We start from the raw sequence: 56,823 nt of genomic DNA, 5'->3' as shown, positions 1-56,823 counted from the left end.
ATTCAGCCTTCTGATCGCCCACGTGGCCTTCCAGCACCACGAGGCGCCGGACGGCTCCGGCATTCCGAGAGGGATGACGGACGAGCAACTGCACCTCTACGGCAAGATCGTAGCCGTGGCCAATACGTACGATAATCTGCTCTACGATCCGGTCACCGGCAAGAGGACGCTTCCCCACGAGGCCTGCGAGACCATCATGGCACTGGCGGGCAGCAAGCTGGACCGGGATGCGGTCATTCAGTTCATGCGTACGGTGTCCATCTACCCGACCGGCAGCAGCGTCAGACTCTCCAACAAGGAGGTTGGCGTGGTGGTGGGACAGCACCGTGGACTTCCGGGACGTCCGGTGGTCCGCGTCGTGAAGAAGGACGATGAGGAGATCACGGTCAAGGAGATCGACCTGGCCAATGCCAAGCATACGACCGTGTTCATCGAGGCGGTTCTCACATAAGGAATTACGAAGGATACGTGGCGGGTTCGGCTTTCGGATAAACGCACGGCGTCTTGAAGACGCTTAAGAGGCGTTTATCCTCGACGCCTCTTATTAAAACGTTTAAATCTACCTTCCATCCACAAGGAGGACTTTCATATGCAGTATACTTTCCGCGAGATCTTAGAAGCCGTCACTGCCGCAGATGCGGGCCGCAGCTCTCCGGCGTTTCCCTACGGAACCGATTGGAGGGCCGCCTTGGAATCGGCTAAGCGTGTGCCGGAGCTCCAGCCGCTCTTGGGCGAGATCCGCGAGGAGGCGGAGCGCGCCGTACGGGAGCCCGTGCAGCCGCTGCCCTTCTCCTTGTTCCATCTCTTCGAGAAGGAGGGGACGCGCCTGGAATTCGAGCGGCCGTATTTTGACCGCCGCAGACGGCTGCTGGGCCTGACCTTCGCCACGCTGCTGGACGGGACCGACCGGTACATCGGAGCGCTGGAGGATCTGATCTGGGAGATCTGCGGGGAGTATACCTGGTCGCTGCCCGCCCACATCCCCGTCGGGCTGGATGCGGCGAAGCAGTCACGGCGCACGCCGCCTCATACGGTGGATCTGTTCGCGGCCGAGACGGCCCACAGCTTGGCGGAGGTCCTCTATCTGCTGGAGGACCGGCTGAATCCTTGGATCGCCCACCGCATCCGCAGCGAGCTGGAGGATCGGACCTTCCGCCCCCTGTTCGACGATCCGGCTCCGTTCTCCTGGGAATCCGCCACCCATAACTGGGCTTCCGTCTGTGCGGGAGCGGTGGGGATGGCGGCCCTTCTGGCCGTGGACGATCCGCAGCGCCTTGCGGGCATGACGGATAGAGTCCTGCGGGCCATGGATTGCTTCCTGGAGGGCTACGGGGCGGACGGGGGCTGTGCGGAAGGCATCGGCTATTGGGTCTATGGCTTCGGCTATTACACCTATTACGCCGACATGCTGGAGCACTTCACGGCCGGCCGCCTGCGGCTGCTGGACGGTGAGAAGATCCGCCGCATGGCGTCCTTCCCGCTGTCCATCACCCTGTCGCCGAACCGCTTCGTCAACTTCTCCGACGCCTCGGAGAAGGGTACGCTTCACACGGGCATGGTATCCCGTCTGGTTCACCGCTGCGGGACCGGTGCGCCCTATATGGACGAGGTTCCCTCCCTGCACCACGACCACTGCTACCGGTTCCCGCATACCTCCCGGAATCTGTTCTGGACGGACCCCGGTCTTCTGCGGCAGGCGGTGCCGGAAGAAACGGCGGAGCTCGAGGACCTGGTCTGGGTGGTCGGCCGGCTGAGGGACGGGGAGGAGCTGCTCTCCTTCTCCGCCAAGGGCGGGCACAACAACGAGCCCCACAACCACAACGACCTGGGCCACTTTATCCTCCATACGGGGGGAGAGAGCCTGCTGATGGACCTGGGAGCGGGGGTCTACACCCGCGAGTATTTCGGACCACAACGGTATGCCATTCTCCACAATGCGTCCCGGGGACACTCGGTGCCGGTAATCGAGGGAGCGGAGCAGCTGCCCGGAGCAGAGGCCAAGGCCGTGGTGACCGACAAGCGGGTGGAGAAGGACCGGATCCGGCTTGCCCTGGATCTGACCCGCGCCTACGGCGTGCCCAATCTGGAGCGCTTCGACCGCACCTTCGACTGGGGCAGAGATCCGGAGTCCGGCGTAGCGCGGCTGGAGCTGACGGACCGATTCCGGTTCCGCTTTTCTACCCAATCGCTGGAGGAGGTCTTCATGAGCCCGGTGGCTCCGGAGATGGCCGATGGCACCGTACGCCTTGCCGGAAGCCGGGGCGAGGTGCTGCTACGGTACGACCAGGACGCGCTGTCGGTCTCCTTCGAGAGAATCGACACCCAAGCGCACCAAGGCGCCCCTCTGACGGTGTACCGAATCTCTCTGAAGCCAACCCGTTCTTCCGGGGAGCATCTCTTCCGCTTCGCCCTGGAGCTTCCCCCGCTGGGAGAAGAGTAGAGCGTTTATATGACTTTCTGTTGAGTTCGACATTCCTATCCGATATAGTAGACTACATGAGAGATTTGTCACTATTTGCGAGAAACGGGAGTGTTCGACTTGGCTGACTTTATCCTCTATATGCTCTTTTCGATTTTGGAAACCGGGGCCATGTTCATCTTGATGTTCAGAATCTTCAAAATCGATCTGCTGCGAAGAGAGATGCTGTTCTCCGCTGTCGTCATGTCCTTCGTTTCACATACGCTTCGGGTCGTTTACGGCTTCAGCACCGTGGATGTGATCGCACAGTTCCTGCTGATGTTCCTGTTCGTCTGGATGCTCTTCCGGATCCATGTCTTCTATGCGGTGATCATGACCGGGATGACCTACCAGGCCTACTTTGTGCTTCAGACCGTCTATTATTTCGTCTTCTCCGAGGCCGGTCTCTTCGAGTCCAAGATTCCGGCGGTCACCCAGAGCGCGACCTACATCCTGCAGTTCGTTTCTGCGGCGTCGGCCGTCTTCATCGGCTGGCTGCTGGCCAGAAGGCGCAAGGGCTTCGACTTCGTCCCGGATCAACCCCGCGGCAGACTGCGCTTCGTCCGGCACGATTGGATACTGCTGGGCCTGAATGTGCCGTCCTCGGCCGTCATCATCCTGACTCTCTTCCTGACCGGGTACTTCGGGCAGGAGGGGTACATGGTCATTCCGGTGCTGTATGCGCTGCTTCTATTCGGCTATCTGTACATCTCCCATCAGAAGGATTGGAACCAGGATGAATCATTTGGCCTTTAAAATCGCGTCGGCCCTGAAGCGCGCTGATCCGGACGGGCCGGTCTCCGTAGGGGTCATGCATTATGCCCTCCGGATTCTGCTTAATACGGCCTTCATCGTGGCGGCTTCCCTGCTCTTGGGAAGCTTGGCGGGGAGGACGGAGGCCGTCCTCTTGACCTTGGTCAGCCTGATGCTGCTGCGCATGTCGTCGGGAGGGGCCCATATCCGCTCCGAATGGGGCTGCAATCTGTTCTCCACCGCGGTGTGTGCGGGCATCCCGATGGTGCCCGCTCTGCCGTCCAGCCTGCTCTTGGTCTTGAACGCGGCAACCCTCCTGATCATGCTGCTCCTCGCTCCGCGTCCCGACTCCAATACGCGAATGCCCGTCTCATGGCATCCGCGGCTGAAGCTTCTGTCAGCCGGCATGGCCGCCGCCAACCTGCTGATCGGATCCCAGGTTATGGGACTGGCCTTCCTGGTACAGTCTGTAACAATAATCCCATGGAAGAAGGAGGAGCCTGCATGAAGCGTATTCAACGTTATGCCGCGCGCCACGCATCTGCAATGCTGGCGGTCTGTGCCGGAGTGTTCGCCGTTATCCTGAAGCCCTTGTATAACAGCCCCGAATTGCCGGAAGAATTGAAGTAATTGCCGAGAGTTTGGAGATGGGAGAATGCGGGTTCTGAAGCCGGATGGAACGCCTCACGAGATTCGTGAGGAGGAGATTCTTTACTTTTCCAGCTATCAAAATACCTTATACGTCCATACGGAGGAAGGCGAGTTCATTTATCCCATCTCCCTCTCGGAACTGTACGCCGCATACCGGCCCGTCGGTTACGAAAGACTGGACCGGTCCAATGTGGTGAACACCCGGCAGGTCTCCGAATATGACCCGGAACGGAAGGCCGTGATGTTCCGCGGAAGCCCGGGCAGCTATGCCCCGGTGTCCGAGCCCAATGAACGCAAGATCAAGAAGCTCCTGAATGACCGGGAGCGGGAGGAGACCTGACAAGGTCTCTTTTTAAGTCTCGACTTCTGGGAAAACTTATCAATTTATCATAGGTGGCCGGGAGTTGTAAATACCCATTTACCCCGCGAAAAGGGAAGGACTGGAAGTTAAACCCGTGTTATCATGTGGGTATAAGGTCCCGAACGGACAAGGGGGAAGCGGCTTGGAAGGACAACAGGATGGGTTGGAGCAGACGAGGGGCTCCACAGATAGCGGCGGCGATCTCCTTCATTCAGAGAAGCTCGGATACGGTCATCTTGACACACTGCGGGATACCATAGCGGAGAGGCTCCAGTGTCTCAGCCTAAAGGAGCAGGCGGCATGGTCTCATCATCGGCCGACGGCGCTGGACGAGCTGGAAGAGGATGACTTATTGGAACTGTACGTGGATGCGATCCTGTTGGAGACCGAGGAGGAATTCGTCGCGTTGATCGAGGAGATCTTCCAGATCAGGGGCTGTGCGGATCGGTTCCCGATGGACAAGATCGAAGCCCGGCTGGATGTCAGGCTCCGCAGAGGATATCGGGCTTGAAGAACAGAAACCTCATCTTGACCCGTTGGAGGGGCAGTCTCTCCAAGGGTACGGGATGAGGTTTCTTGTCGGCGAGAAGCGTTTCCAAAAGACTCGTGGAAGGGAACCCCGAGCCTGCCGGCTTCTGCGCGTCAGCATATGGCGGGAGCCTCCTAATGGACGGTATTTGGTAGGAACGGACCATCATAGCATAGCGCTTTCCATGGAAAAATAACAGATATTGCGGCATTTGTATGCGATCTTGCAACATGCTATGATAGAGAACGACGGCCTGGGAAACAGGCGATGGAAGCCGAGGTGACGGACGGATGTGGAATGTGATCCTGCCCATAATCACGCTGATTGTTGGAGCAGCGGGCGGTTTTGCCGGCGGCGTGTTCTACCTGCGGAAGCAGATCGAGAAGATGCAGTCGAACCCGGAGATGCTGCAGAAGATGGCGAAGCAGATGGGGTATAATCTGAACAACCAGCAGATGCGGAAGGCCCAAAGCATGATGAAGAACCAGAAGCTCAGATAACGGCAATCTTCCGGCTCGGTACCGGCGGATGGGCGTGCCCTTGGGGCGCGGGCATCGGGCCGGCAGAGTCCGGCTTCCAATAGAACCTACCGGTACTATCTAGAGTTTGGAGGGAAGGGCTTGGCGGGCGGCAGCAAAGCGAAGGTGGTCCTTGCGGCGATGGAGCTATTCCACCGGAAGGGGTTCCAGTCCACGGGGCTGGAGGAGATTCTTAGCGCCAGCGGAGTCTGCAAGAGCAATTTTTATTATCATTTCAAAAGCAAGGACGAGCTGGGTCTCTCCGTCCTGGAAGAGAAGATGCGGGAGATGCAGCGGGACTATATCGAGCCGGCGCTGGGAGATTACAGCGTTCCGCCGAGAGAGCGCCTCATTCGGTTCTTCGAGGGTATGATCCGCTTCTGCGACGAGAACGGCTGCAGCCGGGGCTGCATCTTCGGGAACATGACTCTGGAGCTGGCGGACCATCATGAGGGCATCAGGAGCCGTCTGGTGGTGTTCTTCCGGGAGCTGGAGACCCGGGTTCGGGATACCCTTCAGGAGGGCGCCCGTACGGGCGGTATCGCGCTTCAGGGAATGCCGGCGGACGAGCTGGCTACGGCCGTCGTCTCGCTGCTGCAGGGCGGCATTCTGCTGACGAGAGGGTACAAGGATACCTCGCCGCTTGCAAGCGGCCTGCATTTATTGATCCGGTTCATCGGAGGCGTCACCCATAACGAGCATACGGGAAGCAATCCCGGCACACAGGAGGATGTACTTCATGGCTAAGGAATACAAGAACGCACAGGTTCAAGCGAACCGGGAGCAGATTGAGCACCATGTCCGCGAGATTCTTCGGCTGATCGGAGAGGATGTGGACCGGGAAGGACTGCTGGACACGCCGGCCCGGGTTACCCGGATGTATGAGGAGATCTTCGCCGGCTACAGTGCCGACCCCCGCGAGGTCTTGGGCGTCACCTTCGACGAGCAGCACGAGGAGCTGGTCATCGTGAAGGATATCGTCTATTACAGCCAGTGCGAGCACCATATGGCGCCGTTCTTCGGCAAGATCCACATCGGCTACATTCCGAGCGGCAAGATCGCGGGCCTGAGCAAGTTCGCCCGCCTGGTGGAGGCGGTCACCCGCAAGCTGCAGGTGCAGGAGCGGATCACCTCGGAGATCGCCGACATCCTGGATCAGGAGCTGAAGCCGCACGGCGTTATGGTCGTGGTGGAAGGCGAGCATCTGTGCATGTGCGCCCGCGGCGTCAAGAAGCCGGGCAGCAAGACCATCACCTCGGCGGTCCGCGGCTACTTCCGCAACGATGCTCCCCTGCGCGCCGAGTTCATGTCGCTGATCAAGGAATAAGCTCATATCGGTCCTCCGCCCATGGTTCATCCGGGGCGGGGGATTTTTCTTGTTTCGCCCGGCCGGCGCTGGCCGCGGAACTTTTTTCGCTCAGGTCCGTCTAAGGGGTGGAAACATTTGGGCGAACGGAGGTCCGGGATGATATACTTCACGGCGGAATGGTATGAACGGATGCAGACGTGGGGGCTGTTGCTGCTCCATGACGATGAAGCGTCGCTGCAGGAGATCAAGGAGGGCTGGCGGCGGGACGGGCGCGACTATGACGAGGAAATGACCGCCGGCTTCCGGATGGCGCTGCCCCAGCTGCGCAAGTATGTGCCGGAGCACCTGCTGGAGCTGATGGACGGGGGAAGGCTGCGCTGCATCGTCCCGCCCGAAGAGAAGGCGGCGCCCATCCGGGAGTGGCTCGAGGAGGAGAACCTGCGCTCGGAGGAGCTATACCACACCTACGAAGAGCATTTCCGCCGGATCGAGCCTCGCCTGCCGCCCGGGCTGCGAGAGGTGCTGGATCATTATTCGTTCCACGATGCGCTGATCGTGGCGGCCCTGCAGCTGCAGGGCACGGATACGCTGCATCTGCTCCTGGACTGCAGGGGAGCTATGAACTTTACCGGCTGGTGCACGATCGTATTCACCGGCGTTCGGGAGGTGGAGCTGCCGGAGGATCCGGCAGGCTTCAGCTGGCTGTACGGGGAGGTGGACGTGCCGGAAGAGGGTGGCTTCGAGCTCCGGGTCCTCCTGTACCCCCGGTTCGGTCCGGACGTCTGCCACATGCGGGTGGTGGCCGAGGACATCCGATTGGAGGATATCCGGCCGCTGAGGGAGTACTGGCGGGTGGAAGAAGGCATAGAGGAGCCGGGCATGGAGCACCTCTGGATCGAGCTGGCGGAGGAGCTGGAGCGGGACCGGGAAGCGGGCCTGCTCCAGGCTCCGCCTCCGTCGGGAGAGGAGGGGGAGCTATGACCGTCCTGCTGCTGGCCGCCGCAAGCTTCGTCCTTCCGCTGGCTCTGGGCTCTCGCCAAGCGATCCAAGGCGGATGCCGAGGAGGAGGTCCGGAGCCACGCCAGTGAATACCACGGATTGAAGGGATAGAGAGGCCATTCCGCATCAATACGGCATCCACTTCAGCTGGCGGGCCGCCTCCAGGCGGTCGTTGACATGCTTCCAATGGATCACGTTCCACCAGGCGTCGATGTAAGTAGAGCGCTCATTCCGGTACTTCAAGTAATAGGCGTGCTCCCAGACGTCCAGCGCCAGCAGGGGGATCACGTCCCACTGGGACAGGTTCTGATGCTTCTCCGCCTGGAGAATCTCGGTACGGTGGCTTCTCGGGCTCCAGACGAGCAGGGCCCAGCCCCCGCCCTCCACCTTGTCCGCAGCCTCGGAGAAGTGGCTGCGGAAGGCATCGAAGCTCCCGTAATCCTTCTGGATCTGGGAGGCGATGGCGCCTGAGGGGCGGCCTCCGGCCCTTGGAGACATCGAGAGCCAGAACAGGGTGTGCAGATAATGGCCGGCTCCATGGAAGGCCGCTTCCCGCTCCCAATGCTTCACCAGCGCATAATCGCCGGTCTTGCGGGCTTCGGCCAGCATTCTTTCGGCCTTGTTCAAACCATCGACATAAGCCTGGTGATGCTTGTCGTGGTGCAGCCGCATCGTCTCTCCGTCGATATGGGGCTCCAGGGCATCATAAGCATAGGGGAGCGGGGGCAGGGTGTGGCCGCCGACGGGAACGGGGAACAGCTCATGAGCCATTGCGGCAGACCAGGTTCCCTCGCCGGTGGCGGTATGCTCCTCTGGCTGGGTAACGGAAGCATCCGCCGGTTCCCGGGGCGTCTCGCTGCGGGTAAGGGGCTCCCTGCCGACGCCGGTCTGACTGCGGAGCGATTGCTTCAACGGAAAGAACGTGGCGGAGGCGAACGACTGCCCCAGACGCGACAGGGGCTGCCCCTGCTGCTCGGACGGCTTCGTTTCCTCCAGGGCGGGGGGCTGACGGTAAGGAGCGGCTCCAGACGTGAAGGACTGCAGGACGCCGAGGAAATATTCCGATTCCCTGATAATATGGCGAATCACGGTCTGGGCGGTGGGATTGGCTCCGACCGCCGCACTGTGGGACAAGAGATAGAGCAGCTGGCTGATGAACGCCTGGGACTGCTCGACCGATGCGTGCAGCAAGCCTTCGATTTGCATTTGCATGTAAGGGGTGACCCCGGCAGGGGAGCGCAGCACGGCTTCGATCCAGGTTCCCGCATCGCTCTCGGAACGGGCGAACACCGGCTCCCATTCCTTCAGCAGCCGGACATATTCCGGCTCCAGATGCCGGGTGAGCTCCCGGATGACGACCGTATGCTCCTTCTCCTGCATTTTCCAGAACCGGATTTCCTCCAAGAGACGCAGCGGCATCAAGGCGCCGTATACCGTTAACATGGCATAACCTCCCGCATACTCAGGAATGCAGCTATTATTCCCACTATATTCTTCAAGTAGGTTGGACTATGACGAGGGAGTCTTTACGACCGGAGCCGGATGGCATATACTAGTAGTAGAAACTTTGTTTCGCAGGATGAAACATCGATCGTGAGGAGATCCGGATGGACGACGGGAAAATGACGGTGCGCGCCGTGGAACGGGCGCTTGATATTTTGTTATGCTTCACGGAGGAGGGAGAGCTCAGCCTGACGGAGATATCCGCCAAGGTCGGGCTGCACAAGAGCACGGTGCACCGGCTGCTGGCGTCGCTGGAAGGGAAGGGCTTCATTCTCCGGAGCCCGTCCACGGAGAAGTACCGGCTGGGGTTCCGGCTGTGGGAGCTGGCCGCGAATCTGTCCCAGAGCGATGATCCGGAGGTAGTGCTGCTGCCGGAGATGGAGCATCTGCGGGATGAGCTGGGGGAGACGGTCAGCCTGTATGTGCGGGATGGGCTGGAGCGGGTGCGGATTCAGGCCGTGCAGAGCAGCCAGGCCATCCGCCGGGTGGCGCCGGTCGGAGCGAGGCTGCCCCTCTATGTGGGAGCCTCCAGCAAGGTGCTGGTGGCCTTCGCCGACGCATCGGTGCTCCAGCAGGTGCTGGACTCCGCCGATTGGCCGGCGGCCATGGACCGGGCCCTCTTCGTCCAGCAGCTGGAGGAGGTGCGAGCCAGCGGCTTCGCCATCAGCATTGAGGAGCGGGAGGTCGGAGCGGCCGCCGTGGCGGTGCCCGTCTTCAACCGCTCCCAGAAGCTGGCGGCGGCTCTGGCCGTGTCAGGCCCCTCCAACCGCCTGACGGCAGAGAAGATGCGGGAGCAGGCGCCGGTGCTGATGGCCTTCGCCGCACGCATGGGCAAGATGCTCCATTAGACGTAAGAAAACTCCGGACCGCCCGACGGCGGCTCCGGAGTTTTTCTTTTTTGGGACGAACTATTCCAATGTGACCGTGACCATCTTCTTCTGCTCGTTCCAGGTAATCTGGGCGCCGAGCGCATCGGCTGTGGCCCGAAGCGGGACGTAGGCCGCATTGCCCTTCAACATGGCAGAAGCGGGAGCTTCTACGGCTGCGCCGTTGGCCTGGGCGGTGGACGATCCCATGGTCCAGGTAATCTTTTTGCCCGTGGCAGGGGCCAGCAGGGTCAAGCTCTCATCCTGGGCGTTCCATTCGGTCTTGAGCCCCAGCATGGGAGCCAGCATATTAGCCCTTACCATGGCGGTTCCGTTCTCGGAATAGGCAGGGAAATATTCCAGATAACGCTCGGATACGGGGAACTGGGCCGTCTTGCGGGTGACGTGAAAGTCCTGCTTCAGGACCTTGTACAGGGTGGACTGCGGATCCACGATCCGGAGCAGATCTTCGGCACGGGTCATGTCGTTAGCCGGAATGCCATCCTGGGTGGAAAGAATATCGGCCTTCACCGCTTTGCCCTGGTTCCAATTGCTGAAGCTGGAGACGACCTTCAGGCCGGACAAGCCTTCTTCTGCGCTTCCTTGCGGCAGTTGGAAGTTAAGCTCCATGTCGGTGCGACGGACTTGCAGGCTGCTGTCCACGTAGATGGCGCCCTTGAACCGGTTCTGATCGTTCAAGAAGGTGCCGGCTCCGTTCTGCGGCGCTTCCAGCTGTCCCAGCATGGCCAGGAGCACGACCATGACCTGCTTCGATTCGGTATGGAGCACTTCGATGGCCGTATCCCGGTCGGAGAGAAGGCCTGTGACGATGGACGAGAACGATTGCTGCAGTCCCAAGCCAGCCGCACCGGACATCCCGGACATCGGCATCGGTACCGAGCCGTCCGCGCCGGGCAGAGCCGGCTGCGGCTTCGGTTGCTCGCCGGCTGCTGCAGCCTTTTTCGCGGCCTCGTCGAGGACAGGCTTCAGCGCATCATACAGCTGGGCGACCACGGCCTTCAGCCCTTGGTCATCCTGCATCAGCTTCACCAGATAGCCCTTGATCCACGGGATCAGCTCCTTGCCGTCCAACTCGGTTCCAACCTTGACCAGGTTCAGGTCTTCGCCGTGGATCTTCTCCTTCACGGAGGTGAAGGAGGTGTTCTTCGGGTTCGGCATGTTCTTGAACAGATAGCCGTAGACCGGCTTCAGAAGCGCCGGATCCCGCAGCTTCTTCTGCAGCTCAGTCATGAGCTGCTGATCCTGACCAGGCAGGCCGGGTGCCGCTCCCAGGGCCATGCTTCCCGCCCCGGTTTCCTGCAGATCGAATACGATGGGCTTGGCGGCTCCGTCCACTTGGAGAACCATTACTTCGGGGGTAACGGACATCTTGAAAGGAACGGAACCGCGGGGAAGCACCAGGGCTCCGCTCAGGGAGGCGCGCTCCGGGCTTTCATTGATCACCTGGTCCATACGGATCGTCAGGGGATTAATGGCTTTCAGCAGGTCCGCTTCGGGGCCGGAAGCTCCGTCTGACTTGAATTCTATGGTGATGGCGCCGCTGCCCTCCGAGGATTGCACCTCCATCATACGCTGGAAGGCGCCGTTCAGGTCCACGCCTCCGACGGCTTGGCATCCGGCCGTTACGACGACGGCGAAGATTAAGGCGAGCATGGCACAAGCTTTCATGAATCTGACTTTCATGGTTCTCATCCGCTCCTGTTCTGTTGTTCTGTAGTCTACTCTCTAGTGGGATCCAAAAAATGTATGAGTTTCCACCTATACTCATTCGTGAAAAACAAAGAAACTCCTGCGAGTTCGCAGGAGTTTCACATTTGACCGGCTCGTGTTACGCCATGAGCTGGCGCAGAACGGTCTGCAGAATTCCGCTGTTGCGGTAGTAGTCTACGTCCACCATGCTGTCCAGACGGACGGCCGCCGGGAATTCGAAGCTGGTGCCGTCGGTGCGGGTAGCCTTCACGGTGACCTTCTGGCCCGGCTGGACCTGATCGGATAGACCGGAGATGTCGAAGGTCTCGGTGCCGGTGATGCCGAGGCTCTTCCAGCTGGCGCCGTCTACGAATTGAAGCGGAAGCACGCCCATGCCTACCAGGTTGGAGCGGTGGATCCGCTCGAAGGACTCGGCGATGACGGCCTTCACGCCCAGCAGGAAGGTGCCCTTGGCCGCCCAGTCACGGGAGGAGCCGGTGCCGTATTCCTTGCCGGCGATGACGACCAGATTCGTGCCGTTGTCCTGGTACTTCATGGAAGCGTCATAGATGGACTCCACCTCGCCGGTCGGCAGATAGGTGGTGACGCCGCCCTCGGTGCCCGGAGCGACGGCGTTGCGGATCCGGATGTTGGCGAAGGTGCCTCGCATCATGACCTCGTGGTTGCCGCGGCGGGAGCCGTAGGAGTTGAAGTCCTCCTTCTTCACGCCGTTGTCGATCAGGTACTTGCCTGCCGGGCTGTCAACCTTGATGTTGCCCGCCGGAGAAATGTGGTCGGTGGTGACGGAGTCGCTCAGAAGCGCGAGAGCCTTGGCGCCGCCGATGTCGGTGATGTGCCCCGGCTCCGGAGCCAGGTCGATGAAGAACGGCGGCTCTTGGATGTATGTGGAGGAAGCATCCCACTCGTACAGCTCGCCTTCCGGCACCTCAATGGCGTTCCAGCGCTCGTTGGCACGGAACACGTTGCTGTATTTGTCCCGGAACATGGCCGGGTTCAGGGCGCTGTTCACGGCAGCTTGGATCTCGGCATTGGTCGGCCAGATATCCTTCAGGTACACCGGCTGGTTGTTCTGGTCGTAGCCGATGGGCTCCGTGGTCAGGTCGATGTCCACGGTACCGGCCAGCGCATAAGCGACGACAAGCGGCGGGGAGGCCAGATAATTGGCCTTCACCTGGGCGTGGACGCGTCCTTCGAAGTTCCGGTTGCCGGAGAGGACGGCGGCGACAGTCAGGTCGTTGTCGGCGATAGCCTTGCTCACTTCATCCGGCAGCGGGCCGCTGTTGCCGATACAGGTGCCGCAGCCGTAGCCGGTGATGTGGAATCCCAAGGACTCCAGGGAATCCAGCAGGTTGGCGTTCTTCAGATACTCGGTCACCACCAGGGAGCCCGGAGTCAAGCTGCTCTTGACGTAGGCCGGCTTGGTCAGGCCGCGCTCGACGGCTTTCTTCGCCACCAGGCCTGCGCCCAGCATAACGCTTGGGTTGGAGGTGTTGGTGCAGCTGGTGATGGCGGCGATGACGACGGCGCCGTTCTTCATGACGGACTTCTGCCCGTTGGCGAAGGCCACCTCCACCTCTTCACCCAGCTTATCCTCGGACAGGCCATAGCCGCCCTTGTCGATGGGGTTGCGGACGATGGTGTTGTACGTTTCCTTCATGGCGGTCAGCTCGACGCGGTCCTGAGGACGCTTCGGTCCGGCCAGGGACGGCACTACGGTGGACAGGTCCAGCTCGATGACGTCGGTGAATACCGGATCCGGTGTGGCGTCGGTGCGGAACATGCCCTGGGCCTTGTAGTAGGCCTCGACCAGAGCAATCTGGTCCTCGTCGCGGCCGGTCAGGCGCAGGTAGTTCAGCGTCTCGTTGTCCACCGGGAAGAAGCCGACGGTAGCGCCGTATTCCGGAGCCATGTTGGCGACGGTCGCGCGGTCAGCCAAGCTCATGCCGGAGAGGCCCGGTCCGAAGTACTCGACGAACTTGCCGACGACACCCTTCTTGCGGAGGATCTGGGTGACGGTCAGAGCCAGGTCGGTGGCGGTTGCGCCTTCAGCCAGCGTACCGGTCAGCTTGAAGCCAATAACCTCCGGCGTGACAAAATACAGCGGCTGCCCCAGCATACAAGCCTCCGCTTCAATACCGCCCACGCCCCAGCCGACGACACCCAGGCCGTTGATCATGGTGGTGTGGGAGTCGGTGCCGACGAGGGAGTCCGGATAAGCGACGGTTTCGCCGTCTACGGTCTTCGTAGCGGTGACGGAAGCCAGATACTCCAGGTTGACCTGGTGCACGATGCCCGTACCCGGAGGCACGGCGCGGAAGTTATCGAAGGCGGTCTGCGCCCAGCGCAGGAACCGGTAACGCTCGTTGTTGCGCTCGAACTCGACCTTGGTGTTGTATTCTTCGGCTTCCTTGCTGCCGAAGGCGTCGACCATGATGGAGTGGTCGATGACCAGATCCACGGGGACGAGAGGGTTGATCCGCTTCGGATCCCCGCCGGAGGCCTTCATGGCGGCGCGCATGGCGGCCAGGTCGACGACGACCGGTACGCCGGTGAAGTCCTGCAGCACGATGCGTGCGGGAATGAACGGAATTTCCTTATTGGCGTCGCGGCTCTCCGCCCAGCCTGCAATCTGCTTCACATGCTCTTCGGTAATGGCGCGGCCGTCGAATTGGCGTACGGCGGCTTCCAGCAGCACCTTAATGGAGAACGGAAGACGGTCGATGGAACCGAATTGCTTGGATAAGGCCTTCAGGTCGTAGTACGCATACGATTTGCCGCCAACGTCAAGGCTGGCGCGCACCCCATACTGGTCTTTGTTGGACACGTTGTTACCCTCCTGTACCCCGTTAAGGGTTCTTTTTGTCGTTTCACAGAGTGAAACGCGATTTCAAAATATCGCTTACCTTCAGTATAACGTCTGACCCCTTATTCGTAAATAGCTATGTATACATGAGCGAACCATTTTTTTCATATATTGTACCGGAGTTTCTTCCGTTTTAACCGCATGCGGACGGTCCGATCCGGCCTGCTGCCGCCTGCCATCATATGAAAGGGGAGGGGAACGGCATGTCCTGGAGGGTGGCTCTGTACGATTTCATCCATGCCCGCAACCAAATGGAGGTTGACTATGATTGGAGCGGACCCGTCCGGGCAACCGGAGACGAAGCGTATGCCGAGCGGCTGCGCCTGCTCCAGGACCGGCGCCGCAGACAGCACCGGGAACGGGGGCTGGTTCCCCTCTCCGCCGAGACCCGGCTGCGGATCCTCGATGTGCGGCAGGAGGAAGCTCAGGTCTGTGCCGGCATCATGCTGCAGACTCGCTTGGAGGGCGAGAGCCGGGGCGTCCCCTGCGAGACCGAAACCCAGCAGATCGAAACGGTACTGCTGACCGTCAAGCCTGGCGGCAAATGGATGATCGCGTCCGTTTCACCCCGCTTGTCGGAAAGCTCGGAAGCCGCCTCCTCTCCGACGGCGCTGGAGGCAGGGGAGGAGGACATCACCCTGCCGTCCGTCCAGCCGCTTCTAGTCCGGGAGAAGCTGGCCCCCTGGAAGACGGGCGGCCGTTATAACCGGGAGCTCGTCCGGCAGTATGCGGAGCGGTATTGGAATTCAAGCAACCCCAAATTCATCCAATTCGATGTGGATTGCTCCAATTATGTGTCCCAATGTATCCTAGCCGGCGGAATTCCCATGCATGACACCGGCCGCCGGGAGACGGGCTGGTGGTACCGGGGGAGGAGCGGAAGCCAGGAGCTCTGGAGCTACAGCTGGGCGGTGGCCAACGCGCTGCAGGCCTATCTGAGCGGCACGAGACCTTCCGGTCTCCGAGCCGTGGCGGTCGATTCCCCGAAGAAGCTGGATATCGGGGACGTGATCAGCTACAGCTGGGACGGTGACGGCCGTTACGGGCACAGCACCATCGTCACGGCCTTCGATCCGCAGGGCATGCCGCTGGTCAATGCCCATACCGTCAACAGCCGGCACCGGTATTGGGACTACTCCGATTCCTATGCATGGACGGAGAGAACGAAGTACAAATTTTTTCATATAGGGGATGAATAAGGCTGATGGAGGGGAATCGAGACGGCAAGATCAGAGTCGGAATCAACGGATGCATTCCGGCCCTTACCGGGGATGCTGCCGGCAGGGCCGCCTTCTTGGACCCGGAGCGGTATGAGGTGTCGGTGCTGCCGGAGATTCCGTCCGGCGGCTTCCCCGATCCAGCTGTGCTGACGGGACTCCATGCGGTGCTGCCGCTCTGTGGAGACGGGGGGGCAGAAGGGGTGGAGAGGCATTATTCCAGCTTGGCGGAGCTGATGGGAATTCCCATGGCGGGGCCGGATCTTCGCCAGTGCGCTCTGGGAAGGGACCGCTCCGTGATCCGGCGTCTGTTGGCCCATTGCGGTCTGCCGCAGGGCCTCTTCCGTACCTTCACGCGGGAGCGGTATGCCGGCAACGGAGCTTACTATGTGGCGGAGATCGAAATGGCCGTCGGGTATCCCTGCCGGATTTATCCCGCCCGCTCCTGCAGAGGCGGCGGGATCATCTGCCGGAACCGCGCTGAGCTAGAGGCGGCTATGGAAGCGGCATTCTCGGCGGATAGCCGGGTGATGGCGGAGGAGGAAGTCCCCGGCCGTGCGCTGTTCGTCGCGCTGCTGGCCGGCAAGGTGCCGCTTCAGAGCGCCATCGGAGAGGGGACCCCGGTGCCCGATGCGGCGGCGGACTCCGCTAATGGGGCCGGCATAGTACCCGGACAGCCGCTGGCTCCAGCGAAGCTGCCGGAAGAGACGGCGCAGCAGCTCGGACGGCTGGCCCGTCAGGCCGCCGACCTGCTGGATGCATCCGGCGCGGTGCTGATCCGCTTCGTGGAAGCGGCCGAGGACGGCCGCCTTTTGGTCGATGCCGTCGAGCTGGCCCCGGACCTCCGCCCCGGTGGGGCATACGCCGGTCTGTGGGAGCTCTCCGGCATACCGTATCCGGAATTGGCCGCAAGGCTGGTGGATTACGCCATGGGGAAAGGAACGGGGAGCCCGGCATCGGATGAATAAGGGGATGAGCCTATGGTATCCTTAAGAGAAAGGATAGAAGGAGGCGGACATATGGGATTCGCGACGGAGTTCAATTCGGTATGCAAGTTCAAGCGAACGCAGGAGCTGTACGATCTGTTGGAATACGGCCGCGGCAAGATGGTCAAATCCGGCTTTCGGGTTTTTCCGGCCGGCCAGAAGGTCATCGCCTATTCTCCGGATAACAAGGCGATCGCCATCGTGAAGATTCTGGCGTCCATCGCGGAGATCAACTTCCAAGGGGAGGAGATTACCCAAGTAGAGATGGAGCTGATCCGGCTGCTGACGGAGGAGGAGGCCCGCATTCAGACCGCTCTGGCTCACGAGATGTTCTTCGGAGAGCACGAAGCGGGCGGAGCCGTTTGATGCAGCAGGGGGCTGCGGCGGAATGAAGGCCATCTATGGCCTTCATCTCCCAAGCACCCCATGTCCCGCACGGAGAGGAAGGCTGCCGGAGAATGAAACGGCGGGAACCCGGGTACGGTATAACGGACTATACTGCGCGGGAGGCAAAAAGTGTGATCGTACGATTCGGTTACGTAGCCATGTCCACCTCCGTAAGCAACGCTTCTCCGTCCAAAACGATGACCGCCACCAGCTTCGCCAAGCTGGAGGACCGGGAGGCCGCCATCCGTAAGCTGGAACGCCTGGCCTCCGAGAACATCCGCAACACGCTGCGGCTGCTTCGCCATAACCGGGCCCACGACATCCGCCTGTACCGGTTCTCCTCCAAGCTGATCCCGCTGGCCGGCCACGAGCTTCTGAACGGCTGGGATCCGATGCCCGCCTTGGCGGATGACTTCGCCGAGCTGGGGGAATATGTCCGGCAGCACCGGATGCGGACAAGCTTCCATCCCGACCACTTTACCGTGCTGTCGACGCCCCGTGCGGAGGTGCTGAAGTCCTCCATGGCCGACCTGGAGCGGCACCACGCCATGCTAACGGCCATGGGCCTGAACGGAAGCGCCAAGTGCAACATCCACATCGGAGGCACCTACGGCGACAAAAAGAAGGCCCGGGACCGCTTCATCCGGCACTTCGAAGAGCTGCGTCCGGAGGTTCGGGGCCGCATTACCCTGGAGAACGACGATAAGACCTTCACAGCTCTCGAGACCCTGGAGGTCTGCGAGGAAGTGGGGGCGCCGATGGTGCTGGATCTTCACCATCATATGGTGAACCATACCGGAGAGGATGCCGCGGAGCTGTGGCCGAGGATCGGCAAGACCTGGGAGGGCGCCGGAACGGATCCGGAGGCTTCCGTCGGTCTCCCCGCCCTTCCGCCCAAGATCCATGTCTCCAGCCCGAAGAACGACAAGGATGTCCGGGCCCATGCGGATTATGTGGAGGCCGCTCCGCTGGCCGGCTTCCTACGGGCCGTCGCCCCCATGACGCCCGCTCTGGATGTGATGATCGAGGCGAAGATGAAGGACGGAGCCTTGTTCAAGCTGATGGAGGAGCTGCCCGGCCTGGAAGGAGTAAGGCGATTGGATCAGGCCAGTGTGGAAATTGAGACTTAAGACTCAATTTTTCCGACATTTGGAATTACCCTTTGACAAAATCTGCGAGTCACGGTATCGTTAACTTAATACCAACGAACCATTTCCACTGAAAAAGGCAAACCTGCCGAAAGGCAGCGACGCAAAGCCGCGGGTCTAAGGTCTCCGAACGGGGACCACGACAGCCGGGCCGCCAAAGGGATGCCCTCCTCCGGGAAGCACCCGGGGGTTCTTTTTTTTCCTGTGGAAAGGAAGAGAGGAGATCGCGCAACAATGGGGGCTATGCTGGCCAAATCGTATATGTCGCTCCAGCGGCAGACGAAGCTTCAGAGCAATGTGCAGGAATTGGGTGAAATGTTGGGCAGTCGGCAAGTGGCCGAAAGCATCCTGGCGAACATGCTGGGACTGGAATCGGTGGAGCTTCAGGACCTGATGCAGCATCTCGGAACGATCTACACTCATCAGCAATTCCGGACCGGAGCACTCTAGGTCGAAACCGCCTGCATGCTGACAGGAATCATATGGTTATTAAGAACCCGTCATTGCTGGCGGGTTTTTCATTTTATTGGGTGTAGGTGGGACCGTATTCCAGAAACTGTGTAAATCAAAATGCCGGCACTGTACTAGTGAAATAATTCACGAATGGAAAAGGCAGCATGGGGTGGCTCCAGTCAGAAGTCCATAGCAGTAAGCATAGGGCCAGATGGGGCTTGCATGCCGAACTGGTGAACAAATCTATCCATCCGCACCCATATCAGGAGTAGAAAGGGGTTAAAATAGCGCTTTCTTATGAATTTATGTCAAAAGTTTGACAGCTGATAAGCAAAATGGGGGTCTGCAACAAATGAATTTATTCACAATGTAGGAATTGTGTTCAGGCTGTGGAATTCGTGGAATATGGTGATAGCGGGGGAGATACAGCACTAGCGAAATTCTAACACAGATTTATGAAAGCGCTATCATTTCTAATGTAAAAATCATTATAAAGTCCGCCGCTTACTCCCGGTTCCGGCGGAACAACGAAAAACGGAGGTGCTTCACTTGCTGCATGTAGTTGTTTGTGTCAAGCAGGTGCCCGACAGCAGGGAAATCCGGATCGATCCGAAGAACAACACGCTGATCCGGCAGGGCGTTCCCAGCATCGTCAATTTTTATGACATGCACGGCTTGGAGGAGGCGCTGCGGCTGAAGGATCAGTTCGGGGCCCGGGTGACCGTAGTGACCATGGGCCCTCCGCCGGCGGAGAAGGGATTGAAGGAATGCATCTCCCTCGGGGCGGATGAGGCGGTGCTGGTTACCGACCGGGGCTTCGCCGGTGCGGATACGCTGGCCACCTCCTACGTGCTGGGCTTGGCGATCCGGAAGATCGGAGAGGTCTGGGGCCCCGTAGACATGGTGTTCTGCGGGAAGCAGACGCTGGACGGAGATACGGGGCAGGTTGGTCCCGGAGTGGCGTGCCGCTTGAACATGGACCAGCTGACGTATGTATGCAAGGTGGCGGACGTCAACCCGGAGACCCGGCGGGTCCGGGTTCACCGGCAGATGGAGGACGGCGTAGAGGTGACGGAGACCTCCATGCCGGTGCTGCTGACGGCGCTGAAGGAGCTGAACAAGATCCGGCGGGCCACGCTCCCCGGCATGATCCGGGCGGCGAGATACAAGGCGGCGGTCTGGACGGCGGCGGATTTCCCCGAGCTGGATAAGACGAAGATCGGTCTGAAGGGCTCCCCAACCATCGTGGGCAAGACCTGGGTGCCGGAGCTGAAGAAGGCCAACACCGTACGGGTGGAGGGCGCCACCGCACAGGAGCTTGCAACGGATCTGGCCGGCAAGCTGTGGGCGGAGGAGCTGCCGAAGCGGCTGGGCTGGTAAGCGGCATGGATAACGGGAGATAAGAGGAGGGGCATGCGATGAGTGAAGAACGGTTGGAGACGGCGGCACCGGATTGGTCGGCATACCGCGGCGTCATGATCGTAGTGGAGCACCGGCGGGGAACGGCCAAGAAGGTATCCTGGCAGCTCCTGGGGGAAGGGCGGAAGCTGGCCGATAAGCTGGAGGCGCCGCTTCTGGCGCTGGTGATCGGGCACCAGGCGGAGCATCTGGCCCAGGAGGCCATCGCTTACGGAGCGGACCGGGTCTATCTGGTGGAGGCGCCGGAGCTGCTGGATTACCGGACCCGGCCCTATAGCGAGATCTGCCTCAAGGTATTCCGTGAGGTGAAGCCGGAGATCGTCCTGTACGGAGCGACGGCGACGGGAAGAGACCTGGCGGGGGCCATCGTGACCCACCTGCCCACGGGTCTGACGGCAGACTGCACGGAGCTGGACGTGGAGCCACATCCCTCACGGCTCCTGATGGCGAGCCGACCAGCTTTTTCCGAGAAGATGATGGCGACGATCCTGTGCAAGCAGTACCGGCCCCAGATGGCCACGGCCCGGGCGGGCGTGTTCCAGGCGCTGCCCAAGGCACCGGAGCGGACCGGCGAGATCGTCCGGATGACGGAGACCTTCGAGGAGGCGTCCATCGCGGCCAAGGTCCTTGACTTCATCGAGGAAGTGAGCCACGTGAACCTGGAGGAGGCGGAGGTCATCGTCGCCGGAGGCCGGGGCATGGGCGGACTGGAGGCGTTCGCCATGCTCCGGGAGCTTGCGGATGCGCTGGGCGGAGAGGTCGGGGCAACCCGTGCGGCGGTGGATGCCGGCTGGGTGGGCCACGAGCGGCAGATCGGGCAGACGGGGCATACGGTGAGGCCGAAGCTGTTTTTTGCGGTGGGGATCTCGGGAGCGGTGCAGCATACGGTGGGCATGCAGAGCTCGGACATCATCGTCTCCATCAATAAGGACCCGGAGGCGCCGATCTTCCAGATCTCCCACTACGCCATCGTAGGAGATCTGTTCCAGGTGGTGCCGGCCATAACGGCCGAGATTAAAGCGCGGCGGGGCGGCTTGTCCATGCTGGAGACCGCAGCAGCGGGAGGGGTATAACCATGAATGAGAAATTCGATGCGGTCGTCGTCGGCGCAGGCCCTGCGGGCAGTGCGGCGGCGCTGACGCTGGCCCGTGCGGGGCTGAAGGTCATCCTGCTGGAGCGGGGCGAATACCCGGGCGCCAAGAACGTCTTCGGCGGCGTCCTCTACCGCCAGCAGATCGAGGAGCTGGTGCCGGATTTCCTGTCGGAGAAGAATCCGCCTATCGAGCGGTATATCGTGGAGCAGCGCATGTGGATGATGGGCAAGGACTCCTCCACGATGCTGAGCCACCGGAATGCGGCTTACAGCAGCCCATATAACTGCTTCACCGGCCTGCGGGCCAAGTTCGACCAATGGTTCGCAGAGAAGGCGGTAGCGGCAGGCGCACTGCCGGTCTACGAAACCTGCGCGGTCGACGTGATCCGGGAAGGCGACCGGGTGGTGGGCGTGCGGACGGACCGGGAGGACGGCGATATCTACGCCGATGTGGTCATCATCGCCGACGGGGTCAACTCCCTCCTAGGCAAAGCCATGGGCGTGCACCGGGAATGGAATCCGGACGAGGTATCTCTGGCCGTGAAGGAGATCATCATGCTCCCGAAGGAGAAGATCGAGGACCGCTTCGGGGTGGAGGGGGACGAAGGCGTCACCGTGGAGTTTATGGGCGAGACCTCCAAGGGGATGGCTGGCATGGGCTTCATGTACACGAATAAGGAATCGATCTCGCTCGGCATCGGCGTCATGGTCGGCCACCTGCGGGAGAAGAAGGTGAAGCCTCACGAGCTTCTGGACGAGGTGAAGAAGCATCCGTCCATCCGCAAGCTGATCCAGGGCGGCGAAGTGAAGGAGTATGCGGCGCATCTCATTCCGGAGGGCGGCTTCCACTCTATCCCGCCAATGTCGGGCAGCGGCTGGTGCATTACCGGCGACGCCGCCCAGCTGGTCAACTTCGTGCACCGGGAGGGCACGAACCTGGCCATGGTATCCGGCCGTCTGGCCGCTGAAGCCGTCATCGCCTGCAAGGCGAAGGGGGATTTCAGCGCCGCCGCCATGAAGCAGTACGATCAGGCGATCCGCGCTTCCTTCGTCATGGCGGACCTGAAGAAGTACAAGGGCATGCATAAGCTCCTGAAGGAGCAGGATCCGGAGCTGCTGTTCGAGAGGCTGCCCCGGGCAGTCAACCAGGCGGCGTATGAGATGTTCCTCGTGGACGGCGCCACCAAGGCCGAGAAGCAGAAGAAGGCTATGCAGCTGATCAAGCAAGCCGCCGGCGGCACCATGAACCTGGTGAAGCTGGGCGTCAAAGGATGGAGGTCGATCAACGGATGAGCCAAGCTGCCATTACGGATAAGCTGTTTTCAATCCGGTACAAGTGCGACGATGCGTCCCACCTGGCCGTGAAGAGCGCGGAAGTCTGCGTCCGCTGCACCGGCAAAACCTGCACCACCGTCTGTCCCGCCGAGGTGTACGAGTGGGATGCGGCGGCCAAGGTGAACCGGGTCGCTTACGAGAACTGCGTCGAGTGCGGCACGTGCCGCATCGCCTGCTCCTCGGACAACATCGAATGGCGTTACCCGAAGGGCGGGTACGGGATCACGTATCGATTCGGATGAGTCGATAGTCACGTAAATTATGGCCCCACTGTGAAAACAGTGGGGCTTTTTGTCCAAATATTCGGACATATAGTAGAAAAGGTCTATTGAGAACCGGGAAAATCATGAAATATAATGTAAATAAATGTAGATTACTGTAGATGGATGCGATGAGATTGAAGCCTTATCTGGGCACTTGGCTTCAATGGAGCAACTAGTGCAACCGGCCATTTCCTTATTTGGAATGGCCTTTTGCTGCGTTTTAACCAAATAATGGGATGACCCGGCTTTACCAGCTGATTGAACCGAACCGTTGTACGGATGGGCACCAGACAACTTAACCAAAGGGTGTGTGTACATGGATCTCAGCATTGTTATCCCCTGCTACAAGGAAGGCCGGGTATTGTCGGAAACGGTACGGTATATCAAGACGCTGGCGGAGCATACGCCGGAGATTGGAACCTTTGAGATCATTCTGGTCGTGGAAAAATCCGAGTCCGACACCCTGGCGGTCGCCCGGGAGCTTGCGGCTTCGAATCCTTGCGTCACCGTACTGGACAATGACCGGTGCTACGGCAAAGGCTATTCCGTTCGCCGTGGCGTACTGGCCAGCAGCGGCAAGATGATTCTCGTGAACGATGCCGACCTGCCTGTCCCCCTGGAGAAATATTTGGGGATCATGCTTTGGTTAAGCAAGAGCGAGAAGGTAGGGGCGGTCTATGTAACCGCATTTGGAGATAAGGTATGTTCGAGAACCAGGGGCTTCGGTCGATCTGCGATGACGCTGGGATTATTCGTTCTGCGCAAGCTGGTCTTGGGTCACCGGATATCGGATACCCAATTCGGCTGTAAATTGTATCATGGGGACCTGGCACGCCGTCTCTTTCTCAGACTAACGGAGACGGGATTTCTCTATGAGCTGGAAATGACCGATCTCATTGAGATGTCCGGCTACTTGATCGAAGAATGCTCCGTCCGGCTCACACATCTATCGGAGGAAAGCAGCGTCAATCTGCGGGCGGTATGGTCGTCCTTGATTGGCTTTGCGGATTATGCTCTTGTGAAGAGAAGAGCCATCAACAAGAGCCTGCGGTCCCCCACTACCGCTCTGCCGGTTGCGGAGCATAAGTAATGCGGCGGATATGGAGCAAGCTGTTCGGACTGCGGCCGGCAACCGCCATCTTCGACAGAGCGACCGGAACCTATAATCGGCACTATGCCGAGAAGATCTTCCCGGAACTGGCTGATGAGGCACGCAGAAGCGGGAAGCAGCTAACGATCCTCTTAATTGACTTCCGGGGGTTCCACCGGTGGAAGGAGAGATTCGGCAGAGCGAAGGGCAATATGATTCTCTCCAGGTTCGTCAAGGAGCTTCAATGGGGGCTTCAGCAGGAGGATCGGGTCTGCCGGCTGTCCGGGTACGACTTCATCCTGCTCCTACCGGATGTGGGTGCGGACCGTGTGCCGGAATATTGCCACCACATCTTCCAAGCGATCAAGCGGCTTCCTGTGGACATCGAATGGTCCTGTGCTGCCATTCACTGCCCGCCCGACAGCCGGAGCTTGCCTGAATTGCTGGAGGAGGCCTACGGAAGGCTTGCTCTACCTCCGCTGCACCGCGATGATCCCCGTTAAGAGATTCTGCGCCAGAAAAACGACAAAGCCCCTGCCAATGGCAGAGGGCTTTGTTATTTTCCTGGGGTTGACGGTCTGATGAGACGGTGGTAAACGAGCAGTCCGGCCCCGGCAAGATGAAAGAGAACGGAGACGATGAGAAACAGAATGTAAATTCCGTTTAACACGGGGTGAATGGAGATCCTTCCGGACGCGTCGTTAGATTCCAATTGAAAACCGTTGTGCAGCAGGTTCATGGAGAATGGCGTGGCTATACCGTCACCGTGCAGCTGCCAGATCGGATGATAGGCCTCGTTCGAAATAACATACCGGGCGTTGCGGGCACGGAAGCCATCGGCATCAACGGTTAGCTCGGGGGCAGCGGAGGGCTGCTGCACCTCGGCGGGAAGCATCGCGGTGCTCTCCAGCTTCACAAGATCATCCACGATGTAGAGTTGGGAGCTGCGCACGGTCAGCATCCCATCGAGGTCCTTGTTCCCGTTATAGAAGAAGCAGGGTTGCACCCACCCGTCTACGGGTGCTTCCGTCATCAGATAGAACCGGGTGGAGCCGGGCTTTTCGATAAGCTCGGTATATTTCGATTCCGCCAACAGTCCGTTCCCGTCTAAGAACATGAGCTTGGTATGCAGATTCTTCAGGTTTTCGAAGCCCGCCTCGGCTTGGAAAACGAGAAGCTGCCCCTTCTTCACGGGAATGCGGTTCAAGCCGATGATAAACCAGCGGGGACTGGAGGTGCGGGCGCTGCGGAAGCGGGCACCGTCTGCGTTGAAGCCGGCGGAATTCAAGGAAAGCGTCTCATGATTCATCATGTAGTAGGTCAGCAGATTCTGTTCCAGGTCAATCTGATTCTCCGGAACTCGAATCTCATCGTCACCTAGCACGTGAGCGCTTTTCAGCTGTGCCTGATTGGGTGCTGCGGATTGCACGGACATCTCGATCTTATAGGATCCTTGATGAAGCAGGACGGGCTTGAAGGCATATTCCTTCACATCCCAGCCGGGAAGCGCCTGATTCCGGAGACGAAGGAAGTAGTGGTTCTCTTCAACCTTCACCTCGTTGTAAAGGCCCTCCATGCTGCGATTCACCTGTACGGGTGCCGCCGCCGCAGGCTCCAGAACGACGGGAGCCCCTCCGGTCTCAGGAAGAAAGGAGATCCGGACCCGGCTGCCGTCTGGAATTGAACCGTTCAGTAAGAAGGAATACTTGCCCTCCCGCAGGATATCGATCGTCTTCGAGACCGTGCCGGACGTGACAGGGACGAAGGATTCCATCAAGGTATTCGGATAAGTCCGTATATCGGACATAGTGTCCAAGCGGATTGGGGAGTCCACGGTATAGTGCTGCGAGACCAGACTGATGTCCGCCTGAGAGCCTCGCAAACGCTGTGACAAGTCTTCACGGATCGTTGCATATTGTGCTGCAGGAATGGTGATGACGGCGTTGACCACATTCAAACCGCTCATGGGGGTGATGTCCAGCTTGCCGTTCAAGGGTAGTTCCCCCAGATCCACCCATACCAGACGGTTTTCAGAGCTGCGGGTATTCAAGCTCATCGAACGCCCGGTTGAATCGGCAACGGACAGGCTTCCCCCCGAAACGGACCGGAACAGCCGGATAAAGGTGCGATAGCTGGAGGAGCTATCGGCGGCTGCGGTTGGAACGGCCACCGTCAGCCGGTTCGGCACGACGGAAGCGGAGATGTCGCTGATCTGAAAATCATGGATGGTAAAGTAAATATTTTGACTGGTATCATCGGAGCTGAGAAGCTGAACCTCCATATACCGGGTATCCTCCGGAACGGCCGTATCGTTGTACATCCGGGCCTTGGTGAAATTGGCATCCGAGCTGTCCTTATTGATGTAGGCCACCTGGAGCTCCTCCAGAGCCTCGTTTAGAAACTTGACTTTAAAATGCATCTTCCCGGCATGAATACCGGAAACCACGGCTTCGATACGAAGGAACTGCGGCGCAGCTCCGTCAAAGTGAATCCGTTTGGAGTGGGCCGTCTGCCAAATGGCGGAGCCTCCGGAATACTTCGAGACGGTTCCGGACAGCACGGCATCCTCCTGGCCCGAGTCCGGAGTATATTGGAGCGAGAAGAGACTCGGATTATCCGGGACGAAGAAGTTGTCCCATAGGTCTTTTGTGGTGACAATCGGCTTTCCCTTGATCAGATCGGCTTTGTAGGAGGGCTCCGCTACCCGGCTGGAGGTGTAGGTATAAGCAATTCCTTCTCCATAGTCGTAATCCCATTCGTTGGTCTGAATATGGTTGGATTTGATGAGCCAGCTCCAGTCCGGTGTCTTCATATAGGTCTTCGCCCAGCCATTGTAGGGGTTTCCCGTGTTAATGACCTGGAAGGGAAAGGAGAAGAACTTCCTGTCCAATAAGGGGAAGGCCATATCATGCCAGCTGTCGCCCACGATCAAGTCTTGATCGGCGAGGGAGGGCTGCTGAAGCCTCTGCGGGGCCCAGACGAGAGCGGTCTCTTTGGTCTCCAGCTTCAGCCGGGCGCGGTAATCCAGCAGCCCCATAAGGCTGCTGAGTCCATTGGTGGCATACACCAAACGGTTGGAGGCGGACAAATCCGCTTGCGTGTCGGGGGTGCGATACAGCCGGATCGGGTCGTTCCTGTAGTGAAGCGACAAGTCGGGCTGGGATTCCAGGACCTTCAGATTGTACTGCTGCCGTTCGTCTTGGCCGTACACATCCTGATGGAAGCCCAGTTCATTAAACCCGGACCAGGAGAGGAGGGAACCCAGATGCTGTGCTCCCCCCGTATCCAAGAGAGATTGGATGAAGGAATGGAGGTAAGATATAATCCCCGAGTTTCCCTCGTTCTGCGTGATGGTGGGCTTATGGCTGGAGTACATGTGGAAGTCTCCGCTGGACTTCATCTTCATCTCCGTGTCCGTCGTGTTCCAGTCATAGCTGGAGATGCCGTTGGAGACGAGCATGTTCTCCATGGTCGGATTCCACAGAATCTTGCCCCCTGGAAGATAGCGGTCCTGCACCTCCGTATAGGCCTTGGGCACGCTCCGTCCGGCATAGTAGTTGTCGGCGAATATGTATTCGTAAGGACGGTAATATCCCACGAGGCACAGCAGGAGAAGCAGGATGAAGCTGATGCGGACCAGGGCATGGTAGCCGGAATATTCAAGGAAATGAACGAACCGGTCAATGCCGAAGGAGAGGAGGACGGCGAAGAAGAGAGCCATCGGCCCGATCAGCTTGTTCGGGTCCCGGAAGATATGCCCGATAATCGGAATCTTGGTCACGACGAAGACATTGACATCACGAATGACGGCCGTATTCACTCCCAGAGCGATTAACAGGCTGACGGCGGCGCACCAAGTGAACAAGCGGATATAGAAGTGCCAGCCGTACCGGTAAAAGACGGTGTAGGCGATAAGGGCCAGGAATACGCCGCCTCCGATCCAGAAGCCCGTATCCAAATAGTGTTGGGTATTGAACATGGGCCACCAATAGGAAGCCAGATAGAGCACATGTGGAATGTCGCTGTATCGGGAGAAAAGAGTAAGCGTATCCGAAACATTGACGTTTTGCGGTTCGATGGACAAAAAGAAGGTGGATGCGAAATAAGGGATGAGCCAGTAGGAAATGAAGGGAACAACCCACAGTCCCATAATAAGCAGCTTCCGCCAATAATGCTTCCAGACGCTTAGAGCCGGGCCGGAACGGTTCATTAGATCTCTGCACAGGAAAACGAGCCATAGGAGTCCCATGGTGATGGAGTAATAAAAAAAGTAATGGATGGCCGCACAGCCCAGACTGAATACAAATGCAAGCTTGACGGCAAGAATATGCTCTCCCACCGCATGCTTGCGCCGGAAGTGGCGATGGCGTGCTTTCCCCCGCCTAGTCCCTGTTTCCTCCATCGTGGCTTCCGGAAGGGGCGCATCCTCGGGGCTCTTATAGTTCAGAAGCTTCAGGAAATAGAGGATGACCAACGGGAAGAAGGCATAACCGACCACAAGAAAAATGTGCTGAAGCCGGATGATCACCCATGGATTCAAGGCATAAAACAGGGAGGGAATCATGAGTCCGGCCAGGTGCAGCGGGCTTCGGAAGTCACCGAAGTGCTGCTGAAGCAGCGTGCGGCATAGCCTGAACATGCTCAGGGCTGAGAAGACCAGACAGAACAGAATCAGGCTTCGAAGCAGGAAATGCGGCAGCAGGGAGCCGAAGCCTACAGATAGCAGGTAAAAGGGGAAAATAAAATCGAGCCGGGATAAATTGAAAAAGTTCGTGGATGAAAAATACTCGTTGAACAGCCCGAAAATCCGGGTGATATACGTACGGTCGTTGATCCCAAAGTCAAAATCGCTGAACACCAAATAACCAGATGGATACCATACGTTCCAGGTGGCCAGCGCGACCAGGACGCCGATGCAGACCTGGACCAGGAGATGAAGAAGGCGTTCCTTCTTATCGGAAGGGGATTGTGAATGTCTCATCGCGGTGTTCCTTCATTTGCGGAAGTAGAGGCTCAGGGACAACCCGAAGCTTAAGGCGAACAGAATCGTAAACCACGTATACATCAGAACGCCTTGGGTGCTGTAGGAGATCACGGCAATCCCTGCGGCAGACGAAAATAAAAGAGCCAGGACGGCCCGGATGCTCCTGTCTTCCTGAAGCAGGCGCTGAGCCACCGCCGAGAAGGCCGAGATGCAGATATGCTCCAGGACGGTCAAGGAGATGAAGAGTCGTGACGGCAAAGCATGATGGAACACCAGAGCATTCACGGAGCCTGCGAACAGCATGGTGCCGAACCAGTAAGCGGCATACAGCAGGACAATTCGAAGCATCCACCGGGCGGAGGGACGCCCTTGGCCCCATAAGCTCAGGAGGACATTGATGAACGGCAGGGATAGCGTATAGATCATCTGTCCCCATGGCTTCAGCAGCGCAACCAGATCTCCGTTTCCATGCTGGAGTCTGACGCTTAGTATATCTGCGGAGCTGATGAGATAGACGCCCAGGTAGAAGGCGGCATACTTCCAGGCGCCGGTGAAGTCCGGCTTCCACGCAATTGGAGACCGCTGACGGAACCACACAGCCAGTGAGAAAAGAAGCATCAGGGTGTAGGCGATGGCTGTGCTTCCGATCATCGCCTGGGAAACGTCCCATTCGAGCACGGTTAAGAGCACGAGCAGACCCGATAAGCGCAGCACCTGTTCCGTCAAGCCGGCCAAGGCGGCGGCAGCAAGGCGCCCGCTGGACATCCAATAGCCCCTGACGCACTGATAGAAGAGATTGGCTGCCAGCAGATAGACCAGCAGGATCCATTGTCCAAGCGGCACGAGCAGGAGCAGCAGCGCCGATTCAGCGGCCCATACGGGCAGAATGGAGCAATAGGCATGGAGGACCGAATACCGCTTGAGCATAGCCAGGTATTGGGCAGCCATGGAGATGAACAGGGAAGTCGTAATCAGATTCAGGAGCCAGGAATTATGGCTCAGGTCGCCGCCTCCATCGCTCATCCGATAGACCAGAACCATAAAGGAGAACGTGAACAGGCTTGTTCCCCAGTCCAAAGCCACATACAACGAATGGTTCGCAAGGAGCATGCGGAGCCGTCTTCCCATACCCGCCATTCGAGTTATTGGCATGATTTCTTACTGCAGTTTCCCGGATTGGAGGGTTTGCCCCCGTAAACGTTCACGACATTCGTAATCGGATTCTGCTTATCGATGATATTGCTGGAGGAGTTGCCTCCTCCGGCATAGGCAGCCAGGGCTTGATAGGCTAAGGCGATACAGACGGCTAATAGGACGAGAAGCATGAATCGGCTTGCTCGATGCATTGGGAGTTCCCCCTATGGGCTTAGAATGGAAGGACCATCTTCACACATTATATCATTTTTTTCAGTGAGAGAATGGGCGAAAATGGTATAATAAAGTCGAAATTAATCGAATTACGGTTACAGGAGCCAATGGGATGAAACTATTGATGATGAGCTGGCGCGGTCCGAAGCATCCTAAGGCAGGAGGGGCCGAAATTTATACCGAGCGAGTGCTAGGGGGGCTTGCCGCAAGAGGATATGACGTGACCTGGTACAGTGCGGGTATGGAGGGCAGCAGGCCTGATTCCTACGGCGGCATTAAGCTGGAGTATGGCGCACAGGGGATGAGCGTGTATCCGGCGGGCTATGTGCATTCCTGGCTCGCAAGGAAGAAGTATGACCTGATCTTGGATCAGATCAATACCTTTGGTTTTATGACGCCGCTTGTGCCTCTTCAGGCAGCCAGAGTGGCCTTCATCCACCAGCTTGCTTACGAGGTGTGGAATTATGAGACGACGCCTCCTCTGAGTTGGATCGGCAGACCGCTGGAGAAAGCGTGTATCGCCGCCTACCGCCAGGTCCCCTTCCTCACCGTATCACCCAGCACACTGGAGGATCTGCTTCAAGCAGGATGGAAAGGGCCGCATGAGGTGGCCCCCAACGGAGTGGAGCTTGGCGCATGTATGCCGAAGACGGCCCATCCCACATTGGTGTTTTTGGCGCGGTTCGGTGCGAGAGCGAAGCGGCTCGAGCATGCCGTTCAAGCATTTCTCGCCGTTCGGGAGCAGTACCCCGATGCAGAGCTGCGAATCATAGGAAGAGGGGAGCCGCCGGCATACGTGCGGGAGACACCGGGGATCTCGATTTATCCGAATGTCAGCGACGGGGAACGAAACCGCCTGCTTGCCGAAGCCTGGTGCTGTGTGGCTACCAGTGTAAGGGAGGGGTGGGGACGTATGGTTCTGGAAGCGGCTGCCGTTGGCACGACATCCGTCGTATACCGGGTAGCGGGGCTTCGGGATGCGGTGCAGGACGGGAGAACGGGAATCGTCGTCCCCGAGGACCCGAAGGAAATGGCGAAGGCCGTGCTCCGCATCATCGGCGATCCGTCCTACCGGGACGCTCTATCCGCACAAGCCTATGAACTGGCGGGGGAGTATACATGGGAGCGCACCGTGGATATTTTTGATGGTTTTCTACAGCAGACTCTAGAGAGACACGGGAGGAACACACATGGATAGGGTAAGTGTCATTATTCCGGTCTACAATTCCATGCGCACGCTGAAGCGGTGTGTGGATTCCATTCTCGGGCAGAGCCGTCCTGTGTGCGAGATCATCCTTGCCGATAACGGGGGAACGGACGAAACCAGATCTTACTTCGCGGACTATCACCCGCTGGTCACTTATACCGATATGGGGGAGGGCATTACGTTCCCGCAAAAGAAAAATGCGACGGCCCGCCTGGCGCAAGGGGATTTCCTCCTGTTCATCGATTCGGACATGTACCTGGAGCCTGGCGTTGTAGAAGAATGTCTAAGGGAATGGAAGAAGGGCCACAGGGGAGTGATCATTCCCGAACGTTCCGTTGGAGAGGGCTTCTGGGCCCGCTGCAAGCGGCTGGAGCGGGATTGTTATTGGGGGGACCCGCTGGTGGAATCCGCAAGATTTGTGAGCAGGGAGGACTTCGAGCGGATCGGCGGCTATGACCCGGCCATGATAGCGGCGGAGGATATGGATTTTCATAACCGCATACTCGGCATCGGAACGGTGGGAAGAACCGGTTCCATCATTCTCCATGATGAGGGTAATCTTCAACTGAGCCGGACGGTGAAGAAGAAAGGCTATTATGGGGGCACCTTCGAGCCCTATAAGCGGAAGTACCCGGAGCTTGCAAGGAAGCAGTTCGGACCGTACCGGTTAATGGCCTTCGTCCGGAATTGGAGGAAGCTGCTGCGCCATCCTATTCTGACCGTCGGGGTGGGTTATATGAAGTGGAGAGAATTCAGAGCTTTTAAGAATCAGGAGAGACTTCAAGAATTGCGAACGGACATTCGCGGATAAGGCGAAGGAAAAGGCTGGGCATGTAAGCGCTTTTGTCAGAAGTGACGAGGATTTTTGGTGCATTCGCAAGTAGCTTTTCGGGTGCCGGATCACTTATACTGAATCTAAGAAACGATAGATAAGGAAATGAGTGGATGACAATGGCCAATGAAGAAAAACAGCCTTTTACCGTGGGCAGCAAAAGTTTCACGGCAGTTGCCATCAACACGGCAGCCAAAGCCGGCGAATGGATCAAGAGCAAACTGGGCGACTTCTCCAGCCTGAATATAAAAACCTCGCCCCAAGACCTGGTGACGGAGGTGGACAAGGGCTCCGAGCAGATGATTCGGAACCTGATCCTGACCCACTTCCCCCATCATTCCTTCCTGGGGGAGGAAGGCGTGGAGCCGGGAGCGGCGGCCTCGATCCAAGCCTTGGAGGAGGCCAGCGAAGCGGAGTACCTGTGGATCGTCGATCCGGTGGACGGCACCACCAACTTCGTGCATGGCTTCCCGTTCTTCAGCGTCTCCATCGCCTTGGCCTATAAGGGCGAGGTGGTGGTAGGGGTCGTGTATGACCCGAACCGCGACGAGCTGTTCGTGGCGGAGAAGGGCAAGGGGGCGTACGTTCATGGACGCCGCATGCAGGTGGACCGGGCGGAGAAGCTGTCGGACAGCCTGGTGGCGACCGGCTTCCCGCCGGACCGCAGCACGGCGCTGCGCAGCAACATGAAGGGGCTGGAGGCCATGGTGCCGCAGGTCCGGAACATCCGCTCCGGCGGATCCGCAGCCCTTCACCTGGCGTATGTGGCGGCAGGCCGGCTGTCCGGCTTTTGGGAGGTTGGCCTGAACGCGTGGGATATGGCGGCCGGGACCCTGCTCGTGCAGGAATCCGGGGGTAAAGTGACGGACACCCAAGGCCGACCTTACCACCTGGGCGTCCGCCATGTGGTGGCCAGCAACGGCAGCGTCCATGATGAGATGATTCACGTGCTGAAGGAAGCCGGAGGCACGGGAGAATAAGCGCATCGAGATTCAGAAGCCTCCAAGACCACCCGCGGTGGAATGGAGGCTTCTGTTTTGCGAAAGCCGGCGCGTGGTGCCGGGTACTGAGGGAGGGAGAGGTGGAGCATGCTGGAGGCGGTTAACGGAGCAATATCGACGGCAACGCTGATGTGGTTGTTCCCCGTGGTGTTCATGCTGCACGATTTCGAGGAGATTATCTTTATCGACGGGTGGTGGGAACGGCATGGCTCCGCCGTGCTTCCGAAGCTGCCGGCCCGGCTGCGTCCCCGTTTCTTAAGGATTGCGCAGATGACCTCGGCCCAGTTCGCCGTAGCGGTGCTGCTGGAGTTTATCTGCTTTATCCCGGTCACGTACGCAGCGGTGGAGCGGGGCTGGCTCTATCTGCTGCTTGCCGCAAACGCGGTGCTGTTCCTTCACGTCTTCACTCATGTCGGGCAATGGCTGTACCTCGGCCGCTATACGCCCGGCGTGGTGACGGCGGTACTGCTGGGAATTCCATATCCGGTCTATTTTTTCTACCGGCTGCTGCAGGAGGGGCTGATCGGGTGGGGGGACATCTACCGGAGCCTGCCTGCAGGGCTGCTGGTTATCCCGCTGGTGCTGTTGGGTCATGAGCTGGGTAGAAGGATCGCACCCAAGCGGACATAGGAGGGACGGGAAAATGAGCCGGAAACAGGCTAATCGGTTTGACTGGATCGCCTTCGCGGACTATTCCGGAGCGATGAGCCCGGCGGAGCAGCGGAAGCACATTGCTTGGGCCGTGGATGATGGCCTGGAGGCTCCGCGCGTGGTGCAGGGCATGACCCGGACGGAGCTGACGGAGGCTGCCGCAGCGTTCCTGCTCCGGGCGGATCGCGAGGGGAAACGGGTTATCCTGGGGTTCGATCACAATTACGGATTTCCGTGCGGGTTCCATGAGGCGGTTCACGGGGAGCGGCCCCGGGATTGGCGCCAGATGCTGGATGGCTTCGTCCGGACGGTGTGGCCGGATGGACGGTGGGAGCCGAAGGAGCTGGAGCGGTGGAAAGCCCGGGACTGGGCAAGGGACATGAACGAGCGGATTGCCCTGACACTGGGGGCGGCGGCCGGTCCCTTCTGGGGTACGCTCTTCGCCCGGCGGCCCGGGCCGGAGCTGTTCGCTCCGGATTACCGGCTTCCGGACGGAACGGTCTTCAGACTGCGGGAGCGCCGTCTGGCGGAGGAACGCCTGCGGCGGCTGAAGCCGGCCTATCAGCTGGGCGGGATCGGGACGGTGGGGCAGCAGTCGCTCTACGGGCAGCTGCACCTGTACGGGCTCTTGGAACGGTGCCGGGCCGAAGGAGTTCCGCTGCACGTATGGCCCATGGACGGAACGGAGGTTCCGGAGGATCATCATGTGCTGGCGGAGGTGTACCCGTCCATGCACCATGCCAGGGAGGACGGCCCCCGGACCGATGCGGGAGACGCGCTGGCCTGCGTGAGATGGCTCCGGACGGCGGACCGCTCCGGGGAGCTGGCCGGGCTGATGACGCCGGTCTTCACGCCGGAGGAGCGGGAGCGGGTGCGCTTGGAGGGCTGGGTGCTGGGCCTGCTGCCGCATGAGTGGAGCAAAAAGCCTTGAATCCCGGCTGGGGCCGTGGGATTCAAGGCTTTTTTTGGCGTCGGCGGCGGACTAGCCGCGCACCAGCTCCAGCGTGCCGGCGGCCGGGTCCCGGAGGACCAGCCGGCCGCCGCCCTCGGCGGGGCCCAGCTCCGCCTGGCCCCGGGCGAGGAGGCTGCGGACCATGTCGTCCGACAAGGGAAACCCGAATGGGGTTTCCTTCCAGAGGACGAAGCCGCAGCCTTGCCGGAAGTGGGCGCAGCCGTAGCCGGTGCGGCCGAAGATGATGCGGCCGCCGCAGCCCGGGCGCGGGCAGGCGCCCAGCGCGGCGCGCTCGGCGGCGGGGCGCGGCGCCTCGGCGGGCGCCGGCGCAGGCACCGCGGCGCGAGCCGGCGCTCTGGCGGCGGGCGCACCGCTGGCCGCTGCCTCGCCGCCTGCCGCAGCGGCACCGCCGGCGGCGCTCCGCCGCTTGCGCGCGGGCGCCTCGCCAGCGGCTGCGGCTGAGCCCGGCTCCGCGGCGCCGTCGCCAGCGGCCTTGCTGCGCCGTGTCCGCGCCGGCTGCTTCGCTGCGCCCTCGGCGCCCTCCGCGTCGCCAGCCGCCGCTCCGCGCTTGCCGCGGCCCTTCTTCGCCGGCTCCTCCGGCTTCGCGAAGAGCGCCCGGTCGGCGCGGGCCTGCACCCGCACCTTATTAATGATCAAGCGGGCGAAGGCCTGCACCTTCTCCATGAACGCATCCTTCGACGCCTTCCCTCTCGCAATCTCGTTCAGGCGCCGCTCCCACTGCCCGGTCATCTCCGGGGAGGTCAGGAGATCGACGCCGGCGCCGCGGATCAGCTCCACGGCGGACCGGCCCTTCGGCGTGATCATGATCCGCTTGCCCTGCATGGTCACGTAGCCGACATTCTTCAGCCGCTCGATGGTGGCCGCCCGGGTGGCCGGCGTACCGAGGCCCGAATCCTTCATGGCATCGCGCAGCTCGTCGTCCTCGATGGACTTGCCGGCGCTCTCCATGGCCTTCAGCAGGGTGCCCTCGGTGTAATGCTTGGGCGCCGCCGTTTCCTTTTCCTTCACGGCCGCATCCGAGCAGAGAACCGGCGCCTCCGGATCGATCCGGAAGGGGGTATCCACCTCCACCTCGAGATCGGAGGTTCCCGAAGCTCCGGGCGCGTCGGCGTCACCGGAGTCTTCTTTTTCCTTGTCGCCGTCCTTGGCCTTGCCGCCCTTGCCCTTCGTTTCCTTCGGCTTCTTCATATCCGGGTAGAGCACCTTCCAGCCGAGAGCCAGAAGCTCCTTGACGGTGGTCTTGAACCGGTCCTCCCCGATTTCGGTCAGGACGGTGTGGACCTTGTACTCCGCCGCCGGATAGAAGTGGGACAGGAAGCGGCGCACCACCAGATCGTACAGCTTCTGCTCGTCCGGCGTTAAGCCCGACGGCCGCTTGGCCGTGGGCAGGATGGCGTGGTGATCCTCGACTTTGGCAGGATTGCAGACGAATTTGTTGTTCGGGTGCACGAGCCCCTTGTTGGCCTGCCGGGCATAGTCCCCGTAATCGGTGGAGCCCTTCAGCACCTCCAAGGACTTGTGCATCTCCGGGATGTTCTCCGGATTCACATAGTTGGAATTGGTCCGGGGGTAGCTGATGACCTTGTGCTTCTCGTACAGGGCTTGGGCCGTGTCGAGCGTTTTTTTGGCGGAGAAGCCGTATTTGCCGTTGGCCTCCCGCTGCAGGAGCGTCAGGTCGTACAGCTTATAGGGAAACTCCTTCGTGTCCTTGACCTCGTAGGAGGCCACCTTGCCGGTCTTGCCCTTGACGCGCCGGACGACCTCCTCGGCCTTGTCCTTCTGGTTGAAGCGGTCCCCCTGCCACATGCCCCGGTAGGCGGTATCCCCCTGAGCGAAGGAGCCCTCCACCTCATAGAACTTCTCCGACGAAAAAGCCTCGATCTGCTTCTGACGGTCATAGATCAGGGCCAATACGGGCGTCTGCACCCGGCCGACGGACAGGAGCTCGTTGTGCTTGGTGGTGAAGGCGCGGGAGCCGTTCATCCCGATCAGCCAGTCCGCCTCGCTGCGGGCTCGGGCCGCTTGGGTCAGGTTCTCGTACTCGGAGCCGTCCTTGAGCTCGGCGAAGCCCCGGCGGATGGTCTCCGCCGTCAGGTCGGAGATCCACAGGCGCTGGACGGGCTGGCGCAGCTTCAGGTGCTGCTGGATGTAGCTGAAGATCAGCTGCCCTTCGCGCCCCGCATCGCAGGCGTTGACGACACGGTCGCATTTTTTGGCCACCTCGGCGATGACCTTGAGCTGGTCCTTGGTCTTGTAGTTCGGCAGCAGCTTGAACGTGTCCGGAATGATGGGGAGGTCCCCGAAATTCCACTTCTTGTAGCGGTCGTCGTAATGGTCCGGCTCCGCCAGCCCGATCAAGTGGCCGATGGCCCAGGTGATGATGTACTGCTCGCCTTCTATATAAGTGCGGTTATTCTTGGCCTTCGGCTCCAGGACGGAGGCGATGTTGCGGCCCATATCCGGTTTTTCGGCGATGATTAAGGTGCGGCTCATGGAACGTCAACCCCGGTTTCTTCTTTAGGATCTTGCTGAAGTCATCATAGCTGGTATTGCGGCGGCCGGATACTTGGTATTTCTGGTTGGAAGCCGGCTAGTTAGATGATACAGGGGGAGGGAGGAGGAGTAAAGAGACTTTCGATTCATCAGCGGCATAAGGGAAAGCACTCCGTTAATCTTCGGTTACTTTTGCTCCATTGGGCGAATAAGGGAAAAAGCTCCGCTATTCCAGCGATTTTATCGCATGATTGTCCTCTTAGCCCTCATTAACGGAGTTTTATCCGTTATTTGCTGCAAATCCTCCGATAGGAGGAGGAATAGCGGAGTTTTTTTCACTAATATGTGGGGGTCGCAGCCGGGTTGTTTCCGCCTACACCCTGTATGCTTGCCCGGAGTCATAATCGCTTCCTATCTGTCGAGTAGGTACGCTTACGTATTCGCTTCTCCGGGAGCTGTCCGCTGTTCCAGTCTGCGCAGCGCCGCCTTGACGATGTAAGGGGCGATGAACAGCACGAAGAGGATGCGGAACATCTGATACGCCACGATGATGGACAGGTCCGCATGGACGAGGGCGCCCGTGAGCCCCATCTCCGTCATGCCGCCCGGTGCTGCACCCAGGAAGGCAGTGGCGAAGGACATGGGATGCCACAGCGTCAGCACATAGCCGACTCCCATGGAGAAGACGACGATCCCCACTCCGCCCAGAATGGCGTAGGGGAGAAGCTTCCTCCAATTGGACAGGGAGGACAGGCTCGTGTTGACGCCCATGTGAGCTCCGACCATGACTTGGGCCATAATGATGACCAGGCCCGGCAGCTTGGGGGCCGTCATGCCCGAGACGCAGAGGACGGCCGTGGCCAGCATGGGCCCCAGCATGTAGGGGGTGGGCAGATGAATCCGTGGGGCGAGCCACAGCATGAGGCCAACCGCCAGCACAATCCATGCCGCATCGGCGGTGAGCCACAGCCCTGCCGCATCCACCGCCGCCCCAACTGGACTACCCGCCGTAGCACCTGTCGTATCTACCACCGCTGCACCCGCCGCATGCACCGCTACTCCGGCTGCATCCGCGCCTCCGCTGGAGGCTAGGCCGTGTACGGCCAGGAAGGGCACGATGAAGATGACGGCCATCAGCCGTACGGTCTGCATGAAAGTCACGACGGTCAGGTCGGCGTCCTTGATCTCATCGGTCAAGGCCACCATCTGGGACAGCCCTCCGGGTATGCTGCCGATCAGGCCGGAGGCCGCTGATATGCCGGTGCGCAGCGAGGTGATCCAGCCCAAGGCCAGCGCCATGCCCACCGTCGCCAACGTAGCAGCCGCCATGGATGGCAGCTGGGCGGCAATCTGGATGGCGACTCCCGCCGTGAAGGTGCCGCCCATCATGTAGCCCAGCAGGGCCAAGCCTGCATTCCGCAGCCTGCCCGGCCATTCAGCCTTGCGGCCAAAGGCTTCCCGCCACAAGAGAAGCGAGGTCATCGGGCCCAGCATCCAGGCCAGCGGGATGTGCAGCAGCTGAAAAACGCCGCCGCCCGCCAAGGCGACCAGCAGCGTCATAATATTCGTTCGGTTCATCGAAACACCTGCTCTCCAAGATACGTCTTCTTACGATACCATACCCGCCGGAGAGATGGGGAAGCTTTTGTCGGATAGAGGAGGGGGACATTGTTGCAAACGGTAAAAAGTATTACAATAAACGAAACCTTTCAATATCTCTCCATCCAGGAGGGGAAAAGTGTGGTACAATACATGTTGGGCTTGGCATCAAGCCTTTAGAATTAAGGATTGTTCACGTGTTCCGTCAGTAAACCGGCGGTCATAATCATCGTCGCGCACCGGCGCCGACGCGGAAATGGATGGAGATAACGAGATGACAAAAGCCAACGAGCAACAGCTTTTTGTACCGGAAATGATTACGTTCGGAGAGTCCATGGCGCTCATGATGCCGGTCGGCACCAAAGGGATCGAGTATTCCGCCACCTTCGATAAATCCTTCGGCGGTGCGGAGAGCAACGTAGCCATCGGCGTGGCGCGTTTGGGCCACCGCTCCGGCTGGTTCGGCCGGTTGGGCAAGGATCCCCTGGGCCGCATGATTCAGAAGCGGATCCGCGGCGAAGGCGTGGACGTCTCCCGGGTGGAGCTGACCACGGAAGCCCCGACGGGACTGATGTTCCGCGAGGTGGTATCCGGCAAGTCCTCGGTTTATTACTACCGGAAGAATTCTGCGGCGAGCCACATGCGCCCGGAACACTTGGATGAAGAATACATCAAGCAGGCCAAAATCCTGCACGTCACCGGCATCACCGCCGCGCTGTCCCTGACCGCCCGCGAGACGCTTCGCGAAGCGGTGCGCCTGGCCAAGAAGAACGGCGTGAAGGTATGCTTCGACCCGAACCTGCGTCTGAAGCTGTGGACCATCGAGGAAGCGCGCGAGACTCTGCTGCCTCTGGCCGAAGAAGCGGACTTCTTCATGCCGGGGTTGGACGAGTTGAAGCTGCTCTATCAAACCGAGAGCTTCGATGAGATCATCGCCCGCCTGCAGAAGCTCCCCGGAGTGTCCATCGTCAAGGGAGGCGAAGACGAGACGTATCTGGTGGAGAAGGACAAGGTGACGGCCGTACCGTTCTTCAAAGCGGACAAGGTCGTCGACACGGTAGGTGCAGGCGACGGCTTCTGCGCCGGCTTCCTCGTCGGCGTGCTGAAGGGCTATGAGCTGCTGGAGGCTGTGCGCCTGGGGAACCTGATGGGCTCTATGGTCGTGCAGATGGAAGGCGATTGGGAGGCGCTCCCGACGTGGGAGGAAGCCGAAGCGAAGCTCCAGAATAAAGGCCATGTCGAGCGGTAATTCTAGGGAAGGCGAACGGAATGCCTCCGGCATGTAACTATAAACGGCAAGCCCTCTCGTTCTACGGGGGCGCCATAAGAAAGCGGGAGAATCGAATATGAAGAAGATCAAACTTATCCAGCAAATCAGCCAAGAGGGCGTCGTTGCCGTACTCCGTGCCGATACAGCGGAAGATGTCGTACGTATGGCCGAGCATGCCATCGAAGGCGGCATCAAGGTCATCGAGATCACCATGACCGTGCCGTTCGCGCTCCGCGCCATCGAGACGCTGGCCACCAAATACTCCAGCACCGCCACCGACCCGTCCAAGTACGCGATCATCGGCGTAGGCACCGTTCTCGATCCGGAAACCGCACGCGCGGCTATCCTGGCCGGCTCCGAGTTCGTCGTCGGTCCGTGCCTGAATCCCGAAACCGTGAAGCTGTGCAACCGGTACCGGGTTCCGGTAATGCCGGGCGTCATGTCCATCAAGGAAATCCAGGAAGCGCTGGAGCTGGGCGTGGATATCGTCAAGCTGTTCCCGGGCAACGCTTACTCCCCGTCCATGATCAAGGCGATCAAGGGCCCGCTGCCCCAAGCCAACGTCATGCCGACCGGCGGCGTATCCCTCTCCAACCTGGCCGAGTGGATCAAAAACGGCGCATCCGCCGTGGGCATCGGCTCCGACCTGACCACCGACGCCGTGAAGACCGGCGACTACAGCCTGATCACCAAGAAGGCTGCCGAGTATGTCGCTGCCTTCCAAGCAGCCAAAGCCAAATAATCTCCAGCCCGAACAACCCCCGGACGGCCGAGCGCAACTGCTCGGAGAGGGCCGGGGGTTTTTTTATCCGCATTTATATTAGACATTTATATAAGTTGATAATATAATGGTTGCATGGATAAACAATCTAACCCAACCGAATTGAATGTCGCCGAATTCGCCCTGATATTTGAGGAGCTGACGCGGATCATCATCCGACTGCCGTCCACCGCTAAGCTCAGCTTCACGACCTTGTCCGTTCTGCACACCCTGTCCCGCAAGAGCCCTATGCGGCTTACGGAGCTGACGGCGAACGAGCAGGTTACGCAGTCCGCCATTACACAATTGGTCACCCGCCTGGAGAGGGACGGACTTGTGGAGCGCCGGCCGGATCCAACTGACGGCAGGGTTGTTCAAGTCCATCTTACCGAGCGAGGGCTCGAGGTCGTGCATTCGCGGCGGATGGACCGGATTGCCGGGCTCTCCAGATTCATGGAGGGACTCTCGCAAGAGGAGAAAATGGCCATTGCCGCCGCTTTACCCGCCATGAAGCACCTGGTTGAACGCGGAAGCGTTCCGCAGTCTTGAATGCCTATCTTGCATGTTAGGAGGAATCGTTAGTGGAGATAACCGACCGATTTTCGTTGGAGCCCCGTCCGATCCGGGTGTCGGAGGAGGTGCTGGAGGATCTGCACCGCAGACTGGTTTCCACCAGATGGCCGGCGGACGCCGGCAATGGCGACGGGTATTACGGAGTGAAGCGGAGCCAGCTCCAAGAGCTTGTCGAATATTGGATCCACTCCTTCGATTGGCGGCGATCCGAGCAGGCGATTAATGCCTATGAGCACTATCAGGTTCAGGTGAACGGCGTTCCGGTGCACTTCATGCGGAAGGCCGGGGTCGGACCCAAACCCGTGCCCTTGATTCTATCCCACGGCTGGCCATGGACCTTCTGGCATTGGTCCAAGGTCATCGATCCCTTGGCGGATCCGGCCGCATTCGGAGGCGATGCGGCAGATGCCTTCGACGTCATCGTGCCCTCTCTTCCGGGCTACGGATTCTCCGCGCCGCTGCCGAATCACCCGGATATGAACTTCTGGAAGATCGCGGATCTATGGCATACCCTGATGACGGATATTCTCGGCTATACCCGGTATGCGGCCGGTGGCTGCGACGTAGGCGCGCTGGTCACAGGGCAGCTCGGGCACAAATACGGCAGCGAGCTCTACGGCATCCATATCGGTTCCGCCCTGAAGCTGAGCTTCTTCAATGGAGAACGCGGCTGGGATCTGGCGGCGGGCCGTCCCATACCGGACGGCATTCCCGAGAGCATACGGTCTCAGATTCTCCAGATGGACCGAAAGTTCGCTTCACACCTTGCCGTCCACGTGCTGGATCCCGGCACCCTGGCCTATGGGTTGAGCGATTCGCCGGTCGGTATGCTGGCCTGGATCCTGGAGCGGTGGGACCGCTGGAGCGATCATAAGGGGAATGTGGAGAATGTCTTCACGAAGGATGACCTCCTGACGCACGCCACCATCTTTTGGGTGAACAATGCCATCGAAACCTCCATGCGCATCTATGCCAACAACAACCGTTATCCCTGGACCCCGGCCCATGACCGCTGGCCGGTTGTGGAGGCGCCTGCCGGAATCACCTTTGTGGGTTATGAGAATCCTCCGGGAGTCATCACGGAGAACCGCGTGAAGCATTTTCTGGAGAGCGATCGAGCGCCCTGGTATAACCACGTGAATATTTCAGCCCATGAACAAGGCGGGCACTTCATCCCCTGGGAGGCTCCGGACCTGTGGGTGGAGGATCTGAGCCGCACTTTCCGGGGGCGCCGGTAAGTACAATGGAGCCGCATGCTTTAGGCATGGGCTCCATTATTTTGCTCCGGTTGGGCGTCAGGCTGTGGTTGCGAATGGTCAGCAGGGTCCGGATTGGGGCGGGCGGGCAGCAGGTTATACCGGACCAGCAGGTTTTCCAGTTCGCCGGCCGTCAGGGGCTTGGCGTGGGGATACAGCTCGAAGCCCAGCTCGCCGTTCATCTCAATGGTGCCGACGCGGACCTCGGACAGACTCGAGATCCCCTTCTGGCGCAGGCGCATATTCAATTGGTGGTAGGTGATGCGCATCTTCTGCAGCATCCGTTCATCAGCCTGTCCGTCCCGGATGACCACGACGGGGTCTCCGGACAGCCATTTTTGAACCACTGTGAATTTCAGCTCCAGCCATTCCAGCAGCACCAGCGTGATCAGGAACAAGGCCACGGCGGCAGCCGATCTCCAGATCCGGTGCTCGATGATGCCCATAGACAGGAGCTCGCCGATGGAGATCATGATGACAGTGGTGGAAACAGTCATCTGGGCGATGGACTTTCTTCCCGACAGCCGCATCAGCGTGATTCCAATCAGAACGGTCACCGCACACTTCCATACTAAGCCCCAGCTGATATCCACCGCCGCAGCACTCCTTGTACGAAGAATGCTACTAGTTTATCCCAAGGGGAGGGTGAACATCCCATATAGGGTATAGGGCTATTTTCCATGGACTGTGCCGAGGAATGATACGAACAGCTCCTTTCTCTTGTGATACTCCGGGGAATCGGAGGGCAGCATGCCGCATGCGTACTCGATCTCGATCTTCCGTCCGAACCAGACCCGACGGGTGCGCTTGGCCCCGCAGTCCACACAGTTGAAGCCGCAGCCATCGCTGGTATGTTTCCATTGGGCTTTGAAGGCGCCTAAGGCGCGGGCCTCCGCAGCATTCTCCGTTATCCAAGGGGCGAAGGGGGATAGCAGCAGCAAGAGAGCCGCCATGACAAGGACGGCTTTTTTTGCCTTTTTCACAACACCAACTCCCAATTCGGGCCTCCGTCTACCCCGTTAATCATTCATATAATTAATGGATTCTCCATTCAGTCATCGTTCCCTTTGCGCACTGGCAAATATTTTCAGGCACAGGGGCAAACGCCCAGCCCATGGGTAGATGCCGTCATATACTGGGAGGGAAATGAGTCAAACGCACAGGAAGGACGATGATGATATGTACCGTCAAAACCCTATTCAGAACCTGATCGGCGACCTCTTCGGCTATCCCTCGACCCCCGGGCAGCCGGGCGGCTTTCCCGGTGGTGTTCCGGGCGGCTTCCCCGGCGGCGGCGTTCCGGGCGGAGTCTTCCCTGGCGGGGGCTACCCAGGCTTTCCCGGCATTCCCGGACCCGGCCCGATGCCGGGTCCAGGTCCGGTAGGCCCCGGCCCGATTGGGCCCGGCGTCCCGGGTCCCGGCGGTGTCCACGGCCAGGCTCCGACGGGCGCGCCGCCCAGCTTCGTTCCCCCGAAGCCGGGAGGAACCGGCTTCTCCGTCCAGGCGGTGAACCCGGGCGCCATCTCCGCCTGCCGGTTCCGCTACGTGTACATCTGGCAGAGCAACGGGGACAGCTACTGGGCCTATCTCACCTTCGTAGGTCGCAACTCCGTAGCCGGCTATCGCTGGATCGGCTTCACTTGGGTGTACTTCGGCCTGGACCTGCGATTCATCGACCAGTTCTACTGCTACTGATTCGCCCGATGGGCCGGCAGCTTCCGAACGCCAGCAAGCCTCCAGCTCCCGTATTCCGCGGGGGCGGAGGCTTGTGCCGTTCCGGAGGGGTCAAAAGGCAAGCGGCGTACACGCTTGATAGCTTTTGCCCACCCGTTCATAGAAATCGACGACCTGCGCATTCAAGCCCCGGAAGGCTTCGGGTACGGGCGGGAGGGCATCCGCTTCCGATTGCTGCCAGACGGCCTGCCCGGGAGCCACGAACCGCCCGTCGGGGATGACCACTTTATTGGTGACCACCGCCCCGTGCATGATGACGCAGTCCCGCCCGATCCAAGCTCCGTAGATCGAGGCGTGCTGGCCGATAAAGGTATTGCGGCCGACGAACAGGGGGCCATGGGCTGCCGCGTGGTGAAGAATGCTCACCTTTTCTTCGATGTAGACCCCATAAGGGAAGCCGTTGACCTCGATGGTCTCCCCAGGATGGCAGTGGATCAGGACGAAGTCCTGAATGTTCGTGCGGGGACCGATCCAATAAGGCCCCATGGAGGCATCGGCCCGGATGATGTTGTGGAACCCAATGAACACGTCGTCGCACACCGTCACATTGCCGACCACCAGGGATCCTGCGCCCAAGACCGCCGTGCCGCTGATGCTGGGAACCACCGGACAAGGGGCTTCCTTCACCGGGGGATTGGACCAGATGATCTGCTGCAGCGGATAGATTCCGTAAGACTTCACCTTCGCATCACTCCTCTCCCTAGAACATATTGATGGGGCAGTGGAGTCATGCGCATCCATAGGAAAAAAGCCCTCCCGGATCCGGGAGGGCTTGCTTCGGCTCGACTTATTCCGCGAACCGGACGGTGCCGTTCTCAAGAGAGGCGACGCGGGCTAAGGACTCCACGCGGTAGCCCGCTTCCTTCAGCTTGTCCGCCCCTTGCTGGAAGGACTTCTCGATGACAATGCCGATGCCCGCTACGCTGGCGCCGGCCTGCTCGACGATCTTGGCCAGGCCGAAGGCGGCTTCTCCATGGGCCAGGAAATCGTCGATGATAAGCACGCGGTCTCCGGGCTTCATATATTTCTTCGAGACGGTAATCTCATTGGTTTCCTTCTTCGTGAAGGAGAAGACCTTCTCGACGAAGATATCGTCCCGAAGCGTCAGAGACTTCTGCTTTCGGGCGAAAATCATGGGCACATGCATCACCAGGCCGGCCATAATGGCAGGGGCGATGCCGGAGGATTCAATGGTCAGAATCCGCGTAACGCCCTCCTCGGCGAACAGGCGGGCGAACTCCTTGCCGATCTCCATCATCAGGACGGGATCCATCTGGTGGTTCAGGAACGAGTCCACCTTCAACACCTGGTCGGACAGCACGATGCCTTCGTCCGTAATCTTCTGCTTCAACAAATCCATGATCGGATCCCCTTTCTCGTAAGCTAGCAATGCCCCGATTATACCGTTATAGGCACGTAGAGGGAAGGGGGGAGCATGGCGATTTTCCGACAAGCGGAAAAAGAGCCTCCGACTGCATATGCAGACCGGAGGCCGGTAAGGATTAGTGCTTCTTCATGTCCAGACGGTCGGCCTTGGATTGAGCCTCGCGGGCCTGCTCCGTGCCCTTGCCGGTTTCATCGGCCTTGGACTGGAGCTCCTAGGCCTTCAACTTACGGTCAGACGGATGGGATCCGTTCCCCATGGTTCTCAGCTCCTTTTCATTGGAAGAAGAGATCGTTCTACTGATCCCCTCGGCGGTAATTGAAGTGCTTGGTATAGTCATCCTTCCGCGTGACGGTCTCCCGGTAGCGGGGGTCCGGCGTCCAGCCGGTGTGGGTGTCATGGGCCAAGCCGACCAGCTTCCATTCGGTGGTGCCAAGCTGCGGATCGGCAGGGAACAGCTCGCCCCGGCTCAGGTATACCTCGCGGCCCCATTCGTTCTGGTACACACCGTCCGTTTCCACAGGCTCTCCGGACATGGGCTCCATGCGTTGTTGTTCGGACACGGCGAAACCCTCCTTATTGGGAAGTGAACTGCTCCGCCTGCGGCGGCCAGACCGGACAGGCGTCAGCACTTAGAGTTCCCCTTCAGCTCAAAAATCATGAAATGGCCATTTTACCAATGTGCCGCACTACCGGGAAAAAGGTATAATGGGGAGATCAGGAGGGAGGATCTGCATACGAGATGGTTCTACTGGGCACCATAGTCAACACATTATCCATTCTGGCCGGCGGTATTCTGGGACTGGCCCTGCCGAAGCTGTCCCAAGGCATCCGCACCACGGTCATGCAAGGGCTCGGCTTGGCCGTAGCCATACAGGGCATCATGATGGCACTGAAGACGAACAACCTGCTGATCGTTATCGGCAGTCTGGTGCTGGGCGGCGTGCTGGGGGAACTCATGAAGGTGGAGGCGGGCTTGGAGCGCTTGGGCCAATGGCTCGAGCGGGTGGTCAGCTCCCGGGCCAAGGGGCGGGTAGCCGAAGGCTTCGTCACCACGACCCTGCTGTTTTGCGTCGGGGCCATGGCCATTCTGGGCTCCATCGACAGCGGCGTGCGGCACAACCACGACATGCTCTACACCAAGTCGGTGCTGGACGGCTTCGCATCGATTATTTTTGCCTCCACGCTGGGGGTAGGGGTGCTGTTCTCCTCGCTGCCGATACTGTTGTACCAGGGGACGATCGCGCTCAGCGCTACCTTCATCACGTCGTGGATCGATCCAGCCATGCTGGACGCCATTACGGCTGAGATTACCGCCGTCGGCGGCATTCTGATCATCGGTATCGGCATTAACATGCTGGAGATCAAGAAGATCAACGTAGCGAATCTGCTTCCATCGGTGCTGGTAGCGTCGTTCCTGGTGCCGCTGGTAGCGTGGATAACATAGAGTTGCAGGAAGGAAGTCCGCTTGCCCTTAGGGGGAGGCGGGCTTTTTTTTGTGCGGTCACGGAGTCTTAGAGCGATTCTTATATAAAAAACGGTTGCGTAACGAGCGGTCATCCTTTACATTTGAATGAGAATGATTTTTATTATCAATTACATACATATGAAGGAGTTGTCCCGTCTTGTTCCGTAAAAGCCCCACAACCGCTATTCTGACCGTTGTTCTTGGCAACGCGCTGCTGCTGTCCGCCTGCGGGAGCAGCTCTGACCATAAGGAGCATGAAGCCGCTGCGTCCGCCGCCCCGGTGAAGCTCAGCGAAGGCATGGAGAAGGCCATCGCCGAATACCGGAAGTATGTCGTCGACGAAGCCAGCCAGTTCGTGAAGGAAACGGACGCTTTCGTCAAGGCGTTCAAGAGCGGGGATCTGGAGACGGCCAAGAAGCTGTACCCGACCACCCGGATGCACTTCGAGCGCATCGAACCTATTGCGGAGTCCTTGGGCGACTTCGATCCGTGGATTGACGCCCGTGAGAATGACGTGCCGGAGAACGAATGGCGCGGCTTCCACAAGCTGGAGAAGGCTCTGTGGGTGGATGGCAAAGCGGCAGGCTATGAGAAGGTCGCCGATCAGCTCCTGACTGACGTCCAGCTTCTTCGGGTTAAGGTGGACGGAGTGGAGATCGAGCCGGCCCTCTTGGTCACCGGAGCCGTCGAGCTTCTGAACGAGGTCTCCTCCAGCAAGGTGACCGGGGAAGAGGAGCGTTACTCCCATACGGATCTGTATGATTTTGCCGCCAATGTGCAGGGGGCGGAGCAGATTTTTAAGGTGCTGCGCAGCGAGCTGGACAAGAAGGATGCAGCCCTGTCCAAGTCCATCGAGACCAAGTTCGCCGAGCTGGACAAAGCGTTGGCTGCGTACCGTCAAGGCACCGATTATAAGCCTTACACCGAGCTGAAGCCGGAGGACACCAAGACGTTGAGCCAGAAGCTGGACGCCCTGGCAGAGCCGCTGTCTCAGCTGGGCAAGGTACTGGAGGGTTGACCATGGGAGAGTCCGGTGAGAAGCGTATGTTCGAGCAGCCTCTGTCCCGGCGGGATGCTCTGAAGCTGGCGGGAATGGGCGGCCTGGGCCTGCTGCTGGGCGCCGGAGGCGGCGCGGCACTGGCGGGCGTCCGCTCCGCCACGGCTTCGAAGCCGGAGGCGGGCGGCGCAGGAGACGTCATTCCCTTCTACGGGCCGGTTCAAGCAGGGATCGTGACGCCGGCTCAGGATTTCGTCTGTCTGGGGGCGTTTGACCTGACGGCGGCCGATATCGGGGAAGTCCGGCAGCTGTTCCAGGCCTGGACTCGGGCCTCGGCCCGTCTGGTCCGGGGAGAAGGTGCCGGGGAGGAGAGCGGCAACAGCCTGCTGCCTCCGGCCGATACGGGGGAGGCCATGGGGCTCTTGGCTGCCAAGACCAGCATTACCTTCGGCCTTGGTGTGTCCTTCTTCGACCAGCGCTACGGCCTGGCCGCCAAGAAGCCGAAGGAGCTGGCGGACCTGCCGCCCTTCGGCGGCGACGAGCTCCGCCCGGAGTGGTCCGGCGGCGACGTGGTGGTCCAGGTGTGCGCCGGCGACCCGCAGGTTGCCTTCCACGCCCTGCGGAACCTGACCCGGATCGCCCGTGGCAAGGCGGTGCTCCGCTGGGTGCAGGAGGGCTTCCAGCGCACGGGTGCCGCCGATCCGAAGGGCGCGACGCCGCGGAATCTGATGGGCTTCAAGGACGGGACCAACAATCCGGACGTCTCGGATAAGAAGACGGCGGACGAGGTGGTCTGGGTCCAACCCTCCGACGGTCCGGGCTGGATGGCCGGAGGCAGCTACATGGTCATGCGCCGGATCCGGATGCGGATCGAGGTGTGGGACCGGACCACGCTGGCCGACCAGGAGGCCACCTTCGGCAGGCACCGGGTCAGTGGAGCGCCGCTTGGCGCGCACAACGAATTTGACCCGGTGGAGCCGGAGAAGAAGGATGCCAAGGGCAAGCCGCTGATGCCGGCCGATTCCCACGTGGCCCTGGCCCACATGGACGGCAAGGTTCGCATCCACCGCCGGGGGTACTCGTACTCCAACGGCGTGGATCTGAAGACCGGGCAGCTGGACGCCGGTCTGTTATTCATTTGTTATAACCGGACCCCGTCCGCCCAATTCATTCCCATGCAGGCGAAGCTGGGGGCTATGGACGCCCTGAACGAGTACATCGTGCATGTCGGCAGCGGCCTCTATGCCTGCTTGCCCGGTGTGAAGGAAGGCGGCTATATCGGGGACACCTTATTCTAGATTCTCAGGGGGCGTACATTATGAAAAGATTCCTCATCACGCTGATCGCCGCCCTGATGATGGCCCTCGGGTCCGCAGGCGCCGTGTCGGCTGCGGACAACGGCAGCGAGCTGATCGCCGCCGCCAGCTCGGCTCTGATCCATGCCTCCGACGGCGATTGGACGGGGGCCTCGGACGCTTTGGGCCGGTTCGAGGCGGCCTGGACGGCTGCAGGCACGGGAGGCGGCGCGAAGGCTGCGCAGGCCAAGGCCGTCACCGACCGGCTGAACGAGGCCAAGCGGGCCGTGAAGGACGCGGCCAAGTCGCCGAAGGCGGCCTCCGAGGCCATCTCGGCGCTGGCCAAGGCGGCCGACGGCTACCTGACGGCCGAGAATGGCACCGCCGCCGGGGGGCAAGCCCGCGACAAGGTCAAGAGCCTGCTTCCGCTGGTGGAGCGCAGCCTGGCCGCTGCCGGAAGCGGGGATTCCGCCGGAGCCAAGAGCGCCTTCGAGGAATTCGTAGGCGCGTGGGGCAAGGCGGAGGGGGCCGTCCGGTCGGACAACGCGTCCCTCTACGGAAGCATGGAGGTCAAGATCAGCGGTGCGCGGATCGCGCTGAACACAGAGCCCTTCGCGGCGGCCAAGGCCCGGGAGAAGCTGCAGGAGCTGAGCGCGGCCCTGGGCGCCTATGCCTCGGGGACCGCCGCTGGGGACGAGGCGGCTGCCGCGGATGGCACGGGCATCCGGTCCGTCGCCGATCTGCTGGCTCTGACCGAAGCGGCCGCCAAGGACGTGTCGGCGGGCGACGCCGCCGCCGCCGGTGCCAAGATGGACCGCTTCATCGCGGCTTGGCCGTCGGTGGAGGGGGAGGTGTCCACCCGCTCGTCCCAAGCCTACAGCCGCATCGAAACGCGGATGGTCGCCATCCCATCGCTCCTGCTCTCCGAGCCTCCGAAGCTGGCGGAGGCCTCCGCCAAGCTGGAGGAGCTGCGGACGGAGCTTGCGCCCTACGCGGACGCTTCCGCTTATACGGCTTGGGATGCGGCGCTCATCCTCCTCCGGGAGGGCATCGAGGCCATCCTGGTCATCGTGGCGCTGCTCACTTTCCTGAAGCGGTCGGGCCACGCCGACAAGCGCCGGTGGATCTGGTCCGGCGCCTGGGCCGGCATTCTGGTCTCCGTCGTGCTCGCAGCCGTGCTGAAGATGGCCCTGTCCGGCCTCATGGCCGGCAGCTCCCGCGAGCTGATTGAGGGCGTGACGGGTCTCGTGGCCGTCCTCTTCATGCTGACGGTGGGCGCGTGGCTGCACAAGAAGTCCCATCTGCAGGAGTGGAACCGCTTCGTCAGCCGCTCCATCGGCGATTCGCTGGCCCGCGGCACGCTGTGGTCCCTGGCGGCCACGTCCTTCCTCGCCGTCATGCGGGAGGGAGCGGAGACGCTGATCTTCTTCATGGGCATGGCGCCGTCCATCTCCGCCTCCCAGCTGGCGTTGGGCATCGGCGTGGCGCTGGCGATTCTGGCGGCGGTGGGCTACGTCATCGTTGCGCTGGGCTCCCGGATGCCGGTCCGCCCCTTCTTCCTGGTCGCCGGGGTCATGCTGTATTACCTGGCGTTCAAGTTCGTGGGCGTCAGCCTCCATGCTCTGCAGGTGGCGGGACGATTGCCCTCCCACGAGGCGTCCGCCCTTCCGGAGCTGCCGTCCATCGGGCTCTACGCCAGCTGGGAGACGGCGCTGCCGCAGCTTCTGGTGCTGGCGCTGATCCTCTGGAGCGTCGTCCGCACGGAAGCGGGCGCCCGTCCGGTGGCGGAACGCACCGCCGCTTGATGGCGGAACAACCTGCCGCTTGTGGCAGACGCAGCACGATCACGAAACGTCGCCCGCCGGCAATATGCCGTCTGGCGGCGTTTTGCCATTTGGCGGCGTTTCGCCACCCTATAACGTACTTCTCCATCAGCGCTTCGCTACCCTACGGTGCTTCGCCTCCGTAGGGTAACTTCGCGTCACCGAACTTCATTGAACGTATCGCATCCTACATAACCGTTCTCCGACGCGCCGAAGCACCATTTACCGCATCCTTTAAACGAACTGGATTTGTTGTACTTAGTTGGTAACTGGCAGAAGGGTTGCATTAACTGCCTGCATTTCATGAGCCGGCTGTATAGGCTGTGGGCCGGCGCATACCCTTAGTCCATGGAAAGATCACATTCCCCCATTCAGACCCCTGGTCAAAAATGGTATAACCAAAGTATCGAAAACGGCTTCGGCCGGCATGGGGGAGTTAGGACATGGAACAATCGAGCAAGACGGTGACCTTCAGCCAAGGGGTCGCCTTGTATATGGGAGCCGTGCTCGGCTCCGGCATCCTGATCCTGCCGGGATATACGGCGGAGCTGGCGGGACCGGCCTCCATCCTGTCCTGGGTGATCCTGTCCCTCGTAAGCGTACCCATCGCCTTCTGCTTCGCACGCCTGTCGCTCCGCTACAAGCACTACGGCGGCTTGTCCACCATCGTGGAGCATGCCTTCGGCCGGACCTGGAGCGCCATCGTCGGATGGTTCTTCTTCGTCTGGGTCTCCACGGGTCAGGCGGTGGTGGGCCTGACCGGCTCCGGCTATCTGGTGCAGGTGTTCCACCTGCCGGAGTTCGCCTACCACGGGCTGGCGTTCCTGTTTCTGGTGGCGGCGCTCTTGACCAACCTGATGGGGATGAGGGCCAGCGGGCGGGTCTCGCTGTTCCTGAGCGGGGCCGTTCTGCTCATTCTGGTGCTGACGATCCTGTTCGCCCTGCCCCATGTGGAGGCGGAGCGATTCACACCCTTCGCGCCCCACGGCATGGGGGGCATCGGGGCAGCCTGCGTGCTGATCTTCTGGGCCTGCTTCGGCTGGGAGTCCATGACCCACCTGGTGCCCGAATTCCGCCATCCGGAACGGGACGTCATGCGGAGCATGTGGACGTCCCTCATCATCATCGGGGCGGTCTACGTCATGCTCTCCGTGGTGACTGTGGGTACGGGAACCTACGGCATAGGCGGGCAGGGGGCTCCGCTGGCCAAGCTGATGGGCGACTCCCTCGGCTTCAATGCAGCCGTAGCCACCGCCCTCATCGCCTGCATCGTCTGCCTGGGCACGGTCAACGTGTTCCTGGCCAGCTCAGCCCGGCTGGGCTATTCCATGGCCATCGAGGACAAATTCCCCCGTTGGTTCGGGCGGATGAACGCGCAGGGGACCCCCGTCCGAAGCATGGGGTTCATGTTCGTCACCAACTCCCTGACCTTGGCGGCGGGAGCGGTCTTCCACATCTCCGTCGACCGGATTATCATGATCCCCACCACCTTGGGCATCTTCGTCTACGTGATCTCCACTCTGGCCTGTGTCCGGCTCTTGTGGAGGGACCCGCTGGGGCGGATCTCCGCCCTGCTGGCCGCCGTGTTCTGTCTCGCCATCGTGCCGTTCGCCGCAGCCCATGTGGCGGTACCGCTGATCGTGGCGGTCGTCTGCGTCGTCTATATGAGGAGGAAGGGACGCACGCAGGGACAAGAGGAGGGCTAAAACCCACAGTCGGCGCGCAAATACGCAACATCCTCCTTGTTCGTTTGGGTGATAACCATTATCATTTACATGAGGAGCCATACGAAGGCACCCCATATTCATCCGTACAAGGAGATACCCTGCCATGAGTGCCTATTTTGACCGCTTGAACGAAGCCATCCCCGTCTTCCGCCGGATCTCCGTCCACTCCGGCACCCATGTGGAAGAATGCTGCCCCGGCACCTACGCCTTGGTGGTCGTCCGTAAGGGGCATATCGGCATCTCCTTCGGTGGCGGTCCGCCGAAAGTGTGCGTCCAGGCTTACGCCTGCCACCCGGCACAGGGGCCGTTCCGGATCCAGGTACCGGCCACCCGGGATGCGGAGTATGTCATCATCCGATACGGGATGCTGCCGGATACGATGGAGTGGAGCCTGGAAGGCCCCCTGCAGAGCACCAGCGAGATCAAAATTTTCTACATGCTGGAGGAGATGGAGAGGACCCAGCAGGAGCTGCCGGCTCCGGTTGAGTCAGGGGAGGAGGCCGCCCGCCGGTTCCGGCTTCGGCTCATGCTGGAGCGGATCCTGTTCATTTATCTGTACGAAACCGTCCGTTCCCCCGCAGACAGCTCCCCCGGCCATACGGTGGAGGAATCCCTGTCCTACATTCACGAGCATTATATGATGAAGCTGACCGTACCGATGCTGGCCCGAAGGGCGGGCATCAGCGAAGGCCATTATTCCGTTCTCTTCAAAAAGCTGACGGGAACCTCCCTGGTTCCCTATCTAAACCGCCTGCGGATCGCCAAGGCCAAGCAGCTGCTGGAGCAGACCGATTGGTCCGCCAAGGAGGTAGCCCAGAGGACGGGCTTCAACGATTATTTCCACTTCAGCCGCACCTTCAAGAAGATCGCAGGCACAGCTCCGCATCGGTTCCGGGAAATGGTGCAAATCTTAGAATAAGACATGCCGGATCACAGGATTGGATATGTTCCCCAAGGGACGAATAGGATATAATCACTGAGAATAATTATCATTCTCAGGAGGAACCGACATGCTGCACATAGGAAAGCGTACATTCATAGGTTTAGGGGTCACGATTCTTGCAATTGCTTTATCCGCCTGCGGGGCAAAATCCGAACCGGTATCGGGAGCGGCAGGCTCCTCTTCGCCGGCAGCGGAGAAGAGCGGAGGCAAGATTACGGTCCAGGATGCGGCGGGCACTCTGGAGCTGGCGAAGAAGCCGGAGCGGATCGTCGCCATGGAGTTCAGCTTCACCGACACCCTCGTCACGCTGGGCATCCGCCCCGTAGGAGTCGCGGACGACGGGAATGCCGCCCTCCTGATGGACGAGGTCAAATCCAAGCTGCAGGACTACAAATCGGTGGGCTCCCGCTACGAGCCGAACCTGGAGCTGATCGGATCCCTTCAGCCGGATCTGATTATTGCGGATCTGAACAAGCATAAGAATGCGATTCCGCAGCTGAAGTCCATCGCCCCGGTTCTTGTTCTGAACGACTACGAGGCCGACTACGGCCAGATGCTGAAGAATTACGAGCTGATCGCCCAGGCCGTGGGCAAGACGGAGGAAGGGAAGAAGCGGCTGGCCGAGCACCAGACCAAGATCGACGCCGTGAAGAAAAAGCTGAAGGCGGCCAACCTCCGGGCTCTTCCCGCCGTGGTGAACCCGAAGGGCTTCTTCGCCCACTCGGACCATTCCTACACCGGATCGTTCCTGGCCATGATGGGCTTCACCGATCCCGTCAAGAATACGGCTGCATATCCGCAGCTGACGCTGGAGCAGCTCTCGGAGGCCAATCCGGAGGCCTTGTTCCTGATGCCGATCGAGAAGGAGAACATCGAGAAGACGTGGGCGTCCAACCCGCTGTGGAGCAAGATCGACGCCGTAGCGAAGGGCAAGGTCTTCTACGTGGAGCGGCGGGACTGGTCCCTCTCCCGGGGCCTGATCGGCTCGGAGAAGATGGCGGAAGACGTGGCCAAGCATCTGGGAGAATAGATCGATGAATCCAGCCTTTACGAAGGAAAAGCAGGGCCGGTTCCGGCCGCTGCTCTTTCTTTTTGGTGCAGCCGTATCCGCGCTCCTGCTGGGCCTGATCGCCAGTCTGAAGTGGGGAGCCGCGGACGTCTCCTGGAGGGTGCTGTATGAGGCGGTCACTTACCAGGGCTCCGGCAAGGAGCATCTGTACGTCCAGACGCTCCGTCTGCCTCGGGCTCTGACCGCCTGCCTGGCGGGAGCCCAGCTGGCATTGGCCGGACTCCTGACCCAGCTGCTGACCCGCAATCCCTTGGCTTCGCCCCATGTATTCGGCATCAACGCAGGCGCATCGCTGGCGGTGGTCGCCTGCCTGGCGCTGATGCCGCATATGGCCCCCATGGGCTTGGTAGGAGCGGCTTTCCTGGGAGCGGCGGCCAGCTCCCTGCTCATCTGGTCCATGGCGGGGAACGGAACCGGCCATGCCGTCCGGCTGGCCTTGTCCGGCATCACCGTCCATTTCCTGTTTGCCGCGCTGACGGAGGGGCTGATTCTCCTGGAGCAGCATTCCACCGACAGCATTCTCTTCTGGCTGGCCGGCTCGGTCAGCCAGGCCGGGTGGACCGAGGTCAGGGTGCTCCTGCCCTTCAGTATGTTAAGCGGTGCAGCTCTCGCACTCCTTCTGCCGTCCTTCCGTCTCCTGCTGCTGGAGGAGGAGGTGGCGGCGGGCTTGGGACAACGGCTCCTCATCGTCAGAGGGGCGGGCGTGGTCCTGGTGCTGCTCCTGTCCGGCTCCGCCGTTGCGCTGTGCGGGCCCATCGGGTTCGTCTGCCTGATGGTTCCCCATATGGCCCGCAGGCTGGTCGGAGGGCGGCTGGGGATTCTGGCGCCGTTCACCGCCCTGCTCGGAGGGGCACTGCTGGTGGCGGCGGATGTGGCGAGCCGCTGGCTGTCTTTTCCGTACGAGTCTCCGGTGGGGATCGTGACCTCGGCTCTAGGGGCTCCCTTCTTCATCTATCTGGCACGCAGGAAGGGAGGGGCTAAAGCATGAGGAAGACGGTAGCGATGGCGGGCGCCCTTCTGCTGTTGGCGCTTCTCACGGCAGCCTCCCTGCGCGTCGGAGCCGTAACGGTTCCGCTCCGCGATATCGGGGCCAGCCTGCTGCACCGGCCGAACCCTTCATGGTTCGTCGTCCACGAGGTTCGGCTCCCGCGGATTCTGACCGCGATCCTGGCGGGGTTCGGCTTGGCCGTTGCGGGCGCCATACTGCAAAGCCTGATCCGCAACCCCTTGGCCAGTCCCGATGTGATCGGCGTGACGAAGGGGGCGGGACTGGCGGCCGCCGCAGTCATTTTCCTGTTCCCGGGGTCGCCGGCTTATGCGCTGCAGGCGGCTGCTTTTGCCGGGGCTGTGGGGGCCTTCGTCCTCTTATACCTGCTCAGCCGGAGAATGAGCCTGCCGCCTTCGGTGCTGGCCTTGATCGGCATCTCGCTGGGGGCGGCTTTTCAGGCCGTGATTCAATATTGGATCGTCAAGCATCCCGGAGA

55 protein-coding genes and 2 riboswitches (2 of these 57 running past the window's edge) are annotated in these 56,823 nt (G+C 60.3%); of the genes, 42 read left to right on the top strand and 13 right to left on the bottom strand.

Annotated elements, in window-relative coordinates; genetic code table 11:
* The 11 genes from ACSEXW_RS04035 to ACSEXW_RS03985 form a co-directional block, all read left to right on the top strand.
* On the top strand, positions 1–451 hold the 3' portion of the coding sequence (locus ACSEXW_RS04035; protein ID WP_438444807.1) for an HD-GYP domain-containing protein. 584 nt of this gene lie to the left of the window's left edge; the window shows 451 of its 1,035 coding nt (coding positions 585–1,035); its start codon lies beyond the left edge, outside the window; it ends in the stop codon at positions 449–451.
* 138 nt (positions 452–589) lie between these two features.
* Positions 590–2,440: a heparinase II/III family protein gene (locus ACSEXW_RS04030; protein WP_438444806.1), complete on the top strand. Its 1,851-nt coding sequence runs from the start codon at positions 590–592 to the stop codon at positions 2,438–2,440.
* A 99-nt stretch (positions 2,441–2,539) separates the two neighbouring features.
* A complete protein-coding gene (locus ACSEXW_RS04025; RefSeq protein ID WP_438444805.1) occupies positions 2,540–3,214 on the top strand; it encodes a hypothetical protein in 675 nt (224 codons plus the stop codon).
* Positions 3,204–3,719 (top strand): accessory gene regulator B family protein, encoded by a 516-nt coding sequence (locus ACSEXW_RS04020; protein WP_438444804.1) that lies wholly within the window; start codon positions 3,204–3,206, stop codon positions 3,717–3,719. Before ACSEXW_RS04025 ends, ACSEXW_RS04020 begins: the two co-directional genes overlap by 11 nt.
* A complete protein-coding gene (locus ACSEXW_RS04015) occupies positions 3,716–3,841 on the top strand; it encodes a hypothetical protein (protein ID WP_438444803.1) in 126 nt (41 codons plus the stop codon). Before ACSEXW_RS04020 ends, ACSEXW_RS04015 begins: the two co-directional genes overlap by 4 nt.
* A 25-nt stretch (positions 3,842–3,866) precedes the next feature.
* On the top strand, positions 3,867–4,202 hold the full coding sequence (locus ACSEXW_RS04010; RefSeq protein WP_438444802.1) for a LytTR family DNA-binding domain-containing protein: 336 nt from the start codon (positions 3,867–3,869) through the stop codon (positions 4,200–4,202).
* Positions 4,203–4,365: 163 nt separating this feature from the next.
* Entirely contained in the window at positions 4,366–4,734 is a 369-nt protein-coding gene (locus tag ACSEXW_RS04005; RefSeq protein ID WP_438444801.1) for a hypothetical protein, read from the top strand.
* A 308-nt stretch (positions 4,735–5,042) separates the two neighbouring features.
* The gene (locus ACSEXW_RS04000) at positions 5,043–5,252 is read left to right on the top strand and encodes a YneF family protein (RefSeq protein ID WP_438444800.1); all 210 of its coding nucleotides are present in this window, start codon (positions 5,043–5,045) and stop codon (positions 5,250–5,252) included.
* A 120-nt stretch (positions 5,253–5,372) separates the two neighbouring features.
* Positions 5,373–6,017 carry a TetR/AcrR family transcriptional regulator gene (locus tag ACSEXW_RS03995; protein ID WP_438444799.1) on the top strand — a complete coding sequence of 215 codons (645 nt, stop codon included), beginning with the start codon at positions 5,373–5,375 and terminating at the stop codon, positions 6,015–6,017.
* The gene (gene folE, locus ACSEXW_RS03990; RefSeq protein WP_438444798.1) at positions 6,010–6,597 is read left to right on the top strand and encodes a GTP cyclohydrolase I FolE; all 588 of its coding nucleotides are present in this window, start codon (positions 6,010–6,012) and stop codon (positions 6,595–6,597) included. Before ACSEXW_RS03995 ends, folE begins: the two co-directional genes overlap by 8 nt.
* A 138-nt stretch (positions 6,598–6,735) precedes the next feature.
* The gene (locus ACSEXW_RS03985; protein ID WP_438444797.1) at positions 6,736–7,560 is read left to right on the top strand and encodes a DUF4085 family protein; all 825 of its coding nucleotides are present in this window, start codon (positions 6,736–6,738) and stop codon (positions 7,558–7,560) included.
* Between the two features lie 144 nt (positions 7,561–7,704).
* Here ACSEXW_RS03985 and ACSEXW_RS03980 read toward each other — a convergent pair whose 3' ends face one another.
* Entirely contained in the window at positions 7,705–9,021 is a 1,317-nt protein-coding gene (locus ACSEXW_RS03980) for a Fe-Mn family superoxide dismutase (protein ID WP_438444796.1), read from the bottom strand.
* Between the two features lie 164 nt (positions 9,022–9,185).
* Here ACSEXW_RS03980 and ACSEXW_RS03975 point away from each other — a divergent pair, with 164 nt between their 5' ends.
* Positions 9,186–9,929 carry an IclR family transcriptional regulator gene (locus ACSEXW_RS03975; protein WP_438444795.1) on the top strand — a complete coding sequence of 248 codons (744 nt, stop codon included), beginning with the start codon at positions 9,186–9,188 and terminating at the stop codon, positions 9,927–9,929.
* Positions 9,930–9,989: 60 nt separating this feature from the next.
* Here ACSEXW_RS03975 and ACSEXW_RS03970 read toward each other — a convergent pair whose 3' ends face one another.
* Entirely contained in the window at positions 9,990–11,651 is a 1,662-nt protein-coding gene (locus tag ACSEXW_RS03970) for a copper amine oxidase N-terminal domain-containing protein (protein WP_438444794.1), read from the bottom strand.
* Between the two features lie 145 nt (positions 11,652–11,796).
* Positions 11,797–14,502, bottom strand: coding sequence for an aconitate hydratase AcnA (gene acnA, locus ACSEXW_RS03965; protein ID WP_438444793.1), 2,706 nt, complete (start codon positions 14,500–14,502; stop codon positions 11,797–11,799).
* A 242-nt stretch (positions 14,503–14,744) separates the two neighbouring features.
* Between acnA and ACSEXW_RS03960 the strand changes: the two genes are divergently transcribed.
* From ACSEXW_RS03960 to ACSEXW_RS03910, 11 genes are all read left to right on the top strand, one after another.
* Complete coding sequence (locus ACSEXW_RS03960) at positions 14,745–15,740, top strand: amidase domain-containing protein (protein WP_438444792.1); 996 nt, start codon at positions 14,745–14,747, stop codon at positions 15,738–15,740.
* 5 nt (positions 15,741–15,745) lie between these two features.
* Positions 15,746–16,726, top strand: a complete 981-nt coding sequence (locus ACSEXW_RS03955) for a D-alanine--D-alanine ligase family protein (protein WP_438444791.1) — start codon at positions 15,746–15,748, stop codon at positions 16,724–16,726.
* Positions 16,727–16,777: 51 nt separating this feature from the next.
* Positions 16,778–17,110 carry a hypothetical protein gene (locus tag ACSEXW_RS03950; RefSeq protein WP_438444790.1) on the top strand — a complete coding sequence of 111 codons (333 nt, stop codon included), beginning with the start codon at positions 16,778–16,780 and terminating at the stop codon, positions 17,108–17,110.
* 152 nt (positions 17,111–17,262) lie between these two features.
* Positions 17,263–18,261, top strand: a complete 999-nt coding sequence (gene uvsE, locus ACSEXW_RS03945) for a UV DNA damage repair endonuclease UvsE (protein ID WP_438444789.1) — start codon at positions 17,263–17,265, stop codon at positions 18,259–18,261.
* Positions 18,262–18,347: 86 nt separating this feature from the next.
* A riboswitch (cyclic di-GMP riboswitch) is annotated at positions 18,348–18,438 on the top strand.
* A gap of 75 nt (positions 18,439–18,513) precedes the next feature.
* Positions 18,514–18,729, top strand: coding sequence for a hypothetical protein (locus ACSEXW_RS03940; protein WP_438444788.1), 216 nt, complete (start codon positions 18,514–18,516; stop codon positions 18,727–18,729).
* A gap of 543 nt (positions 18,730–19,272) precedes the next feature.
* A complete protein-coding gene (locus tag ACSEXW_RS03935) occupies positions 19,273–20,112 on the top strand; it encodes an electron transfer flavoprotein subunit beta/FixA family protein (RefSeq protein ID WP_438444787.1) in 840 nt (279 codons plus the stop codon).
* Between the two features lie 38 nt (positions 20,113–20,150).
* Positions 20,151–21,224: an electron transfer flavoprotein subunit alpha/FixB family protein gene (locus ACSEXW_RS03930; RefSeq protein WP_438444786.1), complete on the top strand. Its 1,074-nt coding sequence runs from the start codon at positions 20,151–20,153 to the stop codon at positions 21,222–21,224.
* Positions 21,225–21,226: 2 nt separating this feature from the next.
* Positions 21,227–22,537 (top strand): FAD-dependent oxidoreductase, encoded by a 1,311-nt coding sequence (locus ACSEXW_RS03925; protein ID WP_438444785.1) that lies wholly within the window; start codon positions 21,227–21,229, stop codon positions 22,535–22,537.
* A complete protein-coding gene (locus tag ACSEXW_RS03920; protein ID WP_438444784.1) occupies positions 22,534–22,821 on the top strand; it encodes a ferredoxin family protein in 288 nt (95 codons plus the stop codon). The genes ACSEXW_RS03925 and ACSEXW_RS03920 overlap by 4 nt, the downstream gene beginning before the upstream one ends.
* A 133-nt stretch (positions 22,822–22,954) precedes the next feature.
* A riboswitch (cyclic di-GMP riboswitch) is annotated at positions 22,955–23,038 on the top strand.
* Between the two features lie 120 nt (positions 23,039–23,158).
* Entirely contained in the window at positions 23,159–23,932 is a 774-nt protein-coding gene (locus tag ACSEXW_RS03915; protein WP_438444783.1) for a glycosyltransferase, read from the top strand.
* A complete protein-coding gene (locus ACSEXW_RS03910) occupies positions 23,932–24,435 on the top strand; it encodes a GGDEF domain-containing protein (protein WP_438444782.1) in 504 nt (167 codons plus the stop codon). The genes ACSEXW_RS03915 and ACSEXW_RS03910 overlap by 1 nt, the downstream gene beginning before the upstream one ends.
* Before the next feature lie 53 nt (positions 24,436–24,488).
* Here the strand turns inward: ACSEXW_RS03910 and ACSEXW_RS03905 are convergent, their stop codons facing one another.
* From ACSEXW_RS03905 to ACSEXW_RS03895, 3 genes are read right to left on the bottom strand one after another with little or no spacing between them, the layout of a single operon-like run.
* On the bottom strand, positions 24,489–28,913 hold the full coding sequence (locus ACSEXW_RS03905) for a hypothetical protein (protein WP_438444781.1): 4,425 nt from the start codon (positions 28,911–28,913) through the stop codon (positions 24,489–24,491).
* A gap of 12 nt (positions 28,914–28,925) precedes the next feature.
* Positions 28,926–30,068 (bottom strand): hypothetical protein, encoded by a 1,143-nt coding sequence (locus tag ACSEXW_RS03900; RefSeq protein WP_438444780.1) that lies wholly within the window; start codon positions 30,066–30,068, stop codon positions 28,926–28,928.
* Entirely contained in the window at positions 30,059–30,262 is a 204-nt protein-coding gene (locus ACSEXW_RS03895) for a hypothetical protein (RefSeq protein ID WP_438444779.1), read from the bottom strand. Before ACSEXW_RS03895 ends, ACSEXW_RS03900 begins: the two co-directional genes overlap by 10 nt.
* 134 nt (positions 30,263–30,396) lie before the next feature.
* On the opposite strand from ACSEXW_RS03895, the gene ACSEXW_RS03890 reads away from it, so the two are divergent.
* From ACSEXW_RS03890 to ACSEXW_RS03870, 5 genes are all read left to right on the top strand, one after another.
* Positions 30,397–31,482, top strand: coding sequence for a glycosyltransferase family 4 protein (locus ACSEXW_RS03890; RefSeq protein ID WP_438444778.1), 1,086 nt, complete (start codon positions 30,397–30,399; stop codon positions 31,480–31,482).
* The gene (locus ACSEXW_RS03885; protein ID WP_438444777.1) at positions 31,475–32,302 is read left to right on the top strand and encodes a glycosyltransferase family 2 protein; all 828 of its coding nucleotides are present in this window, start codon (positions 31,475–31,477) and stop codon (positions 32,300–32,302) included. The genes ACSEXW_RS03890 and ACSEXW_RS03885 overlap by 8 nt, the downstream gene beginning before the upstream one ends.
* A 140-nt stretch (positions 32,303–32,442) precedes the next feature.
* Entirely contained in the window at positions 32,443–33,303 is an 861-nt protein-coding gene (locus tag ACSEXW_RS03880) for an inositol monophosphatase family protein (RefSeq protein WP_438444843.1), read from the top strand.
* 108 nt (positions 33,304–33,411) lie between these two features.
* Positions 33,412–33,954 carry an HXXEE domain-containing protein gene (locus tag ACSEXW_RS03875; protein ID WP_438444776.1) on the top strand — a complete coding sequence of 181 codons (543 nt, stop codon included), beginning with the start codon at positions 33,412–33,414 and terminating at the stop codon, positions 33,952–33,954.
* A gap of 13 nt (positions 33,955–33,967) precedes the next feature.
* A complete protein-coding gene (locus ACSEXW_RS03870) occupies positions 33,968–34,906 on the top strand; it encodes a hypothetical protein (RefSeq protein WP_438444775.1) in 939 nt (312 codons plus the stop codon).
* 51 nt (positions 34,907–34,957) lie between these two features.
* Here ACSEXW_RS03870 and ACSEXW_RS03865 read toward each other — a convergent pair whose 3' ends face one another.
* Together ACSEXW_RS03865 and ACSEXW_RS03860 are read right to left on the bottom strand one after the other, a co-directional pair.
* Positions 34,958–37,441, bottom strand: coding sequence for a DNA topoisomerase 3 (locus ACSEXW_RS03865; protein WP_438444774.1), 2,484 nt, complete (start codon positions 37,439–37,441; stop codon positions 34,958–34,960).
* A 432-nt stretch (positions 37,442–37,873) separates the two neighbouring features.
* The gene (locus ACSEXW_RS03860; RefSeq protein ID WP_438444773.1) at positions 37,874–39,019 is read right to left on the bottom strand and encodes an AbrB family transcriptional regulator; all 1,146 of its coding nucleotides are present in this window, start codon (positions 39,017–39,019) and stop codon (positions 37,874–37,876) included.
* A 295-nt stretch (positions 39,020–39,314) separates the two neighbouring features.
* Here ACSEXW_RS03860 and ACSEXW_RS03855 point away from each other — a divergent pair, with 295 nt between their 5' ends.
* From ACSEXW_RS03855 to ACSEXW_RS03840, 4 genes are all read left to right on the top strand, one after another.
* Positions 39,315–40,289 carry a sugar kinase gene (locus ACSEXW_RS03855; RefSeq protein WP_438444772.1) on the top strand — a complete coding sequence of 325 codons (975 nt, stop codon included), beginning with the start codon at positions 39,315–39,317 and terminating at the stop codon, positions 40,287–40,289.
* A 97-nt stretch (positions 40,290–40,386) separates the two neighbouring features.
* A complete protein-coding gene (locus tag ACSEXW_RS03850; protein WP_438444771.1) occupies positions 40,387–41,052 on the top strand; it encodes a bifunctional 2-keto-4-hydroxyglutarate aldolase/2-keto-3-deoxy-6-phosphogluconate aldolase in 666 nt (221 codons plus the stop codon).
* 114 nt (positions 41,053–41,166) lie between these two features.
* The gene (locus tag ACSEXW_RS03845) at positions 41,167–41,619 is read left to right on the top strand and encodes a MarR family winged helix-turn-helix transcriptional regulator (protein ID WP_438444770.1); all 453 of its coding nucleotides are present in this window, start codon (positions 41,167–41,169) and stop codon (positions 41,617–41,619) included.
* A gap of 32 nt (positions 41,620–41,651) precedes the next feature.
* The gene (locus ACSEXW_RS03840; protein WP_438444769.1) at positions 41,652–42,881 is read left to right on the top strand and encodes an epoxide hydrolase family protein; all 1,230 of its coding nucleotides are present in this window, start codon (positions 41,652–41,654) and stop codon (positions 42,879–42,881) included.
* A gap of 20 nt (positions 42,882–42,901) precedes the next feature.
* Here the strand turns inward: ACSEXW_RS03840 and ACSEXW_RS03835 are convergent, their stop codons facing one another.
* Both ACSEXW_RS03835 and ACSEXW_RS03830 read right to left on the bottom strand, forming a co-directional pair.
* Complete coding sequence (locus ACSEXW_RS03835) at positions 42,902–43,492, bottom strand: DUF421 domain-containing protein (RefSeq protein ID WP_438444768.1); 591 nt, start codon at positions 43,490–43,492, stop codon at positions 42,902–42,904.
* 78 nt (positions 43,493–43,570) lie between these two features.
* The gene (locus tag ACSEXW_RS03830; RefSeq protein ID WP_438444767.1) at positions 43,571–43,882 is read right to left on the bottom strand and encodes a hypothetical protein; all 312 of its coding nucleotides are present in this window, start codon (positions 43,880–43,882) and stop codon (positions 43,571–43,573) included.
* A 196-nt stretch (positions 43,883–44,078) separates the two neighbouring features.
* Between ACSEXW_RS03830 and ACSEXW_RS03825 the strand changes: the two genes are divergently transcribed.
* Positions 44,079–44,594, top strand: a complete 516-nt coding sequence (locus ACSEXW_RS03825; protein ID WP_438444766.1) for a hypothetical protein — start codon at positions 44,079–44,081, stop codon at positions 44,592–44,594.
* 90 nt (positions 44,595–44,684) lie between these two features.
* On the opposite strand, the gene ACSEXW_RS03820 is transcribed toward ACSEXW_RS03825, so the two are convergent.
* The 3 genes from ACSEXW_RS03820 to ACSEXW_RS03810 form a co-directional block, all read right to left on the bottom strand.
* The gene (locus ACSEXW_RS03820) at positions 44,685–45,314 is read right to left on the bottom strand and encodes an LbetaH domain-containing protein (RefSeq protein WP_438444765.1); all 630 of its coding nucleotides are present in this window, start codon (positions 45,312–45,314) and stop codon (positions 44,685–44,687) included.
* 106 nt (positions 45,315–45,420) lie between these two features.
* Positions 45,421–45,993 (bottom strand): xanthine phosphoribosyltransferase, encoded by a 573-nt coding sequence (locus tag ACSEXW_RS03815; protein WP_438444764.1) that lies wholly within the window; start codon positions 45,991–45,993, stop codon positions 45,421–45,423.
* A 320-nt stretch (positions 45,994–46,313) separates the two neighbouring features.
* On the bottom strand, positions 46,314–46,580 hold the full coding sequence (locus ACSEXW_RS03810; protein WP_438444763.1) for a transposase: 267 nt from the start codon (positions 46,578–46,580) through the stop codon (positions 46,314–46,316).
* 179 nt (positions 46,581–46,759) lie between these two features.
* On the opposite strand from ACSEXW_RS03810, the gene ACSEXW_RS03805 reads away from it, so the two are divergent.
* The 9 genes from ACSEXW_RS03805 to ACSEXW_RS03765 form a co-directional block, all read left to right on the top strand.
* The gene (locus tag ACSEXW_RS03805) at positions 46,760–47,464 is read left to right on the top strand and encodes a DUF554 domain-containing protein (protein WP_438444762.1); all 705 of its coding nucleotides are present in this window, start codon (positions 46,760–46,762) and stop codon (positions 47,462–47,464) included.
* 178 nt (positions 47,465–47,642) lie between these two features.
* A complete protein-coding gene (gene efeO, locus ACSEXW_RS03800) occupies positions 47,643–48,503 on the top strand; it encodes an iron uptake system protein EfeO (RefSeq protein ID WP_438444761.1) in 861 nt (286 codons plus the stop codon).
* A 2-nt stretch (positions 48,504–48,505) separates the two neighbouring features.
* A complete protein-coding gene (gene efeB / locus ACSEXW_RS03795; protein ID WP_438444760.1) occupies positions 48,506–49,780 on the top strand; it encodes an iron uptake transporter deferrochelatase/peroxidase subunit in 1,275 nt (424 codons plus the stop codon).
* Between the two features lie 20 nt (positions 49,781–49,800).
* The gene (locus ACSEXW_RS03790) at positions 49,801–51,582 is read left to right on the top strand and encodes an FTR1 family iron permease (RefSeq protein ID WP_438444759.1); all 1,782 of its coding nucleotides are present in this window, start codon (positions 49,801–49,803) and stop codon (positions 51,580–51,582) included.
* A gap of 461 nt (positions 51,583–52,043) precedes the next feature.
* A complete protein-coding gene (locus ACSEXW_RS03785) occupies positions 52,044–53,306 on the top strand; it encodes an APC family permease (protein WP_438444758.1) in 1,263 nt (420 codons plus the stop codon).
* A gap of 124 nt (positions 53,307–53,430) precedes the next feature.
* Complete coding sequence (locus tag ACSEXW_RS03780; protein WP_438444757.1) at positions 53,431–54,246, top strand: helix-turn-helix transcriptional regulator; 816 nt, start codon at positions 53,431–53,433, stop codon at positions 54,244–54,246.
* A gap of 91 nt (positions 54,247–54,337) precedes the next feature.
* Positions 54,338–55,300, top strand: coding sequence for an ABC transporter substrate-binding protein (locus ACSEXW_RS03775; protein WP_438444756.1), 963 nt, complete (start codon positions 54,338–54,340; stop codon positions 55,298–55,300).
* A gap of 4 nt (positions 55,301–55,304) precedes the next feature.
* Positions 55,305–56,327 (top strand): FecCD family ABC transporter permease, encoded by a 1,023-nt coding sequence (locus tag ACSEXW_RS03770; protein ID WP_438444755.1) that lies wholly within the window; start codon positions 55,305–55,307, stop codon positions 56,325–56,327.
* Positions 56,324–56,823, top strand: partial view of a FecCD family ABC transporter permease gene (locus ACSEXW_RS03765; protein WP_438444754.1) — the 5' portion only. 490 nt of this gene lie beyond the right edge of the window; only the first 500 of its 990 coding nucleotides appear in the window; it begins with the start codon at positions 56,324–56,326; its stop codon lies off the right edge, out of view. The genes ACSEXW_RS03770 and ACSEXW_RS03765 overlap by 4 nt, the downstream gene beginning before the upstream one ends.

Origin of the sequence: Oryzibacillus soli (genome assembly GCF_051594765.1) — a bacterium.
GTDB lineage: Bacteria > Bacillota > Bacilli > Paenibacillales > NBRC-103111 > Paenibacillus_AR.
This window is presented reverse-complemented; position numbering and strand designations above follow the sequence as displayed.

Excerpts from the sequence above, each read along its gene's own strand:
- ACSEXW_RS03775 (WP_438444756.1), top strand. The coding sequence starts at position 54,338 with ATGCTGCACATAGGAAAGCGTACATTCATAGGTTTAGGGGTCACGATT.
- ACSEXW_RS03930 (WP_438444786.1), top strand. The coding sequence starts at position 20,151 with ATGAGTGAAGAACGGTTGGAGACGGCGGCACCGGATTGGTCGGCATAC.
- ACSEXW_RS03785 (WP_438444758.1), top strand. The coding sequence starts at position 52,044 with ATGGAACAATCGAGCAAGACGGTGACCTTCAGCCAAGGGGTCGCCTTG.
- ACSEXW_RS03825 (WP_438444766.1), top strand. The coding sequence starts at position 44,079 with ATGTACCGTCAAAACCCTATTCAGAACCTGATCGGCGACCTCTTCGGC.
- ACSEXW_RS03920 (WP_438444784.1), top strand. The coding sequence starts at position 22,534 with ATGAGCCAAGCTGCCATTACGGATAAGCTGTTTTCAATCCGGTACAAG.
- ACSEXW_RS04015 (WP_438444803.1), top strand. The coding sequence starts at position 3,716 with ATGAAGCGTATTCAACGTTATGCCGCGCGCCACGCATCTGCAATGCTG.
- ACSEXW_RS03850 (WP_438444771.1), top strand. The coding sequence starts at position 40,387 with ATGAAGAAGATCAAACTTATCCAGCAAATCAGCCAAGAGGGCGTCGTT.
- ACSEXW_RS04030 (WP_438444806.1), top strand. The coding sequence starts at position 590 with ATGCAGTATACTTTCCGCGAGATCTTAGAAGCCGTCACTGCCGCAGAT.
- folE (WP_438444798.1), top strand. The coding sequence starts at position 6,010 with ATGGCTAAGGAATACAAGAACGCACAGGTTCAAGCGAACCGGGAGCAG.
- ACSEXW_RS03975 (WP_438444795.1), top strand. The coding sequence starts at position 9,186 with ATGGACGACGGGAAAATGACGGTGCGCGCCGTGGAACGGGCGCTTGAT.
- ACSEXW_RS03865 (WP_438444774.1), bottom strand. The coding sequence starts at position 37,441 with ATGAGCCGCACCTTAATCATCGCCGAAAAACCGGATATGGGCCGCAAC.
- ACSEXW_RS03910 (WP_438444782.1), top strand. The coding sequence starts at position 23,932 with ATGCGGCGGATATGGAGCAAGCTGTTCGGACTGCGGCCGGCAACCGCC.
- ACSEXW_RS03805 (WP_438444762.1), top strand. The coding sequence starts at position 46,760 with ATGGTTCTACTGGGCACCATAGTCAACACATTATCCATTCTGGCCGGC.
- ACSEXW_RS03940 (WP_438444788.1), top strand. The coding sequence starts at position 18,514 with ATGGGGGCTATGCTGGCCAAATCGTATATGTCGCTCCAGCGGCAGACG.
- ACSEXW_RS03980 (WP_438444796.1), bottom strand. The coding sequence starts at position 9,021 with ATGTTAACGGTATACGGCGCCTTGATGCCGCTGCGTCTCTTGGAGGAA.
- ACSEXW_RS03955 (WP_438444791.1), top strand. The coding sequence starts at position 15,746 with ATGGAGGGGAATCGAGACGGCAAGATCAGAGTCGGAATCAACGGATGC.
- ACSEXW_RS03960 (WP_438444792.1), top strand. The coding sequence starts at position 14,745 with ATGTCCTGGAGGGTGGCTCTGTACGATTTCATCCATGCCCGCAACCAA.
- ACSEXW_RS03875 (WP_438444776.1), top strand. The coding sequence starts at position 33,412 with ATGCTGGAGGCGGTTAACGGAGCAATATCGACGGCAACGCTGATGTGG.
- ACSEXW_RS03890 (WP_438444778.1), top strand. The coding sequence starts at position 30,397 with ATGAAACTATTGATGATGAGCTGGCGCGGTCCGAAGCATCCTAAGGCA.
- ACSEXW_RS03950 (WP_438444790.1), top strand. The coding sequence starts at position 16,778 with ATGGGATTCGCGACGGAGTTCAATTCGGTATGCAAGTTCAAGCGAACG.
- ACSEXW_RS03870 (WP_438444775.1), top strand. The coding sequence starts at position 33,968 with ATGAGCCGGAAACAGGCTAATCGGTTTGACTGGATCGCCTTCGCGGAC.
- ACSEXW_RS03970 (WP_438444794.1), bottom strand. The coding sequence starts at position 11,651 with ATGAAAGTCAGATTCATGAAAGCTTGTGCCATGCTCGCCTTAATCTTC.
- ACSEXW_RS04000 (WP_438444800.1), top strand. The coding sequence starts at position 5,043 with ATGTGGAATGTGATCCTGCCCATAATCACGCTGATTGTTGGAGCAGCG.
- ACSEXW_RS03790 (WP_438444759.1), top strand. The coding sequence starts at position 49,801 with ATGAAAAGATTCCTCATCACGCTGATCGCCGCCCTGATGATGGCCCTC.
- ACSEXW_RS03905 (WP_438444781.1), bottom strand. The coding sequence starts at position 28,913 with ATGAGACATTCACAATCCCCTTCCGATAAGAAGGAACGCCTTCTTCAT.
- ACSEXW_RS04010 (WP_438444802.1), top strand. The coding sequence starts at position 3,867 with ATGCGGGTTCTGAAGCCGGATGGAACGCCTCACGAGATTCGTGAGGAG.
- ACSEXW_RS03845 (WP_438444770.1), top strand. The coding sequence starts at position 41,167 with ATGGATAAACAATCTAACCCAACCGAATTGAATGTCGCCGAATTCGCC.
- ACSEXW_RS03780 (WP_438444757.1), top strand. The coding sequence starts at position 53,431 with ATGAGTGCCTATTTTGACCGCTTGAACGAAGCCATCCCCGTCTTCCGC.
- efeB (WP_438444760.1), top strand. The coding sequence starts at position 48,506 with ATGGGAGAGTCCGGTGAGAAGCGTATGTTCGAGCAGCCTCTGTCCCGG.
- ACSEXW_RS03985 (WP_438444797.1), top strand. The coding sequence starts at position 6,736 with ATGATATACTTCACGGCGGAATGGTATGAACGGATGCAGACGTGGGGG.
- ACSEXW_RS03880 (WP_438444843.1), top strand. The coding sequence starts at position 32,443 with ATGGCCAATGAAGAAAAACAGCCTTTTACCGTGGGCAGCAAAAGTTTC.
- ACSEXW_RS03915 (WP_438444783.1), top strand. The coding sequence starts at position 23,159 with ATGGATCTCAGCATTGTTATCCCCTGCTACAAGGAAGGCCGGGTATTG.
- ACSEXW_RS03925 (WP_438444785.1), top strand. The coding sequence starts at position 21,227 with ATGAATGAGAAATTCGATGCGGTCGTCGTCGGCGCAGGCCCTGCGGGC.
- ACSEXW_RS03895 (WP_438444779.1), bottom strand. The coding sequence starts at position 30,262 with ATGCATCGAGCAAGCCGATTCATGCTTCTCGTCCTATTAGCCGTCTGT.
- ACSEXW_RS03770 (WP_438444755.1), top strand. The coding sequence starts at position 55,305 with ATGAATCCAGCCTTTACGAAGGAAAAGCAGGGCCGGTTCCGGCCGCTG.
- ACSEXW_RS03900 (WP_438444780.1), bottom strand. The coding sequence starts at position 30,068 with ATGCCAATAACTCGAATGGCGGGTATGGGAAGACGGCTCCGCATGCTC.
- ACSEXW_RS03815 (WP_438444764.1), bottom strand. The coding sequence starts at position 45,993 with ATGGATTTGTTGAAGCAGAAGATTACGGACGAAGGCATCGTGCTGTCC.
- ACSEXW_RS03885 (WP_438444777.1), top strand. The coding sequence starts at position 31,475 with ATGGATAGGGTAAGTGTCATTATTCCGGTCTACAATTCCATGCGCACG.
- ACSEXW_RS03860 (WP_438444773.1), bottom strand. The coding sequence starts at position 39,019 with ATGAACCGAACGAATATTATGACGCTGCTGGTCGCCTTGGCGGGCGGC.
- ACSEXW_RS03855 (WP_438444772.1), top strand. The coding sequence starts at position 39,315 with ATGACAAAAGCCAACGAGCAACAGCTTTTTGTACCGGAAATGATTACG.